The organism is Corynebacterium sp. HMSC073H12 (assembly GCF_001837775.1).
GTDB classification, from domain to species: domain Bacteria; phylum Actinomycetota; class Actinomycetes; order Mycobacteriales; family Mycobacteriaceae; genus Corynebacterium; species Corynebacterium amycolatum.
On record NZ_KV834027.1, the window covers coordinates 1 to 57,671 of the forward strand.

General features: G+C 59.7%; 51 protein-coding genes and 1 tRNA gene (1 of these 52 running past the window's edge). 35 read left to right on the plus strand and 17 right to left on the minus strand.

From position 1 onward, the window contains the following. Positions 1-136: 136 nt before the first annotated feature. Positions 137-1,141: a tyrosine-protein phosphatase gene (locus HMPREF2708_RS02150; protein ID WP_083321839.1), complete on the minus strand. Its 1,005-nt coding sequence runs from the start codon at positions 1,139-1,141 to the stop codon at positions 137-139. Positions 1,142-1,488: 347 nt separating this feature from the next. Between HMPREF2708_RS02150 and HMPREF2708_RS02155 the strand changes: the two genes are divergently transcribed. From HMPREF2708_RS02155 to HMPREF2708_RS02225, 15 genes are all read left to right on the plus strand, one after another. Continuing rightward, positions 1,489-2,496 carry a siderophore ABC transporter substrate-binding protein gene (locus HMPREF2708_RS02155; RefSeq protein WP_070831759.1) on the plus strand — a complete coding sequence of 336 codons (1,008 nt, stop codon included), beginning with the start codon at positions 1,489-1,491 and terminating at the stop codon, positions 2,494-2,496. Between the two features lie 39 nt (positions 2,497-2,535). After that, complete coding sequence (locus tag HMPREF2708_RS02160; protein ID WP_070831762.1) at positions 2,536-3,483, plus strand: ABC transporter permease; 948 nt, start codon at positions 2,536-2,538, stop codon at positions 3,481-3,483. Next, on the plus strand, positions 3,476-4,519 hold the full coding sequence (locus HMPREF2708_RS02165; RefSeq protein ID WP_070831765.1) for an iron chelate uptake ABC transporter family permease subunit: 1,044 nt from the start codon (positions 3,476-3,478) through the stop codon (positions 4,517-4,519). The genes HMPREF2708_RS02160 and HMPREF2708_RS02165 overlap by 8 nt, the downstream gene beginning before the upstream one ends. Further along, a complete protein-coding gene (locus HMPREF2708_RS02170; RefSeq protein ID WP_070831768.1) occupies positions 4,516-5,274 on the plus strand; it encodes an iron ABC transporter ATP-binding protein in 759 nt (252 codons plus the stop codon). Before HMPREF2708_RS02165 ends, HMPREF2708_RS02170 begins: the two co-directional genes overlap by 4 nt. 44 nt (positions 5,275-5,318) lie before the next feature. Beyond that, complete coding sequence (locus HMPREF2708_RS02175) at positions 5,319-6,230, plus strand: RNase H family protein (protein ID WP_070831771.1); 912 nt, start codon at positions 5,319-5,321, stop codon at positions 6,228-6,230. A 112-nt stretch (positions 6,231-6,342) separates the two neighbouring features. Continuing rightward, a complete protein-coding gene (locus tag HMPREF2708_RS02180; protein WP_070831773.1) occupies positions 6,343-7,539 on the plus strand; it encodes a tetratricopeptide repeat protein in 1,197 nt (398 codons plus the stop codon). Positions 7,540-7,648: 109 nt separating this feature from the next. Further along, a complete protein-coding gene (locus HMPREF2708_RS02185) occupies positions 7,649-8,689 on the plus strand; it encodes an HAD-IIA family hydrolase (RefSeq protein WP_070832456.1) in 1,041 nt (346 codons plus the stop codon). A 6-nt stretch (positions 8,690-8,695) separates the two neighbouring features. After that, a complete protein-coding gene (locus HMPREF2708_RS02190; protein ID WP_070831776.1) occupies positions 8,696-8,947 on the plus strand; it encodes a hypothetical protein in 252 nt (83 codons plus the stop codon). 5 nt (positions 8,948-8,952) lie between these two features. After that, entirely contained in the window at positions 8,953-9,792 is an 840-nt protein-coding gene (locus HMPREF2708_RS02195) for a TlyA family RNA methyltransferase (RefSeq protein ID WP_070832458.1), read from the plus strand. Next, positions 9,785-10,783, plus strand: a complete 999-nt coding sequence (locus tag HMPREF2708_RS02200) for an NAD kinase (protein WP_070831779.1) — start codon at positions 9,785-9,787, stop codon at positions 10,781-10,783. The genes HMPREF2708_RS02195 and HMPREF2708_RS02200 overlap by 8 nt, the downstream gene beginning before the upstream one ends. A gap of 96 nt (positions 10,784-10,879) precedes the next feature. Beyond that, entirely contained in the window at positions 10,880-12,619 is a 1,740-nt protein-coding gene (gene recN, locus HMPREF2708_RS02205; protein WP_070831782.1) for a DNA repair protein RecN, read from the plus strand. Between the two features lie 25 nt (positions 12,620-12,644). Further along, positions 12,645-13,829, plus strand: coding sequence for a putative cytokinetic ring protein SteA (gene steA, locus HMPREF2708_RS02210; protein ID WP_070831785.1), 1,185 nt, complete (start codon positions 12,645-12,647; stop codon positions 13,827-13,829). A gap of 89 nt (positions 13,830-13,918) precedes the next feature. After that, positions 13,919-14,827: a copper transporter gene (locus tag HMPREF2708_RS02215; RefSeq protein WP_070831786.1), complete on the plus strand. Its 909-nt coding sequence runs from the start codon at positions 13,919-13,921 to the stop codon at positions 14,825-14,827. A gap of 6 nt (positions 14,828-14,833) precedes the next feature. Then, positions 14,834-15,157: a nucleotide pyrophosphohydrolase gene (locus tag HMPREF2708_RS02220; protein WP_070831789.1), complete on the plus strand. Its 324-nt coding sequence runs from the start codon at positions 14,834-14,836 to the stop codon at positions 15,155-15,157. Position 15,158: 1 nt separating this feature from the next. Beyond that, complete coding sequence (locus HMPREF2708_RS02225) at positions 15,159-16,952, plus strand: DUF2075 domain-containing protein (protein ID WP_210400305.1); 1,794 nt, start codon at positions 15,159-15,161, stop codon at positions 16,950-16,952. Between the two features lie 335 nt (positions 16,953-17,287). Here the strand turns inward: HMPREF2708_RS02225 and HMPREF2708_RS02230 are convergent, their stop codons facing one another. The 6 genes from HMPREF2708_RS02230 to HMPREF2708_RS02255 all read right to left on the minus strand — a co-directional run bounded on the left by HMPREF2708_RS02230 (position 17,288) and on the right by HMPREF2708_RS02255 (position 24,039). Continuing rightward, complete coding sequence (locus HMPREF2708_RS02230; RefSeq protein ID WP_083321841.1) at positions 17,288-18,358, minus strand: zinc-binding dehydrogenase; 1,071 nt, start codon at positions 18,356-18,358, stop codon at positions 17,288-17,290. A 41-nt stretch (positions 18,359-18,399) separates the two neighbouring features. Continuing rightward, positions 18,400-19,068 (minus strand): HAD-IA family hydrolase, encoded by a 669-nt coding sequence (locus HMPREF2708_RS02235; protein WP_070831794.1) that lies wholly within the window; start codon positions 19,066-19,068, stop codon positions 18,400-18,402. Positions 19,069-19,117: 49 nt separating this feature from the next. After that, positions 19,118-20,821, minus strand: a complete 1,704-nt coding sequence (gene phnE / locus HMPREF2708_RS02240) for a phosphonate ABC transporter, permease protein PhnE (protein ID WP_083321842.1) — start codon at positions 20,819-20,821, stop codon at positions 19,118-19,120. A 4-nt stretch (positions 20,822-20,825) separates the two neighbouring features. Beyond that, positions 20,826-21,671 (minus strand): phosphonate ABC transporter ATP-binding protein, encoded by an 846-nt coding sequence (phnC, locus tag HMPREF2708_RS02245; protein WP_083321843.1) that lies wholly within the window; start codon positions 21,669-21,671, stop codon positions 20,826-20,828. A 114-nt stretch (positions 21,672-21,785) separates the two neighbouring features. Continuing rightward, positions 21,786-22,733: a phosphate/phosphite/phosphonate ABC transporter substrate-binding protein gene (locus HMPREF2708_RS02250; protein ID WP_070831800.1), complete on the minus strand. Its 948-nt coding sequence runs from the start codon at positions 22,731-22,733 to the stop codon at positions 21,786-21,788. 169 nt (positions 22,734-22,902) lie between these two features. After that, positions 22,903-24,039 carry a TIGR03364 family FAD-dependent oxidoreductase gene (locus HMPREF2708_RS02255; protein ID WP_070832469.1) on the minus strand — a complete coding sequence of 379 codons (1,137 nt, stop codon included), beginning with the start codon at positions 24,037-24,039 and terminating at the stop codon, positions 22,903-22,905. Between the two features lie 283 nt (positions 24,040-24,322). Here HMPREF2708_RS02255 and HMPREF2708_RS02260 point away from each other — a divergent pair, with 283 nt between their 5' ends. After that, complete coding sequence (locus HMPREF2708_RS02260; RefSeq protein ID WP_070831803.1) at positions 24,323-25,078, plus strand: GntR family transcriptional regulator; 756 nt, start codon at positions 24,323-24,325, stop codon at positions 25,076-25,078. A 688-nt stretch (positions 25,079-25,766) separates the two neighbouring features. Here the strand turns inward: HMPREF2708_RS02260 and HMPREF2708_RS02265 are convergent. Next, a complete protein-coding gene (locus HMPREF2708_RS02265; RefSeq protein ID WP_141762908.1) occupies positions 25,767-26,486 on the minus strand; it encodes a hypothetical protein in 720 nt (239 codons plus the stop codon). Between the two features lie 593 nt (positions 26,487-27,079). Between HMPREF2708_RS02265 and HMPREF2708_RS02270 the strand changes: the two genes are divergently transcribed. Then, on the plus strand, positions 27,080-28,195 hold the full coding sequence (locus tag HMPREF2708_RS02270; protein WP_070831809.1) for an esterase/lipase family protein: 1,116 nt from the start codon (positions 27,080-27,082) through the stop codon (positions 28,193-28,195). Between the two features lie 55 nt (positions 28,196-28,250). Here the strand turns inward: HMPREF2708_RS02270 and HMPREF2708_RS02275 are convergent, their stop codons facing one another. Together HMPREF2708_RS02275 and HMPREF2708_RS02280 are read right to left on the minus strand one after the other, a co-directional pair. Further along, the gene (locus HMPREF2708_RS02275; RefSeq protein WP_070831812.1) at positions 28,251-28,994 is read right to left on the minus strand and encodes an LURP-one-related/scramblase family protein; all 744 of its coding nucleotides are present in this window, start codon (positions 28,992-28,994) and stop codon (positions 28,251-28,253) included. A 40-nt stretch (positions 28,995-29,034) separates the two neighbouring features. Beyond that, a complete protein-coding gene (locus HMPREF2708_RS02280) occupies positions 29,035-29,553 on the minus strand; it encodes a type 1 glutamine amidotransferase domain-containing protein (RefSeq protein WP_070832472.1) in 519 nt (172 codons plus the stop codon). Between the two features lie 266 nt (positions 29,554-29,819). Here HMPREF2708_RS02280 and HMPREF2708_RS02285 point away from each other — a divergent pair, with 266 nt between their 5' ends. The 13 genes from HMPREF2708_RS02285 (at position 29,820) to HMPREF2708_RS02345 (ending at position 44,770) form a co-directional block, all read left to right on the plus strand. Further along, on the plus strand, positions 29,820-31,451 hold the full coding sequence (locus HMPREF2708_RS02285; protein ID WP_070831815.1) for a CTP synthase: 1,632 nt from the start codon (positions 29,820-29,822) through the stop codon (positions 31,449-31,451). Between the two features lie 48 nt (positions 31,452-31,499). Then, positions 31,500-32,153, plus strand: coding sequence for an NUDIX domain-containing protein (locus tag HMPREF2708_RS02290; protein ID WP_070831818.1), 654 nt, complete (start codon positions 31,500-31,502; stop codon positions 32,151-32,153). After that, positions 32,150-33,088, plus strand: coding sequence for a site-specific tyrosine recombinase XerD (locus HMPREF2708_RS02295; RefSeq protein WP_070831821.1), 939 nt, complete (start codon positions 32,150-32,152; stop codon positions 33,086-33,088). The genes HMPREF2708_RS02290 and HMPREF2708_RS02295 overlap by 4 nt, the downstream gene beginning before the upstream one ends. A gap of 113 nt (positions 33,089-33,201) precedes the next feature. Continuing rightward, positions 33,202-34,077: a ParA family protein gene (locus HMPREF2708_RS02300; protein ID WP_048758465.1), complete on the plus strand. Its 876-nt coding sequence runs from the start codon at positions 33,202-33,204 to the stop codon at positions 34,075-34,077. A 3-nt stretch (positions 34,078-34,080) separates the two neighbouring features. Beyond that, complete coding sequence (locus tag HMPREF2708_RS02305) at positions 34,081-34,923, plus strand: segregation and condensation protein A (RefSeq protein WP_210400306.1); 843 nt, start codon at positions 34,081-34,083, stop codon at positions 34,921-34,923. A 206-nt stretch (positions 34,924-35,129) separates the two neighbouring features. Beyond that, the gene (scpB, locus tag HMPREF2708_RS02310; protein ID WP_070767213.1) at positions 35,130-35,744 is read left to right on the plus strand and encodes an SMC-Scp complex subunit ScpB; all 615 of its coding nucleotides are present in this window, start codon (positions 35,130-35,132) and stop codon (positions 35,742-35,744) included. A gap of 428 nt (positions 35,745-36,172) precedes the next feature. Further along, positions 36,173-37,333, plus strand: coding sequence for a PDDEXK family nuclease (locus tag HMPREF2708_RS02315; protein WP_141762909.1), 1,161 nt, complete (start codon positions 36,173-36,175; stop codon positions 37,331-37,333). A 256-nt stretch (positions 37,334-37,589) separates the two neighbouring features. Next, positions 37,590-38,960 (plus strand): adenosylmethionine--8-amino-7-oxononanoate transaminase, encoded by a 1,371-nt coding sequence (locus HMPREF2708_RS02320; RefSeq protein WP_246840303.1) that lies wholly within the window; start codon positions 37,590-37,592, stop codon positions 38,958-38,960. A gap of 128 nt (positions 38,961-39,088) precedes the next feature. Continuing rightward, complete coding sequence (gene bioD / locus HMPREF2708_RS02325) at positions 39,089-39,778, plus strand: dethiobiotin synthase (RefSeq protein ID WP_070831830.1); 690 nt, start codon at positions 39,089-39,091, stop codon at positions 39,776-39,778. A gap of 379 nt (positions 39,779-40,157) precedes the next feature. Further along, positions 40,158-41,009 carry a pseudouridine synthase gene (locus HMPREF2708_RS02330; protein ID WP_083321855.1) on the plus strand — a complete coding sequence of 284 codons (852 nt, stop codon included), beginning with the start codon at positions 40,158-40,160 and terminating at the stop codon, positions 41,007-41,009. 96 nt (positions 41,010-41,105) lie between these two features. After that, positions 41,106-43,445, plus strand: a complete 2,340-nt coding sequence (gene der, locus HMPREF2708_RS02335) for a bifunctional cytidylate kinase/GTPase Der (RefSeq protein WP_070832479.1) — start codon at positions 41,106-41,108, stop codon at positions 43,443-43,445. A gap of 157 nt (positions 43,446-43,602) precedes the next feature. Further along, positions 43,603-44,610 carry a PASTA domain-containing protein gene (locus HMPREF2708_RS02340; RefSeq protein ID WP_070831836.1) on the plus strand — a complete coding sequence of 336 codons (1,008 nt, stop codon included), beginning with the start codon at positions 43,603-43,605 and terminating at the stop codon, positions 44,608-44,610. An 86-nt stretch (positions 44,611-44,696) separates the two neighbouring features. Beyond that, positions 44,697-44,770: transfer RNA gene (locus HMPREF2708_RS02345), tRNA-Pro, on the plus strand. A gap of 98 nt (positions 44,771-44,868) precedes the next feature. Here HMPREF2708_RS02345 and rraA read toward each other — a convergent pair. Continuing rightward, entirely contained in the window at positions 44,869-45,342 is a 474-nt protein-coding gene (gene rraA, locus HMPREF2708_RS02350) for a ribonuclease E activity regulator RraA (protein ID WP_070831839.1), read from the minus strand. A gap of 217 nt (positions 45,343-45,559) precedes the next feature. Between rraA and secA2 the strand changes: the two genes are divergently transcribed. The 5 genes from secA2 (at position 45,560) to HMPREF2708_RS02375 (ending at position 50,870) form a co-directional block, all read left to right on the plus strand. After that, on the plus strand, positions 45,560-47,839 hold the full coding sequence (secA2, locus tag HMPREF2708_RS02355; protein WP_070831842.1) for an accessory Sec system translocase SecA2: 2,280 nt from the start codon (positions 45,560-45,562) through the stop codon (positions 47,837-47,839). A 238-nt stretch (positions 47,840-48,077) separates the two neighbouring features. Then, a complete protein-coding gene (odhI, locus tag HMPREF2708_RS02360) occupies positions 48,078-48,503 on the plus strand; it encodes an oxoglutarate dehydrogenase inhibitor Odhl (RefSeq protein WP_038625554.1) in 426 nt (141 codons plus the stop codon). Positions 48,504-48,574: 71 nt separating this feature from the next. Next, positions 48,575-49,333: a transcriptional regulator FtsR gene (locus HMPREF2708_RS02365; protein ID WP_038625552.1), complete on the plus strand. Its 759-nt coding sequence runs from the start codon at positions 48,575-48,577 to the stop codon at positions 49,331-49,333. Between the two features lie 45 nt (positions 49,334-49,378). After that, positions 49,379-49,978: a bifunctional nuclease family protein gene (locus HMPREF2708_RS02370; RefSeq protein WP_070831845.1), complete on the plus strand. Its 600-nt coding sequence runs from the start codon at positions 49,379-49,381 to the stop codon at positions 49,976-49,978. A gap of 388 nt (positions 49,979-50,366) precedes the next feature. Further along, complete coding sequence (locus HMPREF2708_RS02375) at positions 50,367-50,870, plus strand: MerR family transcriptional regulator (protein WP_172620271.1); 504 nt, start codon at positions 50,367-50,369, stop codon at positions 50,868-50,870. A 144-nt stretch (positions 50,871-51,014) separates the two neighbouring features. Here the strand turns inward: HMPREF2708_RS02375 and HMPREF2708_RS02380 are convergent, their stop codons facing one another. The 6 genes from HMPREF2708_RS02380 to HMPREF2708_RS02405 form a co-directional block, all read right to left on the minus strand. Beyond that, entirely contained in the window at positions 51,015-52,628 is a 1,614-nt protein-coding gene (locus HMPREF2708_RS02380) for a vWA domain-containing protein (RefSeq protein WP_070831848.1), read from the minus strand. 97 nt (positions 52,629-52,725) lie between these two features. Continuing rightward, entirely contained in the window at positions 52,726-53,622 is an 897-nt protein-coding gene (locus tag HMPREF2708_RS02385; protein WP_070832482.1) for a 3-methyladenine DNA glycosylase, read from the minus strand. Further along, on the minus strand, positions 53,597-54,832 hold the full coding sequence (locus HMPREF2708_RS02390; RefSeq protein ID WP_246840305.1) for a hemolysin family protein: 1,236 nt from the start codon (positions 54,830-54,832) through the stop codon (positions 53,597-53,599). Before HMPREF2708_RS02390 ends, HMPREF2708_RS02385 begins: the two co-directional genes overlap by 26 nt. Beyond that, entirely contained in the window at positions 54,829-56,214 is a 1,386-nt protein-coding gene (locus HMPREF2708_RS02395) for a hemolysin family protein (protein WP_070831851.1), read from the minus strand. Before HMPREF2708_RS02395 ends, HMPREF2708_RS02390 begins: the two co-directional genes overlap by 4 nt. Positions 56,215-56,217: 3 nt before the next feature. Further along, positions 56,218-57,552 carry a DEAD/DEAH box helicase gene (locus HMPREF2708_RS02400; RefSeq protein ID WP_246840306.1) on the minus strand — a complete coding sequence of 445 codons (1,335 nt, stop codon included), beginning with the start codon at positions 57,550-57,552 and terminating at the stop codon, positions 56,218-56,220. 79 nt (positions 57,553-57,631) lie between these two features. Next, positions 57,632-57,671, minus strand: the 3' end of a protein-coding gene (locus HMPREF2708_RS02405) for a bifunctional hydroxymethylpyrimidine kinase/phosphomethylpyrimidine kinase (protein WP_070831854.1). It continues 1,574 nt past the right edge of the window; 40 of the gene's 1,614 nt are visible here — the last part of the coding sequence; its start codon lies beyond the right edge, outside the window; the stop codon is at positions 57,632-57,634.

A 57,671-nucleotide genomic window follows, 5' to 3' on the forward strand; every position in this document is an offset into this window, starting at 1 on the left:
GAGAGTAGGTCGCCGCCGGCATATATTTTTGTTTGTGGGTCGTGGTAGCCATTCCCCTGTTGTGGGGTTGGTGGCTGCGGCCCCTCTTTTTATACCCAACAGTAAACGCAGTTCAATTATTGGGTAAGGCGTGGCGCTATACCAAGTACTTCTGGCGCAATTGGTTGATGTCGGCGTCGGAAAGCCCGATGCCCTGTCGTACGAAGTTGTCGAAAGTACCGTAGTTCTCTTCGATAGCGTCCCACGACATCTTGAGCCACTCTTTGTCTACCGCGTTCTCGCGATTGAGGTAGGTGTTGCTGGCCAGGAAATCCTGCTCGATTACTTCGTAACTAACTCCTAGGATAGCCAAGAAGAACGCGGCACCGAGGCCGGTTCGATCTTTGCCCGCACTGCAGTGGAATACAACGGCACCGTCTTCGTAAGCGAGGGCTTGGAGGAGATCTTTCCAAGCGGTTCGCGGTGCTTCTCCGGTAATCATCAACTCATAGCCGAGCAGTTGGCCGAAGTACTTCACTTCATCGTCGAAAATCTCTGCATCGTGCGCTTTGATGCTTTCTCCCGCCGCTTCGTAGAACTCCGGTGCATGGCCGTAAAGCTGCTCGCCAGTTGTTGCGACAGGACTTTTTACGAAGCCCAAGCCATTGCGAACATCGATGATGTCCGCTACTTGGTAAGTCACGCTGTCGGGCAAGATGTCTGGGGCTTCGTTGCGCTCTTTAATGTTTCGCAAATCGACGACGCGTGTCACACCTGCCTGCGTCATCCGGGCAAGGTCTTCGTCACTAGGTTCTCGTAAGGCGTTTGACCTGTATCCCAGGCCGCGGCGGATGTGGCGACCGTCCTCGGTCATGATTGGGTTGGCGCTACTGCCCGCTACATCGCGGAAGTTACTGAGCGAGGAAAGTGAGCCGGACTCGATAGGGGCTGGGGATCCGGTTGGCGCCGTTGCGGTTGTAGTCTGCCCGGTGACCTGTGTCTCGGTCGCACTAATTCCTAATGTGGCTGCATTCAACAACGAGGCGCCAGGGCTAGCCGATGCGGCCGATGGGGAAATAGTGCCGAGTGGTAGAAGAAGGGCCGCGGTTAGGGCAGCGGCTTTAGCGCGATAGTTTGCGCGGCTCAGGTTAGTTGTATTCACGGGTGTTGAGGTTAGCGTGCCTCAGGTTTTCGGCAACTTATAAGAAAAGCTCTTTCGCGCATAGCCATGCCCGCACAGCAGGCCGCTCTGAAACGCGGTAAGAACGTAACAGGGGTGCCTGACTGCAATACTCAGAAAAGGCTCTCTACCAGCGCAAATTAGCCAACGCTAATCAAAATCTGAAACATGCCCTAAATATTGCGCAATTTCATAACGTATTTACTTGTTAAATAGGGAATCCTAAGCTAAGGTTGCGCAGGTAATGATTACCTAAGTAAGTGATTGGGTAATGGCGTCTAAGTGACGTTTGCTCAACAATCCTACTGTGACCGAAGGGATGCCTTTCAGTGGCGCGTTCAAACTCCGGCCGTATTCGCAATATCGTAGCCGCATCTGTTGCCAGCCTTGGACTTGTTCTTGGCGCATGTTCTGCCGATGCCGGCAACGAGGATAAGGCTGCAGCTGCAGGTAACGAGGCAACTGTTACCGTTACTGATAATCACGGTGAGCAGACCGTGCCGGCCGAAATTGACACTGTTGTGGCCACGGACAACCGTTCCTTCGAGATGCTCGATCAGTGGGGCATTAAGCTGGCTGCAGCTCCGAAGGCGATTATCCCGTTTACGGTTTCCGACTACAAGGACAATCCCGATGTTCAGGACATCGGTAATCACCGCGAGCCGAACCTCGAGATTGTTGCAGCCGCCGACCCGGATCTGATTGTCACCGGTCAGCGTTTCGACAAGTACTACGACGACCTCAAGAAGCTCGCTCCGAACTCCGCCATCGTGGACTTCGAGCCACGCGAGGGCAAGCCGCTGGATGAGGAGCTCAAGCGTCACGCCAAGGGCATGGGCACCGTCTTCGGTAAGGAGAAGGAAGCCGACCAGCTAATCGCGGACTTCGATAAGGCTCTGGAGCGCGCCCGCAAGGCCTACAACCCGGACGTGAAGGTCATGGCACTGAACTCGTCGGGTGGCACCCTCGGTTACATTGCCCCCACTGTTGGTCGTACCTTCGGCCCGTTGTTTGATCTGATTGGCATGAAGTCGGCACTGGAGGTCGACAAGGCCAGCGATGATCACCAGGGTGATGAGATTTCCGGCGAGTCCATCGCTAAGGCGAACCCGGACTTCATCATGGTTCTCGACCGCGATGCTGGCACCTCGGTGCGCGGTACCGATGAGTACCGTTCGGCACAGTCTGTGGTCGAGGAAGCTGCTCCGCTGAAGAACGTGAAGGCCGTCAAGGAGGGCAAGATCTACTACGCCCCAGAGGACACTTACACCAACGAGTCCATCATCACGTACACGGAGATTCTGAACGAGCTTGCCGACGCCTTCGAGCAGGCCTAATAAGTATCTGACCAGTCACAGGAGTACCTCACCAACTCTATGCAGAAGTTACTGGAACCCCGATTAGCCATTGGGATTGCCTTCGTGGCAGTCCTGGTGGCTATGTCGCTGTTTGTAGGTCAATACGACATCCTGGGCGCCGACGACGGCTGGGAGATGTTCGCCACTACGCGTATTCCGCGCACCATTGCACTAGTGCTCTCGGGTGCCGCGATGGCGATGTGTGGCCTGGTCATGCAGCTGCTTACACACAACAAGTTCGTCGAACCCACCACGACGGGAACCACGGAATGGGCTGGTCTTGGCCTAATTTTCGTAATGTATTTCTTCCCCTCGGCGTCGTTGCTCGGCCGGATGAGCGGCGCGATTATCTTCGCTTTCATCGGCACAGCAGTGTTCTTCCTGTTCTTGCGCCGAGTGACTTTGAAGTCGAGCCTGGTCGTGCCCATTGTGGGCATCATGCTGGGCGCGGTAGTCAGTTCGATTTCGACTTTCTTTGCGTTGCAGACAGACATGCTGCAGTCACTGAGCGTCTGGTTCGCAGGCTCCTTCACTGATATTTATAAAGGGCAGTACGAATTCCTGTGGCTGGTCGTCATTGTGGTCGCAATCGTCTTCGTATTCAGTGATCGGCTGACGGTTGCGGGGCTTGGTGAGGATATTGCGACCAACGTAGGCCTGAACTACAAGCGAATCGTGTTCCTGGGCACGGGACTAATCGCTATTGCAACAGGCCTGGTCACAGTAGTGGTGGGCAATTTACCCTTCCTGGGCCTCGTCGTCCCGAACATCGTCTCCATGTTTCGTGGTGATGACCTGCGCTCCAACTTGCCGTGGGTGTGCCTGGTGGGCATTGCCATCGTGACGGTCGCGGACATAATTGGCCGCGTCATTATCGCCCCGTTCGAGATTCCGGTATCGGTGATTCTCGGCATCCTGGGTGCTGCCATTTTCGTCTATCTGATCGTGGAGCGACGTCGTGCTTAATCTCAGTTCAACTCATACGGTGGCCAACCAGGTTGGGCCGCAAACGACGTCGTTTAGCACGGGCGCCGCGGCGCGCAGGTACTGGATCATCATTGCTGTGCTGGTGGGCTTGGCGACGTTGTTTACCGCGGGTCTGCTCGCATGGGACAACCCGTTGCCGTTCGGCACGGAGGGCTTTTGGCTGATCGCGCGTCGGCGCCTTGACGCCGTTATTGCCATGATTGTGGTTGCCTGCTGTCATGCAATTGCGACGGTGGCGTTCCAGTCGATTGCGAATAACCGAATTATTACGCCGTCGATTATGGGGTTTGAAGCGCTGTACGTGGCTATCAGTACCGCCGCGGTCTACTTCCTCGGCGCGACGGGTCTGATGAATGCCGGCTCGGTTGGGGCGTTTGTTCTGCAGCTTGCGCTGATGGTGGGGCTGTCGCTGGTGCTGTACGCGTGGCTGCTGACTGGGCAGGGCGCGGATATGCACAGCATGCTGCTGGTGGGCATCGTCATCGGTGGCGGGTTGGCCTCGGTATCGACGTTTATGCAGCGCATGCTGACGCCCTCGGACTTTGACCTGTTGACGGCGCGTCTGTTCGGTTCTGTCAACAACGCTGATCCGGAGTTTTTCCCGGTGGCAATTCCGCTAGTGGTAGGGGCAATCGTGGTGATTGCGCTGCATTCGCGGGCGCTGAACGTGATGTCGCTAGGCCGTGAGGTTGCGACGAATCTGGGCGTGAACTACCAGGTTCGGTCGATCACCGTGCTGGTCGCGGTGTCGGTGCTAATGGCAGTATCGACGGCCATGGTCGGCCCGATGACATTCCTCGGCTTCCTGGTCGCGACCATTGCGTACCAGGCTGCTGATACCTATGACCACCGCTTTGTGCTGCCGATGGCGGGGCTGATCGGCTACGTCACGTTGGCTGGTGCGTATTTCATTCTCAATCACGTTTTCTACGCTCAGGGCGTGGTGTCCATCATTATCGAGCTGGTTGGCGGTTCGATCTTCCTCTACGTCGTTTTGAAGAAGGGACGGCTATGATTCTCCTCGACAGTGTAAGCAAGAGCTATACCAGCGAGGTGTCAATTGGCCCCGTTGACCTGGAAATTCCGACCAACTCCATCACGGCGCTGATCGGACCGAACGGTGCGGGCAAGTCCACGCTCTTGACTATGATTGGCCGCCTTCTGGCCGTCGATTCCGGCGACATCAACGTCGGCCCGTACAACGTGGGCAAGACCAAGTCGAAGGATCTGGCGAAGGTGCTGTCGATTCTGCGTCAGGACAATCACTTCGTCACCCGTCTCACCGTGCGCCAGCTAGTCAGCTTCGGCCGCTTCCCGTACAGCCAGGGACGCCTGACCGCCGAGGATGAGCGCATCATCTCTCAGTACATCGAGTTCCTCAACCTTGAGGCGCTCCAGGGCCGCTACTTGGACGAGCTCTCGGGCGGTCAGCGTCAGCGCGCGTATGTCGCAATGGTGCTCTGTCAGGAGACGGATTACGTGCTTCTCGACGAGCCGTTGAACAACCTGGACATTTCTCATTCGGTCGACATCATGTCGCACCTGCGCACTGCAGTGCGCGAGTTGGGTCGCACCATGGTGGTCGTGTTACATGACATCAATTTCGCGGCTCGCTACGCCGATTACATTTGTGCGGTCAAGGATGGCCAGATTGTTGAGCACGGCCCAACCGCGGAGCTGATGCGTTCGGAGGTTCTGAGCCCAATCTTCAACACTCAGATTGACATTGTCGAGGGCCCGCACGGCCCGGTCGCCTGTTACGGCTCTTAAGCCAATTCCGAGCCGGCCCCACGCAGCCGATACAATCTAGCCTCATGACTATTACTGCTGCCGTTGACGGTTCCGCCTTGCACAACCCCGGACCTGCCGGGTGGTGCTGGTATATCGACGACAGCTGCTGGGCCGCCGGCGGATGGAAAGAGGGAACCAACAACCGCGGCGAGCTCACCGCTCTTGCCGAGCTGCTCCGCGCCACCGCTCACATCCCCGACGAACCTCTTTTCGTACTGTGTGATTCGCAGTACGTGATTAACTCCGTTACCAAGTGGATGCCGGGGTGGAAGCGCAAGGGATGGAAGAAGCGCGACGGCAAGCCCGTCCTCAACGTCGATATCTTGCAGGACATCGACCAGCTGCTCGTCGGCCGCAATATCCACCTCGAGTGGGTTAAGGGACACTCCGGCCACGACATGAACGAGGCCGCTGATCAGCGCGCCCGAGCCGCCGCCACCGCGTATCAGAAGGGCACCGCAGTGCCCGAGGGTCCAGGTTTCGCCGGCGCGGGGAGTCGCGGGCAGACGAATGCAGCACAGGCGAATGCAGTGCCGACAAAAACCACGCCCGCCGCGCCTATCTCCGAGCCCAAACAACCCAAGACCGCAACCTTCGAGCAGGAGGGTCTCTTTGACCTCGCTGCCGACACCACCGTGACGCCCGAGGACGCCGCCAAGGAAGCGCTCACCGTTTTCCGCCGCGCCGCACATCGCGCTGAGCAGGGTAATGCCCGCGCCCTCAAGGCATTGCTTAACGACGCCCTGGGCGCCAACCTCGCCGTGCCAGACGGGCTTTCGGATGCCGAGCATGAGCTCCGCGTCGAGGGAACCACCGCTACCGCGCAGTTCACCACCGACGACTGGGTTGGCTTGGCTGTCTGGGATTTGTCCCAGGCAGTGGGGAAGGCCACAGGTTCCGCGCGTTTGCTGGGCTGGAATGTAGGCAGGTCTTAGCAGTAGTATGAAAGTTTGGTCTTTTAGGTAGACCACCAGGCAATCCGGGGTTACTGGTAGCCTGAAAACACATAAATTCTTTTACTCATTACATATAAGGAGCTCCGACTTCATGGCTGAGCACGAAGGTCCTCGTTCCGGCGAAGGCCGAGGAAATCGCGGAAACCGCGGGTCTAACCGTTCCCATGGTCGTGGCGAGGGCGGCTTTAACGGGCGCAACCGCAACGATCGTCGTGGACAGGGCGGTGGCCCAGGTGGTCGTGGCCGTGGTGGTCACGGTGGTCATGGCGGTAACCGCGATTCCCGTGGTTCGCGGGGCTTCCGTCGTGATGATCGCGACGATCGTGACTTTAACCGCGGGGACCGCAATGAGCGCAATGAGCGCGGTGGTCGTGGTTACAACCGCAACAATCGCGATGATCGTAATGAGCGCGGCGAGCGCGGTTACAACCGCAACGACCGGGGCGACCGCAATGATCGTCGCGGCCCGGGCGGACGCGGTGGCCAGGGAGGCCGCAACTTCGACCGTCGTGGTGGCAAGCCACGTCGCTCCAACCGTGGTGGCCGCTTCCAGGATGAGAAGCGTACGCACCGCACCGGTCCGCAGCGCCCAGGTTTCCGCGAGGAGCGCATTGAGGCCCGCAAGAACGAGCCGAAGCTGCCTGATGACATTCGTGCAGACGAGCTCGACCCGAGCGTCCGCCAGGATCTGAAGAGCCTGGCTAAGGACAACGCCGACAAGGTTGCTCGTCACATGATTATGGCCGCAATCCTGATGGCTGAAGACCCGCAGCGTGCCCTGGAGCACGCCCGCGCAGCGAAGGACCGCGCAGGCCGCGTCGGTGTCGTTCGTGAGACAGCTGGTGTCGCCGCTTACCACGCAGGTGAGTGGAAGGAAGCCCTGGCTGAGTTGCGTGCTGCTCGTCGCATCTCCGGTGGTCCGGGCATGCTCGCGGTCATGGCGGACTGTGAGCGCGGCCTCGGCCGCCCGGAGAAGGCCATCGAGCTGGCTCGCTCCGAGGAAGCCAAGCAGCTGGATAACGAGTCCAAGACTGAGCTGGCTATCGTCGCCGCAGGTGCTCGTCGCGATATGGGGCAGATTGATGAGGCTCTGGTTGAGCTGGAGACCCAGGATCTAAACCCGGATCGCGAGGACTTCGAAGCAGCTCGTCTGTTCTACGCCTACGCTGATGCGCTGGTGGAGGCCGGCCGTAAAGACGATGCCAAGGTGTGGTTTACCCGCTGCGCCAAGATTGATGTCGACCAGATGCTCGATGCTCGCGAGCGCATCGAAGAGCTGAGCAAGTAAACAGCCCAGCTGCCCGGCTCGCACAACCAGCCACCGCTGGCGCGATCCGGGTGCGCATCTACAATTCGTCGTAAAGCGTTCCTATTTCGTAAAAGGAGAAATGCACCTCATGGCTTCTGTCGCTTCTTCCTATGATGCCGCTCTGCTGGATCTGGATGGCACGATTTACGAAGGTGGCGCGGCGATTCCGAACGCGCTGGAGGGGCTGACCGAGGCGGCGCTGCCGATGGTGTTTATTACGAACAACGCCTCGCGTGCGCCGCAGACGGTGGCGGATCAGCTCAATGAGCTGGGGTATGACGTGCATGCCGAAGATGTGATGACGTCGGCGCAGGCGGCCATTGAGATGGCGGCGGAGGTCATTGAGCCGGGCTCGAACGTCTTTGTGTTGGGTGCGGAGTCGTTTAAGCAGCTGGCTCGTGAGGCGGGGTACACCGTGGTGGATTCCGCTGATGACAACCCTGCGGCGGTTTTCCAGGGGCTTAACCGTGAGATGACGTGGAAGCAGATGTCCGAGGCGGCGCTGGCGGTGTCGCGGGGTGCGCGCTACCTGGTGTCGAATTTGGATACGACGCTGCCGTCGGAGCGCGGTTTCCTGGTCGGCAATGGTTCGGTGGCTGCGGCGATTTCGACGACGACGGGCGTGGCGCCACTGTCGGCCGGTAAGCCGAAGCCGCCGATGTTCATTAAGGCTGCGGAGCGTATGGGCGCGAAGAATCCGCTGGCGATTGGGGACCGCCTCGATACCGACATTGCGGGCGGAAACGCTGCCAAGATGGACACGTTTATGGTGGTCACGGGAGTTTCCACGCATATGGATGTCGTCGCAGCGCCCCCGGAGCATCGCCCGACGCTCATCGGTGCTGACATGACCGCGCTGAACCGTGAGCTGGATCAGGCACGTCCGGCTCCGCAGGCTGGTTTCACCGCGCGTTACGACGACGCGGAGGCCGGTGTCATCGTTCTTTCTGGCGGTGACACGGAGGATTGGCGGTTGGCGAACCCGGCGGAGGCCGCGGTGGCGGCTCTGCTGACGGTCGTGGATGTGGTGTGGAACTCTGAGGCTGGTCGTGCTGGCACGGTCGAGGTCGCGCAGGTCCGCGCAGAGAGCCCTGCTGCTGAGGCGGCGCTGGCTGCCTGGCGGAAGTGATAGCTGATGAGTGAGATCGCACCGAAGCCGGGGCAGGGGCAGAGGTCTGGTCCCGTGCCGGGGCCGAAACCTGGCTCCGCTCCTAGCCCGGCGGCAATGCCCGGTGCGCGCGAGGTAACTCCGGAGGCCGTGCGGGAGCAGGTTGCGGCTGCACTATCCGCACCAGCGCCGACTCCGCAGGAGAGAGTCGCGCAGTTTGAGCGGGCGCATGAGGTTTTGTATGAGGCCCTGGGCTCGTCACGCAGGGAAGGAAAGTGAACGCGGTGGCAAAGAAAGCTCCTAAGCGCAGACTCGATGCGGAGCTGGTGCGAAGGAAGATTGCTCGCTCCCGTGAGGCGGCAGTGGGCATGATTAAAGCCGGTCGAGTCGAGGTCGGTGGCTTCGTTGCCTCCAAGCCCGCGACTGCGGTGACAGGGGACGTGTCCATTCGCGTCAGTGGCCTGGAAGAGGACGAGAACTGGGCATCGCGCGGTGCACACAAGCTGCTCGGCGCGCTGGAAGCTTTTGAGCCGCAGGGTCTGGATTTGAAGGGCCGAAAGGTGCTGGATGCCGGTGCCTCCACGGGCGGTTTCACCGATGTGTGCCTGCGCCGCGATGTCGACACCGTCTACGCCGTCGACGTCGGCTACGGTCAGCTGATTTGGCGCTTGCAGGATGACCCGCGAGTGGTTGTGCTCGACCGAACTAATGTCCGCACGCTAACCCCGGAGATCCTAGGCGGCACAGCCGATGTCATGGTCGGCGACCTGTCCTTTATTTCTCTGAAGCTGGTTCTGCCAGCGATTGTTTCCTGCCTCGACGAGGGGGCCGACCTGCTGCCGATGGTCAAGCCGCAGTTCGAGGTGGGTAAGGAGCGGCTTGGCTCCGGTGGCGTTGTGCGTAGCGATGCGCTGCGTCAGGAAGTTGTCCAGGAAGTCGCTGAGTACGCCCGCACGCTGGGGCTGTCCTTCCGCGCGGCTGTGGCCAGCCCACTGCCGGGCCCGAGCGGCAACGTGGAGTTCTTCCTGTGGCTGGTGAAAGACGGCGGCGCCAGCGATATTGGTGATGAGGCTATGGCTGCGGCCATCGCTAAGGCCGTCGAGGAGGGGCCGCACAATGACTAGCTCACCGACCGAATCACCGACCGGCTCACCGACTAGCGCGAGGAGCAGCTCAGGGATTAGCAAGCCCAAGACCAGCGCCGGCAAGCGCGAGATTCTGCTGGTCCCGCACACCGGCCGTAGCGCCAACCTGGAAATGGCCGCCGAGGCGGCCGAGCTGCTTGAGGCCGCGGGTATCGATATCCGCGTGTTGGCCGGTAAGAACCCGGAGGCGCTGGCCGCGCACCCAACGCTCGGCAAGTACCCGCGCTACTGGCACTCCCCGCAAGCAGCGTCGGGATGCGAACTCGTCCTCGTCCTCGGCGGCGACGGCACCTTCCTGCGAGCCGCGGATATTGCGCACTCGGCTGACCTGCCGGTGCTCGGTATCAACATGGGGCACGTGGGCTTCCTCGCCGAGTGGGAGCAGGAGTCCATGACGGAGGCGATTAGTCGCGTCATTAAGCGTTCCTGGCGTATCGAAGATCGCATGACCATCCGCGCCACCGTCCGTGACACCACCGGTCGCGTGATTGGTTCGGGTTGGGCGTTGAACGAAGTCAGCATCGAGAATGTCAACCGCCGTGGGGTGCTGGACGTCATCTTGGAAGTCGATGGCCGCCCGGTGAGTTCCTATGGCTGCGATGGCGTGCTGATTTCCACGCCTACCGGCTCCACCGCTTACGCCTTTTCCGCAGGTGGGCCCGTACTCTGGCCGGAGCTCGACGCGATGCTGGTCGTTCCTAACAACGCCCACGCGCTGTTCTCCCGCCCGCTGGTGATCTCCCCGCATTCGACGATCGCCATTGAGACCAACCACGACACCGCCGAGGCGGTCGCGGTGCTCGACGGCTTCCGCAACATCATCATGCCTCCGGGCAGCCGCATTGAAATCGAGCGCGGCGCGCAGCCGGTGCGCTGGGTGCGTCTGGATGATCAACCGTTCGCCGATCGTCTGGTGCACAAGTTCCGCTTGCCGACGTCCGGGTGGCGCGGCCCCGCCGAAGCCCAATAGCCCCTAAACACGGCAGACAAGAGCCGTCACGAGACTCCACAACCGGGACCGTGCCCGCGGCCCCCAACTTCAAGGGAAGGACTGAATGCAGGCGCCATGCTGACTGAGATTTCCATCCGCGACCTCGGCGTTATCCCGGACGCGACGCTTGAATTCAGCCCAGGCCTGACCGTTCTCACAGGTGAAACCGGTGCGGGTAAGACCATGGTGGTCACAAGCCTCAAGTTGCTCTGTGGCGCGCGTGCCGACGCCGGCCGCGTGCGTACCGGCGCCGACAAGGCCCTGGTGGAAGGCCGCGTGTCCACCGAGCACCTCTCGGAGGAAGAGTCGTCCACCATCGATGCTGTGGTCGCTGAACTCGGCGGCGAGCGCGATGAAAATGATGAGTACCTGCTTGCCCGTCAGGTCTCCGTGAAGGGCCGCTCCCGGGCGTGGGTTGGCGGCCGCAGTGCGTCGGCTGCGGCATTGGCGGATGTCTCCACGCGCCTCATCGCCATTCATGGCCAAAATGATCAGCTGCGCCTGCAAAGCGCCGATGAGCAGCGTGCGGCCATCGACCGTATGGATGCCGAGACCATCGTACCAACGCTGGAAACCTACCGTCAGCAACGCGCACACTGGCGCACCCTGGTCAAAGAACTGGAAGAGAAGACCTCTAAGCGCCGCGAGTTGGCCATGCGTGCTGACCAGCTCAGCTTCGCCATCGAAGAAATCGACGCAGTCTCGCCCGAACCAGATGAGGATCAGGACCTGGCCTCGCAGATCCGCCGCATGCAGGACCTGGACGGCCTGCGCGACGCTGCCGCCGTGGCGCTGGCCGCTATCGACGGTGCCGCTGCCGTGGGCGTGACCGGCATGGATGCGGCCACCGAAGACTCCGGTGCCGCCGAACTCCTCGGCGCCGCCGCAAACGAGCTCGCCGGCGCCAACGATGAGGAACTCACCGAGTTTTCCAACCAGCTCAATGAACTGACCAGCCAGCTCTCCGAGATCTCCGCTGGCCTCGGCGCGTTTCTCTCTGGCCTGCCGGAGGAAACCGAGTCCCTGGACAAGCTCATGCAGCGCCAGGTGGAGATCAAGAATCTCACCCGCAAGTACGCCCCGGACATCGCAGGCGTGCTGGCTTGGCGGGATAAGGCGGAGCGAAAGCTCGCCACGCTGGATGTCTCCGGCGAAGCGCTGGACAAGCTGACCGCAGAGATCAAGGCGGCGGAGAAGAAGCTCGGCACCACCGCGCGGAAGCTCTCCAAGGCTCGCGCCACTGCCGCAAGGCACCTGGAACAGGCCGTGACCAAGGAACTCAAGGGCTTGGCCATGCCGCACACCTCGCTGGTGGTGGAGATTACCAAGGCCGACACCTTTGGCCCCGCTGGCGTGGACAATATCGAGTTTAAGCTCCGTGCCCACGAAGGTGCCGAGCCACGCCCGCTGGCTTCATCTGCGTCCGGCGGTGAGCTCTCCCGCATCATGCTGGCATTGGAAGTTGTCCTCGCCGAAGGACAGGCCGGACACACGATGGTTTTCGATGAAGTCGATGCCGGTGTTGGTGGGCGCGCGGCTGTGGAGATTGGTAAGCGCCTGAAGCAGTTGGCGGTGAATAACCAGGTGATCGTCGTCACGCACTTGCCTCAGGTGGCGGCGTTTGCGGATACCCACTTGGTGGTCAGTAAGGATGCGCGCTCGGGTGCGGTGTCGTCGAAGGTGACGAGCCTGGGGGACGAGGAGCGGATTGACGAGCTCGCGCGGATGATGGCGGGCTTGGACGATTCGGACTCTGGACGTGCGCACGCGCAAGATCTTCTGGATCAAGCTCGGCGCGCCTTCGCGGCCAAGTAGCTGCACTTATGTTTCACTAAGTGCCATGAGTCTGTTCTCTCGGAACGAAAAAGATCTTCCTGGCATTTCGGGGACCGTGCGGGACGGTTCCCGCCTGGATCGTGCGCTGAAGCGTATGGGCGAAGGCGACATCGTGGTGATCGATGCGCCGGATATCTCGCGTCCCCTGGCACAGCAGTTGATTGATGCCAAGGTCGCCGCAGTGGTGAACACTGGCGCATTTACCACGGGTTTTGTGCCGAATTACGGCCCGCAGATGATGCGCGACGCCGACATCGCAATGGTGCAGAACGTCGGCGACGAGGTCTTCGAGAAACTCAAGGACGGCAAGAACGGCAGGCTTGACGACGGCAAGCTCTACCACGGTGACCGCCTGATTGGGCAGGGCGACGAGGTCGACCAGGACGAGCTGGAGCGCGCCTTCGACGAGGGCCGCACCAGCATGGTCGACCGCCTGGAGGCACTCTCCGGCAACTTGGTGGAATTCGCCAAGACCGAGTCCCCGCTCTACATCGATGGCCTGGGCATTCCGGACGAGACGGAGCCGCTGCGTGGCCGCAAGGTCGTTGTTGTTAGCCCTGGTGAGGGACACCGCAAGACGCTGGAAGACTTAAAGAACTTCATCCGCGAGTACGAGCCGCTGCTCATCGGCGTCGACACCGGTGCCGACACGCTGTTCGACCTGAAGTACGAGCCGGACTACATCATCGGCGATCCGGAGAACATCAACTCTGAGGCGCTGCGGTCTGCCGGTTGCGTGATCCTGCCCGCTGATCCGGACGGTCACGCGGTGGGCCTTGAGCGCATTCAGGACCTCGGCATTGGCGCCATGACCTTCCCGGCGCTGTCCGATTCCGCCACTGACCTGGCGCTGGTGTTCGCCGCGCATCACGACGCCGACATGGTCGTCTCCGTCGGCGCCCCGCAGAACATCGACAGCATCTACCACGACGAGGATCAAAGTGGCGTGCCGTCGGCGTTGCTGTCGCGTTTGAAGGTCGGCGAAAAGCTTGTCGACGGTCGCATGGTCGCCGACCTCTACCAGGTCAATAGCCGTGGTTTCGGTGTGGCCTGGGCCATCCTGGCTATCTTTGTCGCCGTTGCGGTGATCTTCGCTATCGCTGGTACCTCCGGTGATGGTTCTGTCAGCGAGAATTTGATTGATACCTGGAACTCCATTGCACTGTGGTTCCAGGGGCTGTTTAAGTAGTTATAGCGGTATCTTGAGCATTGTGAGCGCCCGAGTTTTCAGCTGTCAGTGCTGATCGAGGCGTCGGCGAAAGGAATGAGGGACGGGCGATGGCGAAGAAGCGCAGGAGCGGGAAGTTTACAGCCGGAGTGACAGGTGCCGCCCTCGGTGTGGCGGCAGGTGCTGCGTTGGGTGCTTATGTGCTGAACCCCGCTGGTGCTGGCATTGATTTCGGCACTGGTGCCGCCTCTGAGCGCGATGCCGCTGTTGCTCGCGCTGATGCTCAGCAAGCGCGTGCCGATGAAGCCAACCGCATCATCGAGCCCATCGTCGGGGAGATTGTCAAGGACTCTCTGAAGGACGTGCCTGTCCTTGTGGTAGCGACTCCCGATGCCACGGATGAGCAGCTGGCAGGGGTTTCCGAGACCCTGCGCGCTGCAGGTTCCCCGGATGCGGGTGTGCTGAAACTGACCGATAAGTTCCTCTCCGCCGCTGGCGCGGATGAGTTGAAGGACACGGTTTCTACCTCGCTGCCGGCTGATGTGCAGCTGGATCCGGAGCGCCGTGAGCCGGGCCGTCAGGCTGGCCAGGCGTTGGCTCCGGTGTTGGAGCTGGATAAGGATGGGGGAGAGCGGGCTTCCGCTGCTGACCGAAAGCTGCTGTTGGAGGCCCTGAAGGGCGGCGGCTTTGTTGAGTACGAAGAGGGGACGCTCCGCCCGGCTGCTGGCATCGTGATTGTTGGTAATCACGGTACTGTCTCGCGCGCTGCGATTGATAACGGCGAGGACCCGGAGTTTGGCGCTGGTCTGGTTGCCGATCTGGCGGTGGCGCTGGCTGAGGGCTTTGGTCCTGGCGAGGATGCTGCTGGTCACGTTGTGGTGGGGACTGACGGCTTTGGCCGTGAAGGCGTCAGTGCTCTGCCAGATGAGCCGTGGGGCGCCGACCCTGCTGTGAAGCGAGTGGACGCTGTGTCGGACGCTGCGGGGCAGGTTGGAGTTGTTGGGGAGTTGAAGAGGTAAAAACACATGGAAGTTAGTCGGGAAACAGTAGAGCAGCTTCTCAAGTTCTCTTCTGACAGAAAGTGGGAGGTTTTTCATACTCCTGAGAATCTTGCTAAAGCGATCTCAATTGAGTCTGCTGAGTTGCTCGAGCTTTTTCAATGGGATGCAAAATATGAGAAAGCTGACCTCGAGGATGAGCTTGCAGATGTGCTGAGCTACTGCCTTTTGCTGGCTCGTAGGGCTGAAATCGATCCTAATGAGGCGATTGCGAAGAAAATCGCCCTAAATGAAGTGCGCTATCCGCGTAGTAAAAGCACGGGAAGCTCGCTTAAGCACGACAGGTTGTAACGTGACCAAGAGAAAACTGCTTCCAGTGCCAAGGGCATTTGTTGAGCGAGTCGACTACGCAAGTAGTGGTATCGACGAGCTAAAGGGCAAAGATACTCCTTACCGCCGTTTTATTATTGACTACCCTACGGTCTACATCATTTCATTGCGGGATAACAAGGGATCGTATCGAGTCTATGTGGGGGAAACGAACTCGATTGTCCAGCGAACGACCCAGCATCTCGAGGGAGATACAAAGGCATCTAACTCCAAGCGAAATCTCTGGATTGATTTACGTGATGGCGCTGGAACCCAGATGTACGTGATTGGGCACTCTCTATTTAATAAGTCGCTGACTCTGGATATTGAGAATCGACTTATGCAGTACTTGCCTAGCAACGAATCGGTGAAGTCTGCCAGTGAGACCAGTGTCGCTACTGAAAATGCGCGAACAAATGCGCAAGGTGATTACTTCACCAAAGAGCATTTAGACAAATCCTTCACCCAGATTTGGTCTAAACTACATGCTCTGGATCAACAGCTATTTCCAGCTGAACGTATTATTCGCGAATCTGCACTTTTTAAAGCATCACCTTTCCATGAGTTAACTACAGAGCAGTCTGATGCAAAGTTTGAGATAATTAATGCAGTTGTAGATCAAATGCAATCCATAGGCGACTCTAGGCTGATTATGGTTTCAGGCGCTGCTGGGACAGGCAAGACAGTATTGCTTAGCAGCGTTTTTTATGATTTGAATCAAAAGCTCCCAGCTATTGAAGAACATCTTGGGAAATCGACCCTTGACGCGTATATGCTAGTCAACCACGATGAGCAAGTTACTGTTTATCAGCAGGTTGCTGAAAAACTCGGCATTTCGAGTACTAAGAATCTTAAAGTCATGAAGCCGACATCCTTTATCAATCATCGGAATCCTGGGGAAAAGGTGGATGTCGTTCTAATCGACGAAGCTCATTTGCTATGGACACAAGGAAAACAGTCGTACAGGGGTAAGAACCACCTTAAAGATATTCTAGAACGTGCACATGTAGTGGTAGCAGTGTTTGATCCTGACCAGATTCTTGCCGCAAATCAGGTGTGGGAGCCTGCGGATTTGGAATGGATGGAGCAACGAGTCGATAAAAGTATTGATTTAAAGCTTCAGATGAGGATGCTCGCCTCGGAGGATACCATTCAGTGGGTACGCTCTTTTGTTGATGACGGTATTATCCATAAAATTCCGAAGGATAATAAATATAGTATTAAGATTTTCGATGATCCTAACCAGCTTTACAAGTCAATTAAGGACAAAGCTTCGAATGTAGAGGAAGGATTATCCAGGTTAATAGCCACGTATGATTGGCAGTTCTCGAGTGCTCGGCCACCTGCGGAGAATGAACTCTGGCAGGTTCGAGTCGGTGATTTTTCAATGCCATGGAACAATCAAAAGAAGAGTACTGAGAAGAAGACTGCAGGTCTACAGCTGAGCTGGGCGGAGCGCCCACAAACTATTGATGAAATTGGATCTATTTTTACTATCCAGGGTTTTGACCTGAATTATGCCGGTGTCATTATTGGCCCCTCTGTCAAATACCGTGATGGAAAGATTATCTTTGATCCATCTGAGTCATGGAACCCAAATGTGAAGAATAAACGAACGTTGAAAGACGGTTCGAAACAGTCGTTCGCTGAAGAGCTGCTGAAGAATCAGCTTAACGTCTTACTTACTCGAGGTGTTCACGGGCTACATATCTATGCTGTGGATCGCGAACTTCGTGAAGCGTTGGCTGCTGCCGCATCTGGAATAGGGGATGATTAACCGAGTTTGGTCTCGGTATATTTAATTTGCTTAGTTTTCCAAAAAAAGTGCGGTCTTTCTCTGTTTCGCGTTCGCAATTGTTTCGAAGGATGGACTTCTAGTGCTAGCGAATAGGGAATTGAAACTGGGGTGTACCCCTCTGCTAGACTGCTATTAGAGGGAGTGATTCGTTTTAGATGTTGATTTTCGAGGATTTTTATTGACTATCTATAAGCCCTTATTCAATGAGTTTCTCATTTCAATTCCCTAAAAAATTTTTCGCAGTCCTCGTCTGAGATAGTTAACAGCCTTGGTTGAAGTCTCCTCTCTTGCGCGCCCTTTCTTTCCAGTAGTTGCTAGAGGAACGTCACAGTCGCTCTCAAATACATATCCTGCACCGCTTGTACCTCCGCAGGCACTTCCTCCAGAGCAATTGGCTCCGACACAACTGTGCTCCAGTCAATCCGAGAGTTAGCAAGGAACTCGACCGACCGCTCCAGGTGCCGTGGTTCGTAATTATGGACACCGGTAATGGTGCGCCAACCACGGACGAGCCACTCAGGATCAAGGGCATAAGCAGGGGAGTCAGCAACACTTCCCGCGAGGACTGCTCGGCCGGCGATGTCGAGGCTGTCGATGCAGGTGGTGACTCCAAACTCGCTGCCAGAGAACTCAAGGGTGATGTCGAAAGACCCTAATTCGAAATCGGAGCCAGCCGCTGAAGCATCAGGAGTAACTGCACCCAACTCTTGTGCCCATTCAAGGCGCGTCTCATCGCGGTCAATGGCCACAACCTCAGCGGCGCCACCACGAATAGCTGCCTCAACAGCGATAAGGCCGAGCATGCCGATGCCCATAACTAGAACCCGTTTACCTGTAAGAGCCCCAGCCTGCTCCATGCAGGCCATCACGGTGGCGCCGGCGCAGGTGGCGATGGAGGCTGCGGCATCGGGAAGCGAGTCGGGGAGTACCACCACTGGTTGATGGTTGCGCAGCGCAATGTGGGAAGCATAGGTTCCGGAAAGCGGCCAGTCGCTATCGAAGGCCTCGTGACCCGTCTTTTTCAGGTTTCGGCACTTGGCGGTCATGCCGCATTCACAGCGGTCGCACTCCAGGCACGGTGCGGTGACCGAGAACACGACACGCTGGCCAACCCGCAAATCTGGGTTGCGGGTGTCGCGGACGACTCCGACTCCCTCGTGGCCGAGGACGCTGGGGCACGGTGCGCTGCGGCGACCGAGCACGGTGTGACGGTCGGAGCCACAGATCGTTGCGGTGGTGATTTCCACTAGGGTTTCGCCTTCTTGCAAAGCAGGAATAGGAACTTCCTGCATGCGAAAGTCGCTACCGCCGTGCCAGACAAGTGCCTGGGCCGTTTCCATCGGTGCAGTAGGAGTGGAAGGTGTCGAGGGAGTCGGAGTTGTCATCAGTGTTGTGTACCTATTCGGTCAGATCTACAGTCTGGGTCCTACTCTCCAACAAGGTCCAGCAGGTTCGCGGAGGAATCCAGAACGTGATCAGCGCTGAGGGACTCGAACTGTTCGAGAGTCAGGTGACCGGTGAGCACACCGACGCTGGTGACGCCAGCGGCCTGGGCGGAACGGACATCGGCCTCAGTGTCCCCGGAGCTGATGACAGCTGCCTTGTCGGTCACACCGAGCTTCTCCATAACAGCCAGAATCAGGTCGGGCTCGGGGCGGCCGTGCTCGACTTCGTCACCGGCGACAACGGTGTCGATAATCCCGTTGTCCCACCCCATGGAGGAGACAATGATATCGACGATTTCGCGCGCAAAGCCCGTCGTCAAGCCGACTTTGATGCCCTTGTCGTGCAGTGCCTTCAGCATGTCTTCAACGCCTGGCAGTGGGGTCGGTGGGTTTTCCTTGTACGTGCGAGCAAGCTCGGCACGGAAGAACTCCCAGGCGTGGTTGTGAACCTCTGAAGTCGGCTCGATGCCACCCTCACGGAGCAGATTGCCGATTGCCCAGAACTTCTCGGTACCCATGTAGCGCTGGAAAGTCTCGTCGGAGTAGCGGGCACCTTCGCGTTCGGTGGCTTCGCGGAGGACGCGGTAGACCTCGTCACGGTCGTCGATGGTGGTGCCAGCCATGTCGAAGATAGCGAGCTGATAAGTCATGGAGTTTTCCTTTTTCAGTAGAAGGGGACGGGGACTGGGGTGGAGCGGTTTAGCGGACGGCGGCACGCAGCCACATGGACAGCGTCTCGACGACGAGGACGACAGCGACCATGAGGATGAGGATGTAGGTGACGACGTCGAACTGGTTGACTCGAGAGGCATTGAGCAGCTGGAAGCCAATGCCACCTGCGCCGACGACACCCAGCAACGTGGCCGAGCGGATGTTGGTGTCGAGCAGGTAGAGGCAGTGGGCAATGAAAGACGGGATTGCCTGGCGAACGGTGGCGGCGAAGAAGATCTGTGACTCGGTTGCACCAGTAGTGCGCAGGGCTTCTTGCACGTCAGTGTCGGTTTCTTCCAAGGAGTCGGCGACCAGTTTGGACAGCAGGCCAACCGCACCGAGCGCTAGAGCGAGCGTACCGGCGACCGGGCCCAGACCGGAGATGACTACGAAGATGATGGCCAGAATTAGCTCCGGGATGCCACGGATGACCACGATAAGCACGCGGAAGAACCCGTGTACCCACTTGTTGGCGATCACGTTGGAGGCAGCCATGATGCCAATCGGGATGGCGAGGATGGCGCCGAGGAAGGTGGCGGCGAAGGCGATTTGCAGAGTATCGAGAAGCAGCTGGAAGATCTCGCCGGCGATACCACCGGAGGACGGCGGTAGGAACAGCGCCATGGTCTCTGGAAGGTTGGCCAGGCCGCTGAAGAAGTTAGAGGCGGAGATCTCTGTCTCGGCAAATGCTGCGATGGTGATGACCACAAGCGCGATGGTGGTCAGCACGCGGGAGACGCGAGCAGCAGTCCATGGCGGGGTAATCGACGGCTTACCGTCGGTAGCATCCTGCTTGGCAGCCTTGCGCTTGTCCTTGATCTTCGTGCCCCACATGCGGTCGACCCAGGTGCCGGACAGCAGGGAAGAGTCGGACTTGCGCATAATGATTGCACGCAGAGAGCCGGAGAGCAGCTCCATGACGATGCACAGCACCAGCACCACCAGCGCCAGAGCCATGCCCTCGCGGTAGTTGAGGGTGCGCAGCGAGTCGGCAATTGCCATACCGATGCCGCCCACACCGACATAGCCCAGGAGCACGGAGGTGCGCAGGTTGATGTCGAAACGGTGCAGCGCAGTGGCAATGAGCTGCGGGGTCAGCGCCTGCGGGATAGCCGAGACAATCTGCTGCGTGCGGCTACCGCCGACCGACTCGATAGCTTCGCGGGGACCGTCGTCAAGCTCTTCGATCGCGTCGGCGTAGAGCTTTGCGACCATGCCGACAGAGTGAATACCCATGGCGAGAATGCCGCCGATGGCACCGATACCGAACATGCGGATAAACACGATGGCCAGCACCAGGTCGGGAATCGCGCGAGCCAGCACGATAAGTGCGCGGGAGATCCAGCGCGCGGTGGGCGAGAACGTAGTGGTGCGCGCGGCGATGACAGCCAGCGGCACAGAGAGAATCACCGACAGGGCAGTGGCGAGAAAGACGATAGCCAGGGTCTCACCGATGAGACTGAGCAGCTCGGCCATCGGCGGGAATTCCAGCGGGAACATGCGCGCGACAAAGTTGGCGGCATTGTCCGCGGACTCGCTGATGGTGACGAGGTTGATGCCAATCGAATTAACCGACCACGCGCCGATAGCTGCGAGCAGAATCAACACGGCAGTCGCGGCGATGGAATTGTAATTATGGGGCTTATTTTCAGGAGCCGACGCACGCGGCTTGGAAACGGTAGGAGCGGTCATTGATTTACGCCTCCGCCTTGAGCGGTGCGCCGTTGGTTGCATCCTCGCTGGTCTCGGATACCGACTGGTAGATGGTGGTGGCGGTCTCCGCAGTCATGCCCCTGGTCTCGCGGTCGAACTTCACACGACCTGCCTGCAGACCAATGATGCGGTCCGCAAAATCCACCGCCAACTGCACCTGGTGCAGAGAGGAAATTACGGTGAGGTTATCCTCGCGAGAAATCTGCTCCAGCAGCTCGATGACCTGGTTAGACGATACCGGGTCAAGGGCAGCGACGGGCTCGTCGGCAAGCAAAATCTTCGGGTGCTGCATGAGCGCACGCGCAATGGCAGCGCGCTGCTGCTGACCGCCCGAGAGCGTATCGGCGCGCTGATGAGCACGGTCGGCGAGTCCCACGCGGTCCAGCACCTCAAGAGCCTCCTGCTTAACCCGCTTCGGGTACGAGAGCAGGGAGATCCGCGGCCCCTTCAGATCGCCCAGCGCACCAGTGCAGACATTCTCCAGCACCGACATCCGGTCGACCAGGTTAAAGCTCTGGAAAATCACGCCGATGTCCTTGCGCAACTCACGCAGTTCGCGCTTCTTCAGCTCGTTCAAGTCCTGACCCAACACACGTACCGTGCCTGACGACGGAGTGTGCAGCGCATTGATATGGCGGAGCAGAGTTGTCTTACCCGAGCCCGACAGCCCCAGGAGGACAGTGATCTCGCCGGTGCGGATACCGAGCTTGACGTTATCGAGGCCAAGTGTGGACCCGAAGTTCTTGGTGACATCGTGGAATTGCACTGCGAACTGCTGATCAATGGCGCGCTGCAGTTCGGGTGTCATTTTCTCAGCGTTAGAAGGCATGGTGATGTCCTTTAGTTTTTGATTGCGGGGCCGGGGATGGCTTTCGGACGATGGGATTGTGGGTTAGCGGGGTTTGAGGTTTGGGCCCTTTGCAGGGCCCTGGCGTGCTGGGTCTTAGGAGACAGCGTTGCAGGCGTCAGCCTTAGTGGTTTCGCAGATCTCGCGGATGGAATTGAAGTCCGCGTCGGTCACCGGCAGGTAGCCCCACTCGATTTCCTCCGGCAGGGTGCAGTCCTCTTCGCTGGTGCAGATGCCTTCCTTGACCAGAGCTGGTTTATTCGCCTTCTCGGTCAGGGCCTTCTTGATCTTGGTCAGATCCTCAGCAGAGATGGTCTCGGTGTTTAGCGCGATTGGGTCCTCGGTGATTGGATCCGATTCCCAGATGGACTTCAACGCGCCCGGCTTAATCTGGCTCGACTTCTCAAGGGTTTTCAGCATCGCGTCATGCGCGAAGGCCACGTCGCAGCCGCCGTCGTTAAGCGTGAGCAGCGATGCATCGTGACCACCAGCCATGACGGGCTCGAGGTCGGCATCCGGCTTCAGCCCTTCATCCATAAGCCCCTTGGTCGGGACCAAGTAGCCGGAAGTGGATGCTGGGTCGACGAAGCAGACCTTCTTGCCCTTGAGATCCTTTAGCGATTTGATGTCGGAACCATCCTTGACATAAGCAAGCGAGGTGTACGCCGGATCCTTACTCTCATCATTGGTAGGGGAGGCAACAGCTTCGATTGACACGCCGGAGTCATGAGCGATGACGTAGGAGAACGGGCCGTAAGAGGCGATGTCGATCTTGCCGGCGCGCTGGCCCTCGACGACTGCAGCGTAGTCGGATGCGTTCTGGAACTCGACCTTCTTGCCGGTTTCCTTGGCAATCAGCTTGACCAAATTGTCGTAGTCCGACTGGAGGGACTGAGAGGACTCGGCCGGAACGGCGGCGAAAGTGATGGTGTCATCGGCAGCTTCGTTGGAGCTGTCGCCACATGCCGCCAGGAATGGGGTACTCAGGGCGACGAGGGCCAGGGACTGGGCGATCTTGCGGGTGGCGCGGGAGTTGTTGAACATGGCGGAGCTTTCTGTGTGAGGCCTTGCGGGCGCGAGGTGTGGGGTGTGGAAACAAGGTTCTGGAATGATTGTCAAGCCAACTACTCAACCTGTCTAGTCGAGTTGAGAGAATTCATGTACAGGTCACTTTGAGTTCAGCTTGGCGGGTTGTTGGTGACCTTTCAGGGCTTTAGAAGTCTGAGAGCTCCGTCGGCTTGGAGCCCTGTAGGGCCAAATCAGCAATGCCGAAGGACAAGGTCATTCCAATGCCAGAGGTGACGACGACAACTGTGGTCTGTGAGTCTGGCTGCTCCAGAACGAGATTGGTCTTGGTCGAGTCTGAGTAGCGACCCTGCCAACGCTGGACGACCTTCGGCTCCTTAATGCCGAAGTATGTGCAGGCGGTATCCAGCAGGAGATTTGAGGTCGTCTCTTGCAAGAATGGGTCGGGGGATAGGTCGTAAGCGTGGGAGTCGCCGATGAAGAGCCCCTCTTCGATGCCGGTAGACATCACATTTGCGACGCAATTGACCAACTCTGGGGAGTTGTCGCGCAGCTCCTGTTTTAGTGATGCTGCACTTGGCAGACCAGCGAAGCCGTCATAGCGTGCGAGTGAGGTACCCGTGAAAAGTGCGATGTCTTTCGGGATGCGGGTTGGACGCTCAATGAGTGCCATTTGTAGGGTGCAGACGCGCACCTCGTATTCGTCGGCAAGCTCCGGGAACAGATTGGTGAGCCAGAAGTTTGGACAGCAGATTACGCGTTCTGCCTGGTAATTTTTGCGATTTGTGCCGACGCGACCGCCCGCGACAGTCTGGACTTCGTGACGCCAGTTGAAGATAACGCCCTGGCTCTCTAGCCATGCGGCCAGCCGTGGGGCGGCTTCGCGGGGATTGACGCGCATGTCGAGGGGGAGGTGCGCGCCGCCGAGGCATTTGAGGTCTGGGTTGCCGATGGCGGTGGCAATTTCGGAGTGGCTCAGCAGCTTGACCTGGTCGGAGCCGCGGTGGTTGGCGAACTCTTCAAGGAGTTGCATTTCGGTTTCGGTGACAGCCGGGATGTAGGTGCCGGAAGTTACAGCCCATAGTCCGGTTTTTTGGGCGGCTTCGACCCAGCCGGAGCGGGCGTTCATGGCGACATTTTGTATGGCGTCGGCCTGGCCGGTAAAGCAGGCGTGACCGAAGTTCATGATGGATGATCCGACCGGGCGCTCGGCGCGGTCGATGACTCGAACGGATAGTCCTTGTTGGTGTGCTCGGAATGCGGTGGCGAGGCCAAGAATGCCAGCGCCGACGACAATCAAATCGGTGTGTGCATCTGTTTGCATGAGCTCATTGTGGGACACGGTAGGCAACCTGTCTATACAGGCGAGGTGTATTTCATGGGGAGTTTGCCAAGATGTCGTTTAGTTAACCGTCTGTACGGGTAAATTTCCGTTTGGGAGGGCTAATGCGGCTCATAATCGTGTTTAAACTTGGTTATCAGGTCTACTACTTGTGGCGTAGATGGTCAGAGTTTGAACCAAGTAGTGCTGTACTTGGCTAGACGTGGCCGGGCTAAAAGCGAATTAGCTCGATCTGAAGATAAAGAGACGAAAGGATGCTGCGACCGTGGCACGCAAGCAACAGCATCAAGAAATTGCCTCGTACCTGCGTAAGGCAATTCGAGATGGTTCGATGCCGCCGGGTTCTGCTATTCCCTCGGAGGCGGAGCTTGGTCGGCAGTTCGGCGTGGCTCGTGGCACGATTCGGCAAGCCATTGCCACACTGCGGTCCGAGGGTCTGGTTTCCTCTGGGCAGGGCCGACGGACTCGCGTGCTCGATACGGTGCCGACCTTCTCTTTCGACGAAGTCATTTCCTTTACTCAGTGGTGTCAGAAGACCGGTGCGGAGCCGGGGCAGCAGACGCAGTGGGTAACACGACAGCCTGCAGGATCAGAGTTAGCAGCGCATTTGGAAATCGCGGACACGGATCAGGTTGTCTCCGTACTTCGGCTCCGGCTTATGGATGGGGAACCAGCTATGGTCGAGAGACTGAATTACCCTCTGGACGTCGGCAAGCACATTCTGACCTTTGATACTGATTCGGGGTCCATTTACCGCCACCTGTTGGATAGCGGTGTGGACATTGCGTATGCGACGCGCACCATTGATGCGGTTCCGGCCAATGAAGAGGATGCTGCACTGCTGGAGATCCAGGTGGGTGCGCCTTTGCTGCGAGTCCGGCGCCGTGCATTCACGCTGGAGGGAGTGCCGATTGAGGCCTCCGATGACCGCTACCTGGCGAGTAAGGCGAACTTCTCGGTGACGACGGCACGGGGCAATGCGTCACCAATCTCGCTGCAGGCTGGGGAGGGTGTGCGGTAGGGGCTACGAGGGGGGGGGCAGCGGTGGTGGCTATGCATTGAATTGGCGTAGCTGCTGCTGTGAATGTTTGTCGGGGAAGGTGACAGCTGCTTCTTAATTCAACAAGTGCCAGATAATTCAACATTGCACGGCATTCTTCTTCTGAATATCCAGAGTTTAAGCAATTAGACCAGTCAACTTGTCCTTGAACCCATGGGGACGGCTCGTTGTTTTGTGGCTCTGGGGCAGTGTTTGTAGATGGGCCGTCATAGAAATTGTTGGCGCAATACTGTGTCCAGCCGGTAGTACCGTCTGTAAACCAGGTGGTGCCTTGCTCATAGAGGCCCTGCGAAGATTTGGCGCAATGCGAAATCGTCTTGTTTATAGCTGTTGGCTCGCCATTGGGCGCGCCGGTGTAACCAGTGGGTTTGGAACTTTCCGTCGTTCGGGTTGTGGTAGTCGACGGGGCAGGGGTCTTGGTGGTGGATTGCGTCGTCGATTCCGTACTGCTTTCTGGGCTGGTGACAGTTTTGGTAACTGTAGTCGGCTCCGGTGCTTTTTCTGGTTCTCTGTTGGAGCAAGCCGAAAGGCACAGTACTGGAATAGTCAGTGAGAGGACGAAAACGTATCGTTTGTGCATATGAAATACCTTACTGTATGGGCAGGTGAGAAGGTGTTTTGTCTATTTCGTGGGCTAGCTTCGCCTATATCAGATTTGCCAGTTGCTCGGCCGCAATGTTTGTGGCCACCAAGTAGATGGCAGGAACAGTATCTTCCACCAACTCCGTGGCCGCCAGCGGCGAGGAATTACATCTGAATACTCGGCGTGGTCCGATACGAGAGCTCGAATCTCCCTGTCGTCAACACCAAGGCCGTGAAGTTCGGCTATCAACGCCTCAATTTCCTCACTACAAATATCGAGATCCCACATTCCTGACTGTTCGAAGTAATCGTGGAACAGGCGTTTTACCTCATCGGCGATGTGGACATCGTCAATGACTCCGTGGCATTGGCTCGCCTTATCCAATATTGACTCCGCCAATGTGCGGCCACCTTGGCACGAAGGGGAGTATGTCATGGGGAGCATTTTGAGCTCGTAGTAGCAATCCGGTTCCAACAAATCCGGGTTCATAGCCGCATTAGTATCTGGCCACAGGACTTCTTTGATACTGGGGTGTTCGGCCAGCATTGTTGCGACACCGAAGCAGACGTGTGCACATGACTTCCTTGTACGGAAGCCATCGCATTGACATGAAGTGCAGCCGGGAAAAGTGAACCCATCAACCTGGACCTCGAAGCCATCGGCGGTGATGCGGTAGGTGCCAGCTGCAACCTCGGCCAACGGGGATTGCCCTGAAAGCTTCTGCGCCGCCTTAATGTCATCCTCAGTGAAGAACGCCCTAATAATTGGCGAATCAAACGTGGTCATGCACTGAACACTAGTAAGAAGGCCGGATTGGGATTGAGGTCTTTTAGAACGACTGTTCTCGTTTTCGTCCTTGGGAAGCCAGCAGTTTCCCAGGACTTGGCTGCGTCGCAGCCTGCATTTACTCGCCAGTATGACGGTGCTAGTGGTCATTGTGGCCGCGAACTCATTGCTGTTCATAATGTATGAGCATGCGGGCATTCATGATCCGTTAGTGCCGGAGTATTCAGGTGCTGGAATCGCATTTTCCCTGCTTTCCCTCAGCTGGGTCCTGAATCGGTACTTGAGCAGGTTCCTGGTCCTGCAGGTCTCGAGCTATTTTGCAGTTGCTGTCGGCGCTGTATGCACGGGATGGGGGGGGGAAGCCGCTCGTGTTTCGGACTGTAACCGAAATCACTCTAATAACCTACGGAGCTGTAGGTGAATGGCGTTATAGTTATATTTAGTTCACTTTTTATTCACCCTTTTGTGGGGCTTTAATTGGCCGCCTTTCAGAGTACGATAACGATTCATAGCCTGTAATTTTCGGCTCTTGCCCATGCCGTAGTTCTTATTGGAACCGTTTTACTATTCACTGCTCTAGGCAAGGAGTAATCATGGGCACTCAACGAGCATTTGCAAAGCTGGCACGGTCAGCCACGGCACTGTTGGCTACAGCTGGTGTCGCTCTGGTGGCGGCTCCCATCGCGGCTGCCGCACCGGCTTCGGCAACTGATAGTGACCAGGTTCTGTCCTGGACTGAAATGGGTGAGTGGGGTCCAAAGGCAAATGATTTCCCCACTGTCATGGTCAGCCAGGGGATGACGGAAAACATCAGCCCAGAGGGCACGAATGTGCAGTGTGTTCCTGCTCCTGGTGAGAATCCGGTGGTCATGATCCACGGCATGAACTCGAACGCCTACCAGACCTATGCTCGCATGGCACCGGAGCTAAAGGCAATGGGGAAGTGTCTGTACGCATTTAACGTCGGCAAGCTAGGCCCTGATGAGTTTTCGGTGCTGGGATCTATTCCAACCATGCGTAACATGACCCCGTTGGATACCGCTTTGGCAGAGCTGACTGCGAAGATTGAAATCCTCAAGGCGGAAACCGGAGCGACCGAAGTTGACATTGTTGGCCACTCTGCAGGTGGCACCTTGGCTGCCGCTTACGCCAAGCAGGAGCAGGGCCGGGGAATTGGTACCGTAGTGTCCCTGGCGGGCGTGCTGCACGGCACATCGCTGCTCGGTATCTCCTATGGTTTGGAGGAGCTCAACCAGTTCGATAATGCCGGTGACAAGGCTGCGGGTTTCATTGTCAGCCCGAGCCTGGTGGATCTGCTGCAGCACAGCGAGTTCATGGCCAAGATGAATGAGGGCGGCTTGGAGCAGCCGGGTGTCAACTATGTTGCAATCTCGACTCAGGTTGATGAAGCCGTCACGCCAATGGCTGCAAGCCAGTGGAACGCACCGACTTCCAACAACATTCTGCTGCAGGATGGCTGCTCTGCAGATCTATCGGGTCACATCGGGCTGACTTTCTCACCGCGGGCAATTGCACTGGTAGCGAATGCGCTCGGACGTAAAGTTGAGGTTCCGTGCGTGCCAGTAACCGCTGTTGTTGAAGGCGGCATCAACGACAATGCCAATGTTCGCCCAGAACACGTCAATGCCGTTTCTGATGGCATCACGGAAATAGACGGACGCATTGCCCAGGCTGCAGGGGCGCGGTAGCGATAGTCGCGAGCAGTAGCTCTTGATAAAAGGCGCGAGCCGACAGCGATTTTAGCTAGTCGGATTGCGCCTTTTTCGCCATCAAATCCAGGGCAATAGCGGCGCCAATAATGGCCGCGCGTAGTTGTGGTGGCAAATCATCTTTGAGCTGGAGCATGTAACGCTCATTGCCGGATAGGAAATTTGTAAACCCCGACCACTTTCGTGACATCTGGGCGACTCTGACGTCGTTGATCATAAAAGTGGCGTCGTAATGCCAGACGTCGCCGTCGACCTCGCAATTGGCAAAACCGGGGATGGAAATCTCCAGCCGCCGCTTAAAGAACGCAAACTTCTGCTGAATAGTGGCCAAAAGGCGCGATGACTCTGTTCCATCTTGCTGCTGGCCTTCAGGGGCTGTCGCATGCGGGTCGGGATAGTAGACCTCGTAACGGTCAAGGGCAAGATCGGTCGGATCGGTAATAACGAATACCGGAGTGCCGTCTGGCTCGGAAACTGTCAGGCGACGAGAGCCCATAAACATTCGGCTCAGCGTGCTGCCCGTAGTTTCGATCTTTCCGATGCAGTGGCCCTCGGTATCCAGGATGTCGAAATCATCCGCCATAAAGTTGCGGATCTGCTGGATAACGATGCTGTTGTGCGAGAGCAATCCCTGATAGTGCCCTTGCTGTGGCGGAAGCTGCTGCGGTGCGGGAGGCTGCTCGGGTGTGGAGGGCTGCTCCGGCGTGGAAGCATCTTCCTGATCGTGCTGTGGAATCTGATCCCACAGCGACTTTGGGTTATCCCAATATGAACTCATGACAACAGCCGTCCTTTGGTGGTGCTAAAAGCCGAGTGGCTTAGAAGTTCTCTACGAGTGCCTTGTTGAAAGCCTCAAGGTCGGCCGGGGTGCGGGAGGAAATCAGGTTGCCGTCAACGACAACTTCCTCATCGACCCAATTGGCGCCTGCGTTAATCAGGTCAGTCTTGACGCTGATGTAGGAAGTAATAGTGCGGCCCTTCAGCACATCCGCATCGGTGAGAATCCAACCGCCGTGGCAAATCACGCCAATCGGCTTGTTGGCAGTTGCGAATCCCTTCACTAGCGCCACGGCATCCGTATCGATGCGAATCTGGTCTGCATTCACGGTGCCGCCCGGCAGAATCAGGGCATCGTAATCATCAGCAGAAACGCTGCTGGTCAGCTTATCGACGTCCACCTTCGTGCCATTCTTGCCCTCAATGGAGCCTTCCTCCGTGGAAACGACATGCACGGTCGCACCGGCATCCTTCACAGCCTCAGCCGGGCTCGTCAGCTCGGAGTCCTCAAATCCATCGGTGGCCAATACTACAATGGTCTTATTCGCTAAATCAGTCATGGCCCCGAGGGTAACGGCACAGTCACGTTTATGCATTGATGCACTGCAGGTGGGGTTCGGTCCGAGGTATAGCCATGACTCCGGCCATGCATCGCAACCGTGGCCGAAGTCTTGATTGCCTTTACATGCCGCAATCGTGGCTGCAGCTATGGCCGTCGTCAAGCCTTGTGGAAAACCCGAAAAAGTTACTCAAATATGAAACAAATATCCGTCATTATGAAAAATCGCTTGCGCACACACCCGCGCAGGCGATATTCTGAAGTCCCGTGGTTACGAAATACATCATCGTTACGGGAGGCGTTGCCTCCTCCCTCGGCAAAGGCTTAACCGCAGCGTCGCTCGGCCGCTTGCTTACCTCGCGTGGTCTGAAAGTGACTATGCAAAAGCTCGATCCGTACCTCAACGTGGATCCGGGCACCATGAACCCCTTCCAGCACGGCGAGGTCTTCGTCACCGAAGACGGCGCGGAAACCGACCTGGACCTGGGGCATTACGAGCGCTTCCTTGACCGCAACCTTTCAGCCGGCGGCAACGTCACCACCGGCAAGGTCTATTCCTCGGTCATCGCCAAAGAGCGCCGCGGCGAATTCCTCGGCCAGACCGTCCAGGTCATCCCGCACATCACCGACGAGATCAAATCCCGCATCGTCGCCATGGGCAACGCGGACGCGAACGGCGAAAAGCCCGACGTGGTCATCACCGAAATCGGCGGCACCGTCGGCGATATCGAATCGCAGCCCTTCCTGGAAGCCGCGCGGCAAGTGCGTCACGACGTCGGCCGCGAAAACGTCTTCTACCTACACGTGTCACTGGTTCCGTACCTCGGCCCCTCCAAGGAATTGAAGACCAAGCCCACCCAGCACTCGGTGGCCGAACTTCGCTCGATTGGCCTGGTACCCGATGCCGTCGTTTTGCGATGCGACCGCGACGTTCCCGACTCCCTCAAGAACAAAATTGCACTGATGTGCGACATCGACCGCGAGGGCGTGGTGTCCTGCCCGGATGCGCCGAGCATCTACGACATCCCGAAGGTTCTCTACGACGAGCACCTGGACACTTTCATCATCCGCCGCCTCAACCTGCCATTCCGCGACATGGATTGGGCCGTGTGGGGAGACCTGCTCGAGCGAGTCCACAACCCGAAGGGCGAGGTCACGGTGGCGCTCGTCGGCAAGTACATCGACCTGCCGGACGCCTACCTGTCCGTCGCGGAAGCCGTGCGCGCAGCCGGTTTTGCCCACCGCGTGAAAGCGAACATCCGCTGGGTTGCCTCCGACGACTGCGAAACCCCCGAGGGGCTGAAAGAAAACATGGCCGGCGTTGACGCGATTGTCATCCCCGGTGGCTTCGGCGGGCGCGGAATCGAAGGCAAGATTGCGACCATCCGCTACGCCAAGGAAACCGGCACGCCACTACTGGGAATCTGCCTGGGTATGCAGTGTGTTGTCATCGAGGCGGCGCGCACTGCGGGCGTTGAGGGCGCGTCGTCCACCGAGTTCGACGAGAAAGCGGCCGAGCCGGTGATTGCCACGATGGAGGAGCAGCTGCAGGCCGTCTCCGGCGAGGCTGACCTGGGTGGATCCATGCGCCTGGGGTCCTATCCGGCGAAGCTTGTCGAAGATTCCGTTGTGGCCGGTCTCTACGGCAGCACCGAGGTCACCGAGCGCCACCGCCACCGTTACGAGGTCAACAACGCCTACCGCGCCCAGCTCGAAGAAGCGGGCCTGGTCATCTCGGGCACTTCGCCGGACGGCAAGCTCGTCGAATTCGTCGAGTACCCCACGGACGTGCACCCATACCTCGTGGCCACGCAGGCGCACCCGGAGCTGAAGTCACGCCCCACCAACGCCCATCCGCTTTTCGACGGCCTCATCGCCGCAGCCCTCAAGCGCAACTAGCCTCGGCTCCGCCAGGTCCAATCCGGCCTACCTATTAGAGTGAAACTCATGGCGCACGAATTTGACGTTGTTGATTCCGAGATTGTTCTCGAGGCACCTATACTCGCGGTTCGCCGCGACCAGGTGCGAATGCCGGGTGGGAATGTTTCCGCCCGCGAGATTGTGGAGCATTTCGGCGCTGTCGCGGTCGTTGCCGCAGATGAGAATAACCGTCTCTACTTGCTGAATCAGTGGCGGCAGGCAGCGGGTCAGCGCTTGGTGGAGTTGCCGGCAGGTCTTCTCGACGTTGCGGACGAGGACCCGCTGGAGGCCGCCAAACGTGAGCTGGTGGAGGAAGCCGGACTGGAGGCGGAGTCCTGGTCCCTGCTTACCGATATGTTCAGCTCGCCCGGCTTCGCAGAGGAAGCGGTTCGGATTTATCTGGCCCGGGGTCTCCGTGCCGTCGATAAGCCGGAAGCTCACGATGAGGAAGCGGACATGACTGCGTCATGGGTTCCGGTCGAGGATGCGGTGGCGATGGCGCTGCGCGGAGAGATCCTCAACGGCATCGCGCTGTCCGGCATTCTGCTGGCGGGGCAGGTGCTGTTGCATGGTGCCACGCCGCGCGAGGTCACGGAGCCGTTCGACATTCGACCGACGGCCCTGGCGAAGCGCCGGACGGAGCAGCTCGGTGCCGGTGCGGATTTGAAACGTATCCGATGAGTTCGATTGACGCGCTTGTCGACGCCTTCGTGACCTACCTCGCGGTGGAAAAGGGCCTGTCGGCGAATACGCTCGCCAGTTATAAGCGCGACTTGGAGAAATACCGCACCTACCTGCGGGAGATCGGCCGCACGGAATTGGCGCAGGTCACTGAGCAGGATGTGACCGAATTCCTAGCGTATCTCGCGCGGGGAGATAAGTCGGCGGGCAGGCCGGCACTGGCCCCGACCTCGGTGACGCGGTCGCTGTCGGCTGTGCGGAGCTTCCACAAGTTCGCGGTGGGTGAGGGCGCGTTGGAGGTGGATGTCGCCAAGCGGGTGGCGCCGCCGAAGCAGCCCTCGCGGTATCCGAAGGCACTCAGCATTGAGGAAGTCACCCGGCTAATCGAGTCCATCCCCGACGACGACACCGCAGACGTGACGGATTTGCGCAACCGTGCACTGGTGGAGTTTCTGTACTCGACCGGTGCGCGAGTTTCGGAAGTCACCGGTCTGGATATCGATGACGTGGACCGCGAAACCAATCTGGTGCTGCTGCGCGGCAAAGGCGGCAAGGAGCGCATCGTGCCAGTGGGCTCGCCGGCCATGGCGGCGCTCGATGCGTGGCTGACCCGCGGACGGCCGAGCTGGGTGCGGGCGAACTCCGGGCCGGCGCTGTTTATCAACTCGCTGGGACGCAGGCTGTCGCGGCAGTCGGCCGGAAATACGCTGGCGGAGCTGGGTGAGCGCGCCGGACTGAGCGTGAAAATTTCCCCGCACACCCTGCGACACAGTTTCGGCACACACCTCATTGAGGGCGGTGCCGATGTGCGCGTGGTCCAAGAGCTGCTCGGACATGCCTCCGTGACGACGACCCAGATTTACACCATGATTACCGCAGAGAATATGCGCCGAGTCTGGGCGGGGGCTCACCCACGGGCTGAGTACTCGCGGTAATATGCGGCGGTAGTATGTAGCGCTACTACGTGGCGGTAATATATGGCGGTATTACGCAGTATTGCGTGGCGCAGTAGAATTGATGAGAAATCTTCAAGGAAGAGGGATTGACTGTGGCTGAAGAAGGGTTGTTTGAGGCCGATCGAGTTGAACTCGGTCTCACCGGTCGCCCGGCACGTGAGCTGCCGGAACCCGCACCCCTGACCAGTCACGGCCCCGCGGTCATCCTGGCAATGTGTAACCAGAAGGGCGGCGTGGGTAAGACCACCTCGACCATCAATCTGGGCGCAGCACTGGCGGAGTTTGGCCGTAAAGTCCTGCTCGTTGACTTAGATCCACAAGGTGCACTATCTGCTGGTCTCGGTGTCCCGCACGAGGAATTGGACCTGACCGTCTACAACCTCATCGTCGACGACACCACCGACGTCCGCGACGCTATCCACCACACCAAGGTTTCCGGCCTGGACCTCGTCCCGGCCAATATTGACCTGTCGGCAGCAGAGATCCAGCTTGTCAACGAAGTCGGCCGCGAGCAGGCCCTTGGACGCGCACTGCGTCCAGTGATGAATGACTACGACTTCATCATCATTGACTGCCAGCCGTCGCTAGGCCTGCTGACCGTCAATGCGCTGACCATCGCCGAGGGCGTCATCATCCCGATGGTGGCCGAATACTTCTCGCTGCGCGGCCTGGCACTGCTCACCGACACAGTGGCCAAGGTCCGCGACCGCCTGAACTTCAACTTGGAGGTCTCCGGCATTTTGGTCACCATGTTCGACCGCCGCACGCGCCACGCCAAGGAAGTCATGGAACGCCTCATCGAGGTCTTCGGTGACAAGGTCTTTGACACGGTCATCACCCGTACCGTCCGCTTCCCGGAAACCTCCGTCGCCGGTGAGCCCATCACCACCTGGGCGCCGAACACCCCAGCTGCGGCACAGTACCGCAACCTGGCCCGCGAGGTCATCGAGCGCAAAGGCCGCAAATAATAGGTGACTTCCCCGGATAGTTACACTCCCGAACCGTCGTCAAGCGAGGGCGTGCAGGAAGAGATCACCGGCTTCCGCGTCGCACTCGCGAACTTCAACGGCCCATTCGACCTGCTGCTGCAGCTGATCAGCAGCAAAAAGATGGACGTCACCGAAGTCGCGCTGGCGGCGGTCACAGACGAGTTCATCGCATACACGCGCAGCCTCGACGCAGTCAGGGACCTCGACGAAATCACCGAATTCCTCGTCGTGGCAGCGACGCTGCTCGACCTCAAAACCGCACGGCTCCTGCCGCGTGGCGACGTCGACAGCGAAGAAGACCTAGAACTGCTAGAAGCGCGCGACCTGCTATTCGCCCGACTGCTGCAGTACCAGGCCTACGGCAAGGTGGCCGACCAATTCGAGGAGTGGCAGAAGACCGCGCCGCGACGCTATCCGCGGGCCGTGGGGCCGGATAAGCAGTTCGAAGAGCTGCTGCCGCCCGTGCGCCTGGGCATGACGCTCGGGGAGTTTGCCGAGTTTGCGGCCGTCGTGATGCGGCCAAAGCCGCCGGAGGAAGTCGGTGTCGGGCACATCCACGGCGTGCCCGTGTCAGTGCCGGAGCAGGCGGGCAAGATTCTGGACTCGCTGCGGCTGGCAGGCGAGGGGACCTGGCTGACTTTTACTCAGCTGACATCGGAGTGCCGCGTGTCCATGGAGGTCGTCGGGCGGTTCCTCGCGCTGCTGGAGCTCTACCGTGCCAAGGCGATCGGTGTGGAGCAGGAGGAGGCGCTGGAGGAAATCCACGTGGCCTGGACCGGTCTCGACGTGGACCCGGCCGTCGTGGCGGCGGCGAACTGGGAGTAGGTGGCTGTTGGGGGCTGGCTTCGGGCTGGCCCAGCTGTTGGGCTGGCCTGGCTGTTGGGCTGGCCTGGCTGTTGGGCCCCTGCTCGGTGCGGGCTTGGTCGGGCTTGGGCTTGGTCGGGCGTGGGCTTGGTCGGGCCGAGGCTAACAGCTAAGTAGCGCCCGGCTTGATTAGCGCCCGGCGCGGGAGGTTGCGTAATCTGACGCGCATGAGCGAAACCAGTTCCGCACCATCCGAGCAGGCCACGGAGTCTGCGTCTGCTTCTTCGGCGCAGTTGCCGCCCATTGACCCGTTGCGAGCAGGTGTGGAGTCGATTCTGCTTGTGGTCGATACGCCGGTGGCGGCGGAGGATATGGCGCGGGCGCTGGATGTTTCCGCAAGCGATATCCGTGACGTGCTTCGCGAAATCGAGTACGAATACCGTGCGCGTCGCAGCGGCATCGAGCTACGCGAAACGGATGAGGGCTGGCGCTTCTACACGGCTCCCGCGCACGCCAGCGCGGTGGAGCGATTCTTGCTGGATGGCTCGCAGTCGAAGCTCTCACGGGCAGCTATGGAGACGCTGGCAGTGGTGGCGTACCGACAGCCTGCCACGCGTGCGCAGGTCTCCGGTGTGCGCGGTGTCAATGTTGATGGTGTGATGCGCACGCTGGTCGCGCGTGGCCTGATTGCGGAGTCTGGAGAGGACCCGGCAACCGGTGCGCATTTGTACGTTACGACGACGCTGTTCCTGGAGCTTTTGGGGATTGATTCGCTAGACCAGCTGCCTGACTTGGCTCCGCTGCTGCCAGAGGTCGACCTGATCGACGAGCCGTTGGACTAGGCGGGGCTTGGGGTGGGGTGTGGGGCTTGGGGTGGTGGCTAGGCGAGCCACTCCGTTTATAGATTCACTTCACGACACGCGTGTCACCTCATGCCACCTCCACAGCTGCCACGAGGTGACATGGGTGTCGTGAAGTCGCATTCCGGGTTGGATTTGCTGCTCACGACAGCTCACTGCGAGCCTCCGCACCCACCGAACCCACCACGCGCACCCCACCGAACCCACCGCACCCACCACGCGCACTACGCGCACCGCACGCCCTGTGGATAACTCCCGAAACCTGCAAACTATCCACAGTCGACGTCAAATCGACACCTCCTGAGTCTCCGTGTGAGCCCAAAAATGAGAACGTAGCACTCGCAAACACACAAACACACAAACACGCAAACACTCGCACCGCCCAGCACACACCACCCACCAACCAGCAGTTGCCTGGACCTCAGGAGCGCAATCCGATGCCGCAGTGGATCTACGACGCCGACGACATCATCCGTACCGGCCAGCAGCGCGAATGCGCCCGCCCCAGCACCTTCACAATTTCCCGAATCGGCCAGCACTCCGACCGTGATCTCCACCGGCGAGCCAAAAGCGGCAGCCTTCTGTGGCTCGCGCATGGCGCGTACGTGCCCGTCGACAGGTGGCTCGCCCTAAACAGCACCGAACGCTACGTTCTGGAGGTCAAAGCGCTCATCCATCGCGGCACCGCCACCGTAATCACCCGCGATGCTGCCGCTGCCCTCCATGGTTTACCTCTACTGACGCATGGCACTCCCATCGCGATAGCCAACTCCGGCCGCACGCGCGGGCAATCGCGAAGCACACCGAATGGCCCGTACCAGCCGCACAAACGCCTCATCCGCGTCTCCGGCCGGATTCTTCCCGAGGACGTCGTAGAAGTCGATGGCCGCCTCGTCACCGATGTCCCAAAGTCCGTCATCGATGTCTGCCGTTCTCGCACCCCGCACAATGCACTAGTGCTTGCCGACGCCGCCCTCCAGCGCCACACCGACACCGAGGAACTGTTGGCCACGTTGGCTGCGTATCCCCGTGCTCCGGGAAATGCACAGGCCAGGAGGTTGTTGCGGCAAGCGACAGCGTCGTCGGAAAGCATTGGGGAATCGCTCACTAAAGGAGCAATCGTCCAGGCGGGGCTAGCTTCTGTCGACGATTCTCGGGCTCCGTTGCTTCAGCAGGTTTCCTTTCGGGATGATCGTGGTTTCATCGCACGCGTGGACTTCTATCTGCCCGAACTTGGACTGGTCGTCGAGTTCGATGGCCGTATGAAATACACCGACGGCGGGGTTGCGGACACGCAGGTGGCAATCGCAAAGGAGCTGGAGCGCGAAAAGCGCCTGAAGAATCTCGGGCTGAATGTCATCCGGATTGTCTGGTCACAGCTTTTCGACGGCACCGCCGTAGCCACCTTGCGGCAAGCGGCCGCGGAAATCCGGCGCCACCTAGCAAATGGCGGCAGTTGCTATCGCGGTAACTACGCCTTCGCGCGGACGCCCCTCACGATCACGGGGAAGGCGGCCGAGTTGGCCATGCGTCGCCGACGTGTGTGGAGCCAGGCGGGGCGGCTGTACTAGCTGGCTGGCTTATCGGGTTTAGCCCCCTGCCGCTGCCGCTGCCCACTGCCGGTGCCCACTGCCGCTGCCGCTGCCGGCCCCACCCCAGACTCCACTTCACGACACGGGTGTCACCTCATGCCACCTCCACAGCTGCCACGAGGTGACATGGGTGTCGTAAAGTCGCCGAGACTGTCTGTAATCCCTGCGAAAAGTTCCACCACGAACCCGAACGGTGTTCAAGTCCAGTGTTGTACAGGTATTATGCTTGAGTATCATGACAGCCTCGGAAACCGCCCAGCCACTCGTACCGTCGCCTGCACCAGCATCCGCGAAGTTGCCTACACCGCAGCCAACGCAAGCATCCGCCGCCGACCTCGCAGCCTTCGACGCCGACCACATCTGGCACCCATACGGCCCCATCCCGTCGCCGGTCGCGCCCAAGCTGGTCGAGTCCGCTGAGGGCGTGAACCTTCACCTCGCCGACGGCCGTACCCTCATCGATGGCATGAGCAGCTGGTGGGCCGCCTGCCACGGCCACTCGCACCCGAAGCTCGTCGCAGCCGCGAAGAAGCAGGCGACCACGATGTCGCACGTCATGTTCGGCGGACTCACACACCGCCCGGCCATTGAGCTGGCGGAAAAGCTCCTAAAACTCGCGGGCCCCGGCTTTGATGCCATCTTCTACTCGGACTCGGGCTCCGTCTCCGTCGAGGTGGCGATCAAAATGGCGTTGCAGTATCAGCAGGCCAAGGGGCATCCCGAGCGCACCCGCCTGGCCACCTGGCGCGGCGGCTATCACGGCGACACTCGCGCGCCCATGACCGTCTGCGACCCTGAGGGCGGCATGCATTCGCTGTGGACGGGCCAGTGGACTCCGCAGGTCTTCGCCGACAAACCACCCGCCCGCGGCGCAACCGAAGAGGAACGCGCACGCTATCTAGCGCACTTCGATTCGCTTATCGACGACTCCGTCGCCGGCCTCATCGTTGAACCGGTGGTCCAAGGCGCTGGTGGCATGCGGTTTCATGATCATGAGCTGCTTGTAGGGCTCCGGAAGCTGTGTGACAAGCACGGCATTCTCCTCATTGCGGATGAGATTGCCACCGCCTTCGGCCGTGCCGGTGACCTGTTCACGACGCAGGCGGCCGGGATTGTGCCGGATATTATGTGTGTCGGCAAGGCGCTGACCGGCGGCTTCATGAGCTTCGCAGCCACCCTCACCACCGCCGATGTGGCTCGTACTATTTCCAGTGGTGCAGGCGGAGGCATCATGCACGGCCCGACCTTCATGGGCAACCCCTTGGCCTGTGCGGTGGCCTGCGCGCAGCTCGACCTGATTGCAGAAGGGCAGTGGCGTGAGGATGTCCCGCGCATCGAGTCCCGACTCCGCGACCAGCTCCAGCCCCTAGCCAGCAGCGATGCCGTGGCCGATGTTCGTGTTCTCGGTGCTATCGGTGTCGTGGAGATGCAGCGCCCAGTGGACATGGGCTTGGCCACCGCAGCAGCTGTCGATGCCGGGGTGTGGCTGCGTCCATTCGGCAAATTGGTGTACACCATGCCGCCGTACATCAGCACCAATGACGAGGTCGACCGCATCTGCGAGGCTATCGCGGACATAGTCGCCGCCGAGGAAAAACGTAGGTAGCGCAGCGAAGCAACACAACAAGTAGCGCAATCAGCACGACGACCAACCGCGCACCGAAGCAACACAACAGCGTCACAACAAGAAGCACAACCAACACACCACCACAGCCAAAAGGAGCACTAACCACCATGAGCATCGTCCTTGTTACCGGCACCGGTACCGATATTGGAAAGACCATCGGCACGGCAGCCCTGGCGGCGGCACTACGCGGGGAGGGCAGGCAGGTGCACGTCGTCAAGCCAATTCAGACCGGATTTCCGGGTCCTGACGGCGGTGATTTGGACACTGTCGCGGAGCTGACGGGGATCGATAACCTGCATGGCTTCGAGCGTTACCCCGAGCCGATGGCGCCGGTGGCGGCGGCGCAGCGCGCGGGAATGCGCCTGCCGAACGCCACGGAGATCGCGGAGAAGATCAAGCTTATCGACGGGCCGAACCGCGTTGTCCTCGTGGAGGGCGCGGGCGGCTTGTTGGTGCGGCTCGGCGAGGATTGGGCGTTGCCGGAGTTGGCGGTGTTGCTGCCGGGTAGTCAGATGGTGGTCGTGACGCGGTTGGGGCTGGGCTGCCTGAACGAGGCGGAGCTCACCGTCGAGGTGGCGCGGGGGCGTGGGGTCAATGTCACGGCGCTGGTGGGCGGTTCGCTGCCGGCAGAAGCCGACCCGATCATCGAAACGAACCTGGAAGAACTGCCGCGCATCACCAGGGTGCCGCTGCTGGGGTCGGTGCAGGCGGGAGCGGGCGCGTTGGCGCGGCAGGAGTTTGTGGCGAAAGCTACGCAGTGGCTGCCGGGCGTGCGAGAGTGGGCTGCGGTGCTGTAGGGGAGCCGCAGCGCTTTAAGGGGCGCTCTGGCGGCGCCTCGAAGTAGAGGCCGCGCGGGACGTCGTTAAGCTGGCGTTTTGCGAGAAACGTGCTAAGGTGGCTAGACGACAAGGCGCGAGGCTTTCTCTGTAAATCTCTTTATTAACCTGCTTCCACCGGCCATTTTTGGGCCCACGGGGGAGAGAACAGCGTCGCCTGGCGCTGACGTTCTAACAAACAGAACATTCTCCAACGCTTGAAAAGGATGTAGGTCAAGTGGCTAAACCCGCTCGCCGAGAAGGCACACCGGCACACAAGAACCGTAAGAATCACTCCAACCGCGCACATGGCTCCACTAACGCCCAGCGCAATCGCAGCCGTCGCGATAGCGGCGCGAAGATGGAGACCTCCAACGTCCACGCGAAGGACATCTACGTATCCAACGCCCGCCCGGCGCGCCATCAGCACGTGGACGCCGACCGTCGTAGCTCGGGCAAGCGCGCTCACAGCCAAGCAGGTGAGGGCGTGCGCCTGCAGAAGGTGCTCGCGCAGGCAGGCGTGGCGTCGCGTCGCATGGCGGAAAAGCTTATCGACGAAGGCCGCGTCGAGGTCGACGGCAAGATTGTGACGCGACAGGGCGTGCGGGTGGACCCGAACACGTCTGTGATTCGCGTTGATGGTTCCCGCGTCATCGTTAATGAGGACATGCAGTATTTCGTCCTGAACAAGCCGCGTGGTGTGCAGTCGACCATGCATGATGACATGGGCCGCCCGTGTGTGGGCGACATTATCGGTGAGAAGATCAGCGCTGGTCAGCGACTCTTCCACGTTGGTCGCCTGGATGCGCCCACAGAGGGCCTGCTGCTGCTCACCAATGACGGTGAGCTGGCCAACCGTCTGATGCACCCGAGCTACGAGGTCACCAAGACCTACATGGCCACCGTTGTCGGCGAGGTTGACGCCAAGGTCATGCGTGAGCTGGAAAAGGGCATTGAGCTCGATGATGGCATTGCTAAGGCCGACATGGCGCAGATTATCGATGTCTGGCAGGGGCGCTCTATCGTCCGCATCGAGCTGCACGAGGGCCGCAAGCACATTGTGCGCCGGATGCTCAAAACCGCGGGCTTCCCGGTCGAGCGTCTGGTGCGCACTAAGATTCACACTGTCCAGCTGGGCGAGCAGACTCCGGGCGCTCTCCGTGCACTCAACCGCGCTGAGCTGACCTCTCTCTACAATGCGGTGGGGCTGTAAATGGCACTAGTGAAGAAGAACGAAGAAAACCGCGCAGCTGCAAATGGCGCAGCCGAACAACACGCAGCCGAACAACACGGAGCTGAAGGAGCCCACATGAGCGAGCAGAACACTGACGACATGCTGTTGGTTGCCATCGATGGCCCTTCCGGCACTGGCAAGTCGACTGTCTCTCGGATGGTCGCAACCGAACTGGGCGCAAAGTACCTGGACACCGGCGCAATGTACCGCGTGGCCACCCTGTGGGTGCTGCGCCAGGGCATTGACCCGACCGACGAGGAAGCCGTGGCCAAGGCGACCGCCGCCCTGCCACTGGAAGTCTCCGATGACCCGAACTCCACTGCCGTCCTCCTCGACGGCGAGGATGTCTCCGGCGAGATTCGCGGCTCAGAGGTCACCCGCAACGTGTCGGCTGTCTCCGCGATTCCGGCCGTGCGCACCAACCTGGTCGCACTCCAGCGCTCACTGGCTGCATCGGCTGTGCGCTGTGTGGTGGAAGGCCGCGACATCGGCACGGTTGTGCTCCCGGACGTTCCGGCGAAAATCTTCATGACCGCCTCCGCCGAGGTGCGCGCCCGCCGCCGCTACGACCAGGACATCGCCGCTGGTCGTGAGGCTGACTTCGACACCGTGCTTGCCGACGTCATCCGCCGCGACGAACTCGACAGCAACCGTGCGACCTCGCCGCTGAAGCCCGCCGAAGACGCAATCATTCTGGACACCTCTGAGATGGACATCGAAGAGGTCGTAGAAAACGTCCTCGATGTCGTTGAGGCGGGCTACCCGGGGTCCACCATGGACTGGGACGATGTCGACAACGAGGAGTTCGAGGGCTCTTACCAGGACTCCGAGAACTACGAGGACTACGACGGCGACTTCGAGGACGCTGACGGCGACACCGCCGGACACCTGGTCGCAAACGTGGAGAGCGAAAACGCGCCGGGCACCGCAGGAAGCCACACCAGCGCAGACGAGTTCATCGACCGCACGATCGCTGACCACGAGACGATCATCTCCGAAGCCATCGAGCGCGCCGAAACCGGCCAGATCGACGACGATGCCGACTGGGAAGAGCTGGAAAACGCTTTCGCGGCGCTTGGCGTGAGCGACGAGGAAGAAGAAGCTCTTCCGACCGTGGCCATTGTGGGACGACCGAATGTTGGTAAGTCCACCATGGTTAACAGGTTCATTGGCCGTCGTGAAGCAGTTGTCGAAGACTTCCCGGGCGTGACCCGCGACCGCATCTCCTACCTGGGTGAATGGGGCGGACGTCGCTTCTGGGTGCAGGACACCGGCGGCTGGGATCCGGACGCCAAGGGCATGCATGCGGCGATTGCTCGTCAGGCGGAGACCGCCATGGAGACCGCCGATGTGATTGTCATGGTCGTTGACACCACCGTCGGCATCACCGCCACGGAAGAGGTCATGGCCCGCCGTCTGCAGCGCGCGGAGCAGCCGGTTATTCTCGCCGCCAACAAGTTCGAGTCGGATTCGCAGCTTGGCGACGTCGCGGAGTTCTGGGCCCTCGGGCTCGGTGAGCCGCACCCAACCTCGGCCCTCCACGGTCGTGGCAATGCCGACGTGATGGACGAAGTGGTGGCCTCCTTCCCGGAGGTGCCGCGTGCGAAGTCGCTGCCGACCGGACCGCGTCGCGTAGCGCTGGTGGGCAAGCCGAATGTGGGCAAGTCCTCGCTGCTGAACAAGCTCTCCGGTGAAAATCGTGCAGTGGTCAGCGATGTGGCCGGTACCACAGTTGACCCGGTGGACTCGCTGGTGCAGATGGACGAGACGCTGTGGCGCTTCGTGGACACCGCTGGTATCCGCAAGAAGACCAAGACCGCCAAGGGCCACGAGTTCTACGCCTCGCTGCGTACTCGTTCGACGATTGACAATGCCGAGGTTGTGATCTTCCTGGTCGATGCCTCCGAGCAGATTACTGAGCAGGATCAGCGCGTGCTGCGCATGATTCTCGATTCCGGTCGGGCACTTGTGGTCGCTTACAACAAGTGGGACCTCATGGATGAGGACCGCCGCGATCTGCTCGAGCGCGAGATTGAAGAACAGCTCGCACATGTGCCGTGGGCTCGTCGTGTGAACATTTCCGCCAAGACCGGCCGCGCTGTGCAGAAGCTGGAGCCGGCGATGCTGGAGGCCGTGGAGTCGTGGGATAAGCGTATCTCCACTGGTCGCCTAAACACCTGGCTGCGCGCGATCATGCAGCAGAACCCGCCACCGCTGCGGGGCGGTCGACAGCCGCGCGTGCTGTTTGCCACCCAGGCATCCTCGCGTCCGCCGGTGATTGTGCTGTTCACAACCGGGTTCCTGGAGCACGGCTACCGTCGCTTCCTGGAGCGCAAGCTGCGTGAAGAGTTCGGTTTTGAGGGTTCGCCAGTACGCATCGCGGTGCGTGTCCGCGAAAAGAAGAAGCGCCGGTAGGAAGCTGCTAGGAAGTGCCGGTAGGCAGTTCGGTTAAGCCCTGCTAGTCGCTCGAATTGAGCCGAGAAAAGCCCAAAATGTGATTTAGACAATTGCATTTTGGGCTTTTCGTTGGCATTTTAGAGTTTCAGTAAATTAGCGATAAGGAGAACTGACAATGGTCAGGCGCGGCAACAACCGTGACGGCTCTCAGCACGATGGCCGAGGTAACAGCTATGGGCGCGATTCCTCAGGCGCATACGGCGATGACTCCGCGACTCGCTACATTCCGCGGGACGAGGGATATCGCGGGTACAACCCAGATGCCGACTTCGCGGGCGAGCAGCCGACCGAATACTTCGGTGGCGACTCCTCTGAAACGCAGTTCTTACAGCGCGGCGATGAAACGCGATTTGATGACTCCCGCGGTGCAGGAGCCGGCGCTGGTGCCGGTGCACAAGGAAGTGGCGCGCAGGGTAGTGGCCAGTACTGGGCACCGCTTTCTGAGGAAGAGCGAGGCTATGGTCAGGCGAGCCAGCAGGCCGGTGCAACCCAGCAATACGCCGCAGGTGCCGCAGGTGGAGCAAGCGGTTACGGCGACCCGAACAACGGCAACAACCGCGGTAATAACCGTGGCAACAGTGGCAATGATGACTCCAAGAAGGGGTGGGGCAAGACTGTCGCCATCGTGGCCATCGCCGCCATGGTGGCCGTAGTCGCGCTGGTAGCCCTGGTTTTGTCCTTTACTTCCGGAACCGAGGACAATAACGACAATACGGCGACGCCGACGCAGGAGACGTCGTCAAGCCCGACGCCGACGACAACCTCGCCGGAAGAAACCACGACAAGCCCTACCGATCGCTTGGACCCGTCGGGCACGATTAATGACACCCGTGAACGCCTTGAGCAGGAGCTCGATCAACTTCGCGAGTCGCCGCCAGCTATCCCTGGCCCCGGTGAGCGCAGCAGCGGCTGGGGTACCATCCCGCAGGGCGTGGTGGGCAAGAGCCCGGCTTCGGTCGAGGTGGAGCTGCGTACCAACGGCTACCAGAACGTGACCGTCGTTGACGCAGAGGGCAATCCGACCAATTCTGTGGCCGCGATTATGGGCAAGGTTGCCTCGATCGATCCGCCGGAGGGACAGATGGCGGAGACATCTACGCCTGTGACCATCTACCTGCAGTAACGCGGTCGGCAGGGCAAGGACCAGGGGCGATTTCCGCCTTCAAACACCAATGATGTAACCTATAGCTCGTTGCACTTTCGTGCACACGGGCTGTAGCGCAGTTTGGTAGCGCACCTCACTGGGGGTGAGGGGGTCGTCGGTTCAAATCCGGTCAGCCCGACAAAATAACCGCCGTCTTCTGGAAGATTCCGGGAGGCGGCGGTTTTTGTTTGCGGTTATTGCTTTACGGTTTCGTTTGCCGTCTAGCACACGATGCTACTAGCGAACGACAATACCGTCGGAGTCAGCGTAGAGCGTTTCGCCCGGAACGAAGTCAATGCCGCCGAAGGAGACAACGACGTCGCGCTCGCCCTCGCCAGTCTTGGTGGACTTGCGCGGGTTGGTGCCAAGCGCCTTGCAGCCGAAGTCCATCTCGCCAATCAGCTTTGAGTCGCGGATAGCGCCGTTGACGACCACACCAGCCCAGCCATTGTCCTTGCCGAGCCCCGCAATCACGTCACCGACCAGCGCCGTGTGGACCGAAGCGTCACCGTCGATGACGAGCACGCCGCCCTCAGACGGCTCGGAGAGGACCTTCTTCAGTAGCGCGTTGTCCTGGAAGCACTTGACCGTGGAGATCTTGCCGCAGAACTCCACGCGACCGCCGAGGTTGCGCATCTGGGTATCGCAGGAACGCACGTCCGGGCCGATTTCGTCAACCAGGTCAGCGGTGGGGATGAATTCGATTGTCATAGGGATTCAAGTCCTTCCAAAAATGATTCCAAGAAAATACTTGCAAGAATGTGCTCGTAACAAGTGTTAACTCCATTGTTTCAAACTCAAGATGTGACCAAAGACATATGGTGCAAATTCGCTGGCAGCGATTGACACTTCGAAGGCCGGTCCAGATTGATTACTCTGGTGAGTCAGAACGCGCCGACAACCAAACGTGCGCAGGAAAGGGTAGAAGATGGCTGGGTTTAATTGGTTTTGGAAGGCTCTTGGCGGCAAGCAAGGGCGCAACCAAAAACGCAGCGTAGGGCTGGTGGCGCGCGCCGCTGAGCTCGAGCCACAGGTACAGGCGCTTTCCGACGCCGACCTCGCCGACTTCGCCCGCCAACACGCCACCGATGCACCGGAGCTTTTAGCCGCGCTCCGCGAAGTCTCCCAACGCACCCTATCCATGCGCCCCTTCGATGTGCAGCTGCAAGGCGCGCTGGCGCTCATGGAGGGAGACGTTATCCAGATGGCCACCGGTGAGGGCAAGACTCTTTCCGGCGCCCTGGCTGCAGCCGGGTTCGCGCTGCGTGGCCACCGCGTGCATTCCGTGACTGTCAACGACTACCTCGCAGGCCGCGACGCGCAATGGATGCAACCGCTGTTCGGGTTCCTTGGGCTCTCGGTGGCGGCTATTTCGCCGCAGGATGGTCCGGGGGAGCGTCGTAAAGCATATGCGGCAGACATCGTCTACGCCGCCGTCAACGAACTCGGCTTTGACGTCCTGCGCGACCGCTGCGCGCCGACCATTGAAGACCGCGTGCAGTCGCCAGCTGCCGTCGCCATCATCGACGAGGCCGACTCAGTGTTGGTCGATGAAGCGCTAGTCCCGCTCGTGCTTGCCGGCAATGAACCGGGCACCGCACCGACCGGACAGATCACCGACGTGGTGCGCCGCCTGCAGCTCGGCGACGACTACACCGTCGACGAAGGTCGCCGCAACGTTTTCCTCACCGAAACCGGCGCCGCACGCGTCGAACGTCTGCTTGGCATCAGCTCGCTGTACGACGCCGAACACGTCGGCACCACCCTGGTTCAGGTCAACGTTGCACTGCACGCCCACGAGTTGCTGCAGCGCGATGTCGACTACATCGTGCGCGACGGCAAGGTACAGCTCATCGACGCCTCGCGTGGCCGCGTGGCGGAACTTCAGCGTTGGCCGGACGGTCTGCAAGCGGCGGTAGAGGCCAAGGAGGGCCTGCAAGTCTCTGAGGGAGGCCGCATCTTGGACTCCATGACCATCCAGCAACTCGTCGGCCGCTACGACATCACCTGCGGTATGACCGGCACCGCCACCTCCGCGGGCGACCAGTTCCGCGAGTTCTACGGACTCCACGTCTCTGTCATTGAACCCAACGTCCCATGCATCCGCGACGACGAGCCCGACCGCATCTACGCCACCACCGACGACGCGTTCGCCGCGCTTATCGACGAGGTCGTGGAACTCAATGGCACCGGTCGGCCAATCCTCGTAGGCACCCGTGACGTGGCCGAATCGGAACGACTAGCCGATGCGCTAGTCCTGCGCGGCATCGAATCCTCGGTACTGAACGCGAAGAATGACGAGCTGGAGGCCCAAGTCATCGCGGGTGCTGGCGATATTGGCCGCGTCACGGTCTCCACCCAGATGGCCGGCCGCGGTACCGACATCCGCCTCGGAGGTGCAGACGAATCCAACCGCGATGCCGTAGTCGAACGCGGTGGCCTATGCGTCATTGGTCTGGGTAAGCACCGCACTGACCGACTGGATAACCAGTTGCGTGGCCGCGCCGGGCGCCAGGGCGATCCGGGCTCGTCGGTGTTCTTTGTCTCACTGGATGACCCGGTGATTTCCGAAGGTGCTGCCGGCGAAACACTGAGCGTGCTGCCTGAAGACGACGGTCGCGTCCGCGATAAGCGGGCATACCAGTTTATCGACCGAGCACAGCGAGTGACAGAGGCGACCATGCTGTCCATTCATGCGACGACGTGGAAGTACAACAAGCTCATCGGCGACCAGCGCGAGATTCTGGATGAGCGCCGGGAGAAACTGCTGACTACGAATGCTGCCTGGGAAGAACTGTCCAAGCTGGCATCGGCGCGGGCGAAGGAAGTGGAAGCCGCAGTCGGGCGCGAAGTCGCCGAGGACGCTGCCCGGGAAATTATGCTGAGCCACCTGGATCGCGGGTGGTCGGACCACCTGGCGGATCTGGACGATCTGCGGGAGTCGATTCACCTGCGCGCGCTGGCTAAGGAAAGCCCCATTGATGAGTTCCACCGCGCCGCCATCGGTGCCTTTAAAAACCTGGTCAACAATGCCGTCACCGACTCAGTGCAGACCTTCCAGGAGGTCGAAATCGATAGCGATGGCGCGCATCTGGAGGACACGGGACTTGCCCGCCCGAGCTCGACGTGGACGTACATGGTCAACGACAACCCATTGAGCAATGGTGGTGGTTCGGTCGTCGGTTCAATTGCAGCGATGTTTAGGTAAGCCGTAACCACAGGTTTGGTAACAATTTGAAATTATTTCTCAGGTGACCGGCCTAGGTACACCCACGGAGAAAGCTCTCCGATGTCGGTATTTACGCATATCAATCATGTTGTACATAGCCTGTAGGTGAGCTGTGTCACAACATGGTTGGGATTAGATAACAACACGAAAGCGGTTGGGGCGCTATTATCTTAAAAGTAACGAGTAAATCGCCCAAGGTTATCCCGGAGGGAAAGATATGACTAGCAATAGCGGCCAGCCAGAGGCATCGGTCGAGACCACCTCGGTCTTCCGTGCAGATTTGCTGAAGGAGATGGAGTCCAGCTCTAACACGGACTCCACGGTCTCCGGTGTTGAAGGACTTCCGGCAGGCTCGGCACTCTTGGTCGTCAAGCGGGGGCCAAACGCGGGTTCGCGTTTCCTGCTCGATCAGGCAGTCACCACCGCTGGTCGTCACCCGGAAAGCGACATTTTCCTCGATGACGTGACTGTTTCCCGTCGCCACGCAGAGTTCCGCAAGAACGGTGACTCCTACGAGGTTGTCGACGTGGGATCGCTCAACGGCACCTACGTTAACCGCGAGCCGAAGAACTCCGCGGTTCTGGCTAATGGTGACGAGGTCCAGGTCGGTAAGTTCCGCCTCGTATTCCTTATCGGTAACTAATTCGACATCGGTTAGTGTCGACGTCTGTCGGCATTAACCCCCTTATTTTTGTAAAGGCTCGGAAAATACCAGTGGCAGCAGTACACAAATCAGCGGTTTCGCAGCCGGCTTCGTCAGAAAGCACTGCGAAGCAAGCACGCTCGGTGGGCAAGAAGAAGACCATCGGTGCTGTGCTGAAGGAAGTCAAGGTTGAGTTCCCTGATGTAACGCTGTCCAAAATTCGTTTTCTCGAGTCGGAAGGGCTGCTGTGCCCGTCGCGTAGTTCCTCGGGCTATCGTCGCTACAGCCAGGCGGACATTGACCGCCTGCGCTACATTCTGACCGTTCAGCGCGATAACTACTTGCCGCTGAAGGTTATTAAAGAGCAGCTCGACGAAATTGATGCGGGCAACGCTGGCGGCGACGGTCTGGCTTCGGTCACCCCGCTGGTGACGGCAGATCAGTTCCGCGAAGCTGCAGTGGTCTCACTGACCCAGGCGGAGCTGGCAGAGCGCACCGGCGCTAGCGAGAAGTTCATCACTGAGCTGGTCCGCGTCGGCCTGATTACTCCGGACACGCTGAACATGTTCGACGGCGATGACCTGCTCATCACTGAGACTGCAGTCAAGCTGGCTGAGTTCGGCCTGGATGCCCGCCACCTCAAAACTGTGCGTACCGCTGCGACTCGTGAGGCTGATTTGGTGTCGCTGGCAGCTAGTCCGCTGAGTAAGTCGCGTGCGGCTAGTGGCAAGCAGAAGGCTGTGGAAATGGGCCGTGAGATGACCGCGCTGATGGTCACGCTGCACGGCACTTTGGTCAAGCGCCAGGTCAACAAAGATCTGGGGAAGTAGTCAGTAGTCCCGCGTGAATAGCGGCCCACTACAATTATCGCTGTTATGGACGAAAAACTCGTAGAAGTCAAGTTTCTAGACTGGATGGCTCATCCTCCTGAGGACGATCCGGTGCTGCTCCTGCATGCCGAAGAGACTAACCGGATTATCCCGATTTGGATTGATTTAGCGACGGCGACGGAGTACTCCGCCCGCGAGACTGGCGCTACGCAGCGTCGCCCGGGCATGCATGACGTCTTTGTCGACACGCTGGACATGGTGGGGCAGAGCGCCCTACGCGGTCAGATTACGGGCGTGCATGAGGGCGTTTTCATCGCCAGCCTGGTGCTCGAAGGTGGCGCAGAGATTGATATGCGCCCCTCCGACCTAATCCTTATCGCGAGCGAGCTTGAGGTGCCGCTATATGTTGCGCGCGATGTGCTCGATGCCACGTCGGTGTCGGCGCGTCTTGTCGCTACCAATGGCGGTTCGCTTACCGACGACACGGAGACCGACTCTGTCGAGGCATCGGTGTCGGAGTTTGCTGAATTCCTCGACAGTATTGATGCTGACTACTTTGCCGAGCCGCATGGTGATGCGGAGGGTAGGAAGTCCGATGGTGAAGCCGACGGTGGCGCCGACTCGGCTTCCGATAGCGACCGTTAGCAGTGTGACTGGAGTGAACAGCTGACAACTTTTGATGTAGTTGTGGCGCGTATTTCCTCCGGCACGTCGCTGAATGACCCCATAAAAGGGGTAACTTTTCTTAAGTTATAGTTTCACCCCTTCCTGGGGTTTTTCTCCCGGGTTGTGCTTGAGCTGGGGAAACTGCGACTCCAAACTCTAAACCTTAACTTTAGGTTTAGAGATTCGGCGTGTCGTCCTGTGATGTATTGACAGCCGATTAACCTTGGCGAAAGATAAATAACGGCAGTGAAACTACCTCGGGAGAATTTATATGGTCGACGACAACAGCGGTTCGCTCTTTGGCGACAATGAGCTCCGTGCGTCGGACTCGCAAGAGCCACGCGCGGTCCAGGAATCCCTGTTCGACATGGGGCCGGACGAGCAAGTTGGCTACCGCGTTCCCATCGCATGTCAGGTAGCGGGCATTTCTTACCGTCAGCTGGACTACTGGGCGCGCACCAAGCTGGTGGAGCCTTCGATTCGTACCGCCAAGGGCTCGGGCACCCAGCGTCTGTACTCCTTCCGCGACATCCTCGTTTTGAAGATTGTTCGCGGTCTGCTGGACACCGGTATTTCCCTGCAGAACATCCGTCTGGCTGTCGACCGCCTGCGCGACCTCGGTGTCGATGACCTGGCTACCATCACGCTGGTTTCCGACGGTCGCACCGTCTACCAGTGTCGCTCCAATGAAGAAGTCATCGACCTGCTCAACGGTGGCCAGGGAGTGTTCGGCATTGCTGTCCCGGGCATTATGAAGGAACTGACTGGCACCATCGCCTCCTTCCCATCCGAGCGTATCGACGGTACTCAGGAGAACCCAGGTACTGGCATCGACGAGCTGGCTGAGCGCCGTCGCCGCCGCATCTCCTAACAGCCAACGATGCGGCTAGATAGCGGCGTTGCTGTTACGGCCGCCGCTCAAAGAAGCGAAACAAACTAAACGAAAACCGCCTTCCACAACTGGTTCCGTTTTCCTCTCCCGAGGTTGGACCAGATGGAGGCGGTTTTTTGCTGGTTACTCGGTACCGATTGCCGCAGCCAACTGAGAGGCCAGACCGTCGCCGTAGTCAGCCGCAATGCGCAGAGAACCAGTGGTCATATTCGCCACCTCCTGCAGTTCAGGGATGGAGCTGTCCCCGTCGGGAAGCACGATGACCTCAATCGCTACCGGGCGGTCCGGGCTAATGAGTTCCTTGATTCGCTCGACGGACTCGGCGGCATCGGCGCCCGAGGCATCGCGCCCCGAGGTGAGTACGACGAGCCGGTTCGGTTTGTCAGGGGAGTAGGTGTCGCGGGCGGCCTGGTAGGCATCGATAAGCGCTGGCCAGAACTGTGCCTCACCACCGGTCGGAAGTTCGGCTAGCGAACCCTTTACGGCATCTGCGCCATTGTTGGCCTCGTCATCGGGGGCGGGCAGTTCCGCGAGACGGTTCACCTCGGGGGCGAATGTCCACAGGCCGTAACGGCCGCCAGGTGCCGCATCGATAGCGCCGGTCAGGGCTGCAGACAGCGCCCCGACATCGACGCCCTCGGAGGTGTCAGCAAGCAGGAGTGCCGAACCCACCGCAGTTGCGGGCTGTTGCGCGTCCGGCTGCTCCAGTGCTGGCGGCAGCGCAAAAGAATCCGTCTGAATCTGCGAGAGCACCCCAAAGTTCTCCGCTACTTCAGGGCCGAAAGTGCTCTCAGCAGCTTCGCCGTCGGCGCCGTGATCTGCGGCGAAGTTCCGGAAGTCCTCAGCCGCGCGAGCCGTGTTCTCGTCGATCTTGCCGCCGGAGCCAAAGGTGACAACTGGCGCGTGCAACTGGGGTGCATCCGCAGGGGAGACCAGCTTCAGCCCCTCGCCGGCCATCTGCAGCATGGGCTGGGTTGCGGCCACACCGTCGAAGTCGGCAACATTCTGGCTGAGCATGGTCAGCAGAGTATTGGAGGTGTAGACCTCACCCAAGTCCGCGCGTTCGCGAGCGACATCCGGGCCACCGCCAAGTCGAGCACTGATCACGGAAGACAGTGCCGCATCGGAGCCACCGGGGGCGGCCACGCGCAATCCCGCAAGCTCTTCCCAGGTGGCGTTGTTCAGCTGGTCAGCACGATTGGTTGTGAAGGCCACGCCGCTGGCAATCGGCGGCAACCATGTCTTGGGGTTGTTGACTTTGACCTTGTCCGAGTTCTTCGCCTGATCCACGAAAGAGATATCGGCGGGAATCCAGACTCCCGGCGTCATAATTCCGGCACCGGCCTCGTCAGCTGCAGAATCATCCGCAGCGGGGTCCTGCGGAGCCCCCTCACCAGCTTCAGCACCGTCAGCTGCAGCCAAGGCGTTCACAACCTCCTGCGAGCCGGCCACAGTAATCTGTGGCCGCACGCAGAAGTCCCTCACCACGGGTTTTGACTCGCCATAGTCCTGTACGAGTTTCTGTGCCGAGCCCACCGCAGCAGGGTCAGCGGTCACCACCAGTGTCAGGTCACCCTTCGTACACCGTGCACGGTCAGCATCAATCGACGAATCGTTGCTCTTGCGCAGATTAACCCAGGCAAAAACCGCAGCCACCAGAACAATTACGACCAAGACGGCAATAAAAGGCCCCTTAGCCACTCGATAGTTGTTCTCACCCGAGGCGTGTCGTCCCATGTCGTTTTAGCCCTTTCTATGCTGAGTGTGCTCGGCACTGTCGACTCGCAGCAGACCTCGTCGTAAAGCACAAACGCGCACGTAACTCCTGCCAACTCTACTGCCTGGATAAGGCGACATCTACTACTTGCAGCAAACGCCCGCGCAGAACGTCGGCACGCGCGCTGAGCTCACGCTGGCGGCGGACGTACTCGGCCTTGCCCTCGGGAGTCTCGATGCGAATGGGATCAAAACCCCAATCCTGCAGATCGTAGGGAGCGGCGCGCATATCCAACTCACGGGCACTGCACGCGAGCTCGAAAGTATCCAGCCACAGGTCGCCGGGGACCGCCTCGCCGAGCTTGGTCGCCCATTTATACAAGTCCATGTTGGCGTGCAGACAGCCCATCTGTTCACAGTGCGGCTGTGTCTCGCGCGTCGGCGCAAACTCGTTGAGCGGGACGGCGTCGGGCGTGAAGAAGCGGAAGGCGTCGAAGTGCGTACACCGAACCGCGTGGGACTCGACGACCTCGTCCGTGCCTGCCTGACCAAGCCGCAGTGGCTCCGGGTGACGATGCTCGGGCTGGCGATATACCATCGCCCATTCATGCAGGCCGAAGCAGTCAAAGTGCGCTGGGTTCGCGCGCGTCGAACGCAGCAGATTGCCGATGTACGCCACTGTCTTACCGCGCTTATCGACGTACGCCGAAACATTCATGCGCGCCGTCCCCGAGGCGGTATCGGTGTCGGCCACAGCGTCCTGACCATCGAGCGTGAAGTACTTCAGATGACGGATATCAGCGGCCGTGGCACCCGGCAAATCCACACCGATGCCCGGTGACCAGCGGCGCAGCTGACCGGGCTTGACGGGGTAGTACTCGAAGATAAAGTCCCACACCGGGTGACGCTGGCCGCGACTGCGACGGTGCAAGTGGTCGCGGGTCAGCTCCTCGACACGGGCTTCATGCTGTGCCTTGGCCTCGCGCCAGTTATGAGCGATTGCCACGGCTAGCAGTCCTCGTCGTCTTGGCGGTCGTACCCTTAGCAGCCTTTGCCGCGCCTCGCTTTGCCGAAATCTCAGCTGCACTGCGCTTCGGGGAGACCTCATGAGTCCAGTCACGCACGACACCGACCTGCTCCTCGATGAGGTCCTCCAGAGCCACGATGCCGATCTGCTCCGCGCCGGAGAAACCACCGGTCTTCGGGGCGATACTTGCCGGGGTGTTTGCGCGCAGGTGCGGCTTTGGCATGCGAGCGCGTACAGCCACTGCCATGTGGGCGCTGTAGCGGCGCATGATGCGCAAGCCCTCATCCAGCGTGGCATCGATCGGAATTTCGATCATCGGGCGAATCTCGTCATCGGGGATGGCTGTCTCCGGTCCGGAGGCAGGGTCCATGACGCGGTCGAGGACATCCTTGACGTGAACATAGCCGCGGTACTCGTTGGGTTCATTGTTGGCCGCAGCGACGGGGAACCGGGAGAAGCCAGTTTCGGTGACCGCCGTCTCTAGGTCGCCCACAGTCGGTGCGGTGGGGAGGCGCCGAATCTGCTCGTGCGGAATTAGCACCTCCTCAATGGTGCGCGTGGCCGAAGCCAGCGTGCGACGAAGACGGACGTGCTCCTCGCTGTCAAGGAGCCCCTCTTGACGAGACTCCGCAATCATCGATGCCAACTCAGTGGAATCAACAGTGGTGTCAAGCTCATCGCGCTGCTCAATGCCGAACAGCCTCAGTGTATGGCGAGCCAACCAGTTAAACAGCAGCAACAGCGGTTTGGTCAGGCGGTAGAAAACCATGTGAACCGGAATAAGCAGCATGGCCACTGTCTCTGGGCCGGCTAGGGAAATGTTTTTTGGAACCATTTCGCCGAGCATGATGTGCAGCACTGACACCAGCATCAACGCGATGGCAAAGCTCAGCGGGTGTAGCAGTGATTCCGGAATACCCATGGCGTGGAAAGGAGCTTCCAGCAGATGTGCCAGCGCCGGTTCAGAGACCTTACCCAGCAGCAGCGAGGCAATGGTGATGCCCAGCTGTGCGGCGGCGAGCATCATCGACAGGTGCTCAGAAGCATTGATAACTGTGCGAGCGCGCTTCTTTCCCTGAGCCAGCAGCGCCTCCAAACGGTCACGGCGAGCAGCAATAAGCGAGAACTCCGCGCCCACGAAAAATGCGTTGACCAACAACAAGAAGAAGGTCAGGAGGATTCCAAACCAGTCACTCATAGGTTGAACATCTCCTTAGCGCGCTCGTTGGTCACAGGAATCAAAATGGCACGATCCACGCGGCGGTCATCCATCGCCAGAATGCGGGCGTACCAGCGTCCGGCGATACCCGATTCGAATTCGTCCATGAAGTCGCGTTCGGTCTCTGGCAGCAGGACGACATCACCGACCTCTGGGATGCGACCGAGCGCAAACATAATCAGGCCACCGAGGGTTTCGAAGCTGCCCTCCGGGGCGAAGTATCCGACCTTGGTCGGAAGTTCGTCGGTACGCACAAGGCCGGAGCAATTCCAGCCTTCAATTGCGCGCTTGACTTCCTGCTCGGACTCCTTGTCGTCGTACTCATCCCAGACCTCGCCGAGAATTTCCTCGACGACGTCCTCGATGGTGACAATGCCGGCGATGCCGCCGTACTCGTCCGCGACCAGCGCAATCTGCGAACCAGCCGAACGCACGGCCTCCAGTACGGCATCGCCGTCCAGCGACTGCGGCAGCGTGGGCACTGGCCGTGCAACCTCCCGCATGGTGGTAGTTGAGCGCTTCGCCGCAGGCACCGCGAATGCGTCCTTGACGTGGACAACACCGACAGTGGCATCGAGGTCCCCGTCAGTAATGGGGAAGCGGGAATGTCCCGATTCGATGGCGACAGCCAGCAGATCCAGCGCCGTGTCATCGACATCGAGAGAAGTAATCGTCGACCGCGGCGTCATCAGATCCTCCGCAGTAGTTTCGCCAAAGCGTAACGACGACTCGAGCACAGCAGCCTTCGACTCATCCAATGCACCCTGCTCCGCAGAATTGCGCACCAGTGCTTCCAGCTCCTGCGGGGAACGCGCCGAAGCCAGCTCATCCGCCGGTTCAATGCCGAGCTTGCGCACCAGCCAATTCGCCGAGGCATTCAGCGACTGAATGAAGTAGTGGAACACCCAGTTAAACGCCATCACCGGACGAGCTGTAACGCGCGCCGCCGCCAGCGGCTCTGTAATCGCGACATTCTTTGGCACTAATTCGCCGTAGACCATCGACAACATCGTGGCCACAATGAGCGCAAGAATCAGTGCGGTCGGTCCCGCTGCAGACTCGCTGAGCCCCATCCAATGCAGCATCGGCGTGAAGTACTGCGCCAGCACCGGTTCCGCGAGGAAACCAGTTGCCAGCGTCGTCAACGTAATGCCCAGCTGTGCACCGGAGAGGTGGAAGGACAGTCGATTATGCGCATTGTGAACGGCCTCAGCAGGTGCATCCGCTGAACGGGCGCGGTCGGCGTCAATCGTGGAACGCTCCAGTCCCGTCAGCGCGAATTCAAACGCCACAAAGAGGCCGGTGCCAGCGGTTAGCGCGATAAAGCCGACAACCGCGACAATATTGAGAACAATATCCACTGATTATCTCTTCTTCTTTTTCCCTCGCTTGGGGCGGTGTACGCGACCGCCAGCACGATTCTTTCCGCTTGCCGACGGGCCGCCGCGCCCGCGGTAACCGGAACCACTAGCACCGCCTGCCGATTGGCTCTGATCTTGACGAGCCCGGCGCGGACGGCGTGCGCCCAGTTCCTTGACAAATCGTGGCAGCCCCGGAGCTGCGCGCAGCTCTTCAGCTTCAACGCCGGCTCCTGCCAGCAGCTCACGGGCCTGATCGACCTGGCGGTCACGCACAATCATCGCTACCGTGCCGGAAGCACCTGCACGAGCCGTCCGACCCGAGCGGTGAATGTACGTCGCGGAATCCCTTGGCGGATCCGCGTGCACAACCAAGTCAAGAGCATCGATATCAATGCCCCGAGCGGCCACATCCGTGGTGACGAGGACATTGATTTCGCCGTCGGCAAAGGCCTTGAGGACTGCGCGACGTGTTGCCTGGCCGCGATCGCCGTGGAGGAAACCTAACTTGATGTCGTAGAACTGTAAAAACTTAGCCAGCTGCACGACACGCGCCTTAGAGTTGGCGAAGATGACGCACTGATCCTTGCGGGAGGCAATCCAGGCGACTACTTCGTCTGCCTCGGCGTTGTCCTCCACCCGAAGTAACAGATGCCGCATATTGCGCATGGTCAGCCGGGAGGCAGTGACCTTGTGTTTCGCAACTTCGGTGCTACTTGCGCGACGATCGCGGATAAACCCCGCGGCGTCGTCGTTAATCGTGGCGGAAAAGACCATGCGCTGCGCCGACTTCGGGCACGCGCGGACGAGGCCCAGAACATCGGGCAGAAAGCCCATGTCAGCGAGCATATCCGCTTCATCAACGACGACGGCAAGGACGTGCTCAAGGCTGAGTACGCCGCGGCGGCGCAAATCGTGTGCGCGACCCGGTGTGACCACAGCGATGTCGACAGGGGCAGCGAGCAGAGTCTGCTGCTTAACGACGGAGTCGCCGCCGACCAAGCTCAAGACACGCAGACCTGCAGCGGCGCCGATGTCAGCGAGGACATCAGCAATTTGATCTGCAAGTTCGCGCGTCGGCGAAATAATAAGCGCGCGCGGGTAACGGGGAAGCGCTGGAGAGGCGTCATTGAGTAACGTGACCAGCGGAATGCCGAATGCGAGCGTTTTGCCCGAGCCTGTGGGGGCCTGTGCAAGAACGTCCTTGCCAGCGAAAGCATCTGGCAAAGTCGCCACCTGCACGGCGGTGGGCGAAGTTATGTGCTGGGCACGCAGAATACTCACAATTGCTTCCGGCGTGCCCAACTGTCTGAAATCACTGGACTCAGCGGGAGGGGGCATGCTTGTTAGAATACCGCTATCCCCGGACTGCCATGCAATAGGCACGTCCGGTGAACTGGAAACTACCGTCCCATGAGATTTACCAACCGCGACCCGGTTGCGCATAGGCCTCGCGCTCA

What these genes read in the sequence shown, in the direction of transcription:
- HMPREF2708_RS02290 (WP_070831818.1), top strand. Translation starts at nt 31,500, where the DNA reads ATGGCGCACGAATTTGACGTTGTTGATTCCGAGATTGTTCTCGAGGCA.
- HMPREF2708_RS02270 (WP_070831809.1), top strand. Translation starts at nt 27,080, where the DNA reads ATGGGCACTCAACGAGCATTTGCAAAGCTGGCACGGTCAGCCACGGCA.
- HMPREF2708_RS02330 (WP_083321855.1), top strand. Translation starts at nt 40,158, where the DNA reads ATGGAGACCTCCAACGTCCACGCGAAGGACATCTACGTATCCAACGCC.
- rraA (WP_070831839.1), bottom strand. Translation starts at nt 45,342, where the DNA reads ATGACAATCGAATTCATCCCCACCGCTGACCTGGTTGACGAAATCGGC.
- HMPREF2708_RS02190 (WP_070831776.1), top strand. Translation starts at nt 8,696, where the DNA reads ATGAGTGAGATCGCACCGAAGCCGGGGCAGGGGCAGAGGTCTGGTCCC.
- HMPREF2708_RS02275 (WP_070831812.1), bottom strand. Translation starts at nt 28,994, where the DNA reads ATGAGTTCATATTGGGATAACCCAAAGTCGCTGTGGGATCAGATTCCA.
- phnE (WP_083321842.1), bottom strand. Translation starts at nt 20,821, where the DNA reads ATGACCGCTCCTACCGTTTCCAAGCCGCGTGCGTCGGCTCCTGAAAAT.
- HMPREF2708_RS02200 (WP_070831779.1), top strand. Translation starts at nt 9,785, where the DNA reads ATGACTAGCTCACCGACCGAATCACCGACCGGCTCACCGACTAGCGCG.
- HMPREF2708_RS02220 (WP_070831789.1), top strand. Translation starts at nt 14,834, where the DNA reads ATGGAAGTTAGTCGGGAAACAGTAGAGCAGCTTCTCAAGTTCTCTTCT.
- bioD (WP_070831830.1), top strand. Translation starts at nt 39,089, where the DNA reads ATGAGCATCGTCCTTGTTACCGGCACCGGTACCGATATTGGAAAGACC.
- HMPREF2708_RS02250 (WP_070831800.1), bottom strand. Translation starts at nt 22,733, where the DNA reads ATGTTCAACAACTCCCGCGCCACCCGCAAGATCGCCCAGTCCCTGGCC.
- HMPREF2708_RS02265 (WP_141762908.1), bottom strand. Translation starts at nt 26,486, where the DNA reads ATGACCACGTTTGATTCGCCAATTATTAGGGCGTTCTTCACTGAGGAT.
- HMPREF2708_RS02185 (WP_070832456.1), top strand. Translation starts at nt 7,649, where the DNA reads ATGGCTTCTGTCGCTTCTTCCTATGATGCCGCTCTGCTGGATCTGGAT.
- HMPREF2708_RS02390 (WP_246840305.1), bottom strand. Translation starts at nt 54,832, where the DNA reads ATGAGTGACTGGTTTGGAATCCTCCTGACCTTCTTCTTGTTGTTGGTC.
- HMPREF2708_RS02180 (WP_070831773.1), top strand. Translation starts at nt 6,343, where the DNA reads ATGGCTGAGCACGAAGGTCCTCGTTCCGGCGAAGGCCGAGGAAATCGC.
- recN (WP_070831782.1), top strand. Translation starts at nt 10,880, where the DNA reads ATGCTGACTGAGATTTCCATCCGCGACCTCGGCGTTATCCCGGACGCG.
- HMPREF2708_RS02375 (WP_172620271.1), top strand. Translation starts at nt 50,367, where the DNA reads ATGGGGCCGGACGAGCAAGTTGGCTACCGCGTTCCCATCGCATGTCAG.
- HMPREF2708_RS02255 (WP_070832469.1), bottom strand. Translation starts at nt 24,039, where the DNA reads ATGCAAACAGATGCACACACCGATTTGATTGTCGTCGGCGCTGGCATT.
- scpB (WP_070767213.1), top strand. Translation starts at nt 35,130, where the DNA reads ATGAGCGAAACCAGTTCCGCACCATCCGAGCAGGCCACGGAGTCTGCG.
- HMPREF2708_RS02400 (WP_246840306.1), bottom strand. Translation starts at nt 57,552, where the DNA reads ATGCCCCCTCCCGCTGAGTCCAGTGATTTCAGACAGTTGGGCACGCCG.
- HMPREF2708_RS02160 (WP_070831762.1), top strand. Translation starts at nt 2,536, where the DNA reads ATGCAGAAGTTACTGGAACCCCGATTAGCCATTGGGATTGCCTTCGTG.
- HMPREF2708_RS02230 (WP_083321841.1), bottom strand. Translation starts at nt 18,358, where the DNA reads ATGACAACTCCGACTCCCTCGACACCTTCCACTCCTACTGCACCGATG.
- HMPREF2708_RS02295 (WP_070831821.1), top strand. Translation starts at nt 32,150, where the DNA reads ATGAGTTCGATTGACGCGCTTGTCGACGCCTTCGTGACCTACCTCGCG.
- HMPREF2708_RS02215 (WP_070831786.1), top strand. Translation starts at nt 13,919, where the DNA reads ATGGCGAAGAAGCGCAGGAGCGGGAAGTTTACAGCCGGAGTGACAGGT.
- HMPREF2708_RS02235 (WP_070831794.1), bottom strand. Translation starts at nt 19,068, where the DNA reads ATGACTTATCAGCTCGCTATCTTCGACATGGCTGGCACCACCATCGAC.
- odhI (WP_038625554.1), top strand. Translation starts at nt 48,078, where the DNA reads ATGACTAGCAATAGCGGCCAGCCAGAGGCATCGGTCGAGACCACCTCG.
- HMPREF2708_RS02320 (WP_246840303.1), top strand. Translation starts at nt 37,590, where the DNA reads ATGACAGCCTCGGAAACCGCCCAGCCACTCGTACCGTCGCCTGCACCA.
- steA (WP_070831785.1), top strand. Translation starts at nt 12,645, where the DNA reads ATGAGTCTGTTCTCTCGGAACGAAAAAGATCTTCCTGGCATTTCGGGG.
- der (WP_070832479.1), top strand. Translation starts at nt 41,106, where the DNA reads ATGAGCGAGCAGAACACTGACGACATGCTGTTGGTTGCCATCGATGGC.
- secA2 (WP_070831842.1), top strand. Translation starts at nt 45,560, where the DNA reads ATGGCTGGGTTTAATTGGTTTTGGAAGGCTCTTGGCGGCAAGCAAGGG.
- HMPREF2708_RS02280 (WP_070832472.1), bottom strand. Translation starts at nt 29,553, where the DNA reads ATGACTGATTTAGCGAATAAGACCATTGTAGTATTGGCCACCGATGGA.
- HMPREF2708_RS02370 (WP_070831845.1), top strand. Translation starts at nt 49,379, where the DNA reads ATGGACGAAAAACTCGTAGAAGTCAAGTTTCTAGACTGGATGGCTCAT.
- HMPREF2708_RS02175 (WP_070831771.1), top strand. Translation starts at nt 5,319, where the DNA reads ATGACTATTACTGCTGCCGTTGACGGTTCCGCCTTGCACAACCCCGGA.
- HMPREF2708_RS02170 (WP_070831768.1), top strand. Translation starts at nt 4,516, where the DNA reads ATGATTCTCCTCGACAGTGTAAGCAAGAGCTATACCAGCGAGGTGTCA.
- HMPREF2708_RS02340 (WP_070831836.1), top strand. Translation starts at nt 43,603, where the DNA reads ATGGTCAGGCGCGGCAACAACCGTGACGGCTCTCAGCACGATGGCCGA.
- HMPREF2708_RS02380 (WP_070831848.1), bottom strand. Translation starts at nt 52,628, where the DNA reads ATGGGACGACACGCCTCGGGTGAGAACAACTATCGAGTGGCTAAGGGG.
- phnC (WP_083321843.1), bottom strand. Translation starts at nt 21,671, where the DNA reads ATGCCTTCTAACGCTGAGAAAATGACACCCGAACTGCAGCGCGCCATT.